Origin of the sequence: Sorangium sp. So ce406, assembly GCF_051474675.1 — a bacterium.
Taxonomy (GTDB): Bacteria; Myxococcota_A; Polyangia; order Polyangiales; family Polyangiaceae; genus Sorangium; species Sorangium cellulosum_G.
Genome location: NZ_CP150340.1, coordinates 5,858,358 through 5,915,625, shown reverse-complemented (window position 1 = coordinate 5,915,625; position 57,268 = coordinate 5,858,358). Strand labels below are relative to the sequence as shown.

Annotated in this window: 48 protein-coding genes, 1 tRNA gene and 1 pseudogene (2 of these 50 only partly in view); 25 read left to right on the top strand and 25 right to left on the bottom strand. The window is 72.5% G+C overall.

Annotated elements, in window-relative coordinates:
• The 7 genes from WME96_RS21785 to WME96_RS21755 form a co-directional block, all read right to left on the bottom strand.
• Nucleotides 1–960: the 5' portion of a chloride channel protein gene (locus WME96_RS21785; protein WP_437292015.1), read on the bottom strand. 504 nt of this gene lie to the left of the window's left edge; the window shows 960 of its 1,464 coding nt (coding positions 1–960); the start codon lies at nt 958–960; its stop codon lies beyond the left edge, outside the window.
• A gap of 210 nt (nt 961–1,170) precedes the next feature.
• The gene (locus WME96_RS21780; protein ID WP_437292014.1) at nt 1,171–2,361 is read right to left on the bottom strand and encodes a hypothetical protein; all 1,191 of its coding nucleotides are present in this window, start codon (nt 2,359–2,361) and stop codon (nt 1,171–1,173) included.
• A gap of 497 nt (nt 2,362–2,858) precedes the next feature.
• Nucleotides 2,859–4,052 (bottom strand): ATP-binding protein, encoded by a 1,194-nt coding sequence (locus tag WME96_RS21775; protein ID WP_437292013.1) that lies wholly within the window; start codon nt 4,050–4,052, stop codon nt 2,859–2,861.
• Between the two features lie 19 nt (nt 4,053–4,071).
• On the bottom strand, nt 4,072–4,251 hold the full coding sequence (locus WME96_RS21770) for a hypothetical protein (RefSeq protein ID WP_437292012.1): 180 nt from the start codon (nt 4,249–4,251) through the stop codon (nt 4,072–4,074).
• Nucleotides 4,252–4,387: 136 nt separating this feature from the next.
• Nucleotides 4,388–5,755, bottom strand: a complete 1,368-nt coding sequence (locus WME96_RS21765; protein WP_437292011.1) for a sigma 54-interacting transcriptional regulator — start codon at nt 5,753–5,755, stop codon at nt 4,388–4,390.
• Between the two features lie 58 nt (nt 5,756–5,813).
• Nucleotides 5,814–7,601: a hypothetical protein gene (locus WME96_RS21760; protein WP_437292010.1), complete on the bottom strand. Its 1,788-nt coding sequence runs from the start codon at nt 7,599–7,601 to the stop codon at nt 5,814–5,816.
• Nucleotides 7,602–7,681: 80 nt separating this feature from the next.
• Nucleotides 7,682–8,500, bottom strand: a complete 819-nt coding sequence (locus WME96_RS21755; protein ID WP_437292009.1) for an alpha/beta hydrolase — start codon at nt 8,498–8,500, stop codon at nt 7,682–7,684.
• 277 nt (nt 8,501–8,777) lie between these two features.
• Between WME96_RS21755 and WME96_RS21750 the strand changes: the two genes are divergently transcribed.
• Together WME96_RS21750 and WME96_RS21745 are read left to right on the top strand one after the other, a co-directional pair.
• A complete protein-coding gene (locus WME96_RS21750; protein ID WP_437292008.1) occupies nt 8,778–10,490 on the top strand; it encodes a DUF1592 domain-containing protein in 1,713 nt (570 codons plus the stop codon).
• 14 nt (nt 10,491–10,504) lie between these two features.
• Complete coding sequence (locus WME96_RS21745; RefSeq protein WP_437292007.1) at nt 10,505–11,866, top strand: DUF1552 domain-containing protein; 1,362 nt, start codon at nt 10,505–10,507, stop codon at nt 11,864–11,866.
• Nucleotides 11,867–11,939: 73 nt separating this feature from the next.
• Here the strand turns inward: WME96_RS21745 and WME96_RS21740 are convergent, their stop codons facing one another.
• Nucleotides 11,940–13,118 carry a S1C family serine protease gene (locus WME96_RS21740; protein WP_437292006.1) on the bottom strand — a complete coding sequence of 393 codons (1,179 nt, stop codon included), beginning with the start codon at nt 13,116–13,118 and terminating at the stop codon, nt 11,940–11,942.
• Between the two features lie 183 nt (nt 13,119–13,301).
• Here WME96_RS21740 and serA point away from each other — a divergent pair, with 183 nt between their 5' ends.
• From serA to WME96_RS21725, 3 genes are all read left to right on the top strand, one after another.
• Nucleotides 13,302–14,561, top strand: coding sequence for a phosphoglycerate dehydrogenase (serA, locus tag WME96_RS21735; protein ID WP_437292005.1), 1,260 nt, complete (start codon nt 13,302–13,304; stop codon nt 14,559–14,561).
• A gap of 482 nt (nt 14,562–15,043) precedes the next feature.
• On the top strand, nt 15,044–15,508 hold the full coding sequence (locus tag WME96_RS21730; RefSeq protein ID WP_437292004.1) for a hypothetical protein: 465 nt from the start codon (nt 15,044–15,046) through the stop codon (nt 15,506–15,508).
• Nucleotides 15,501–16,217, top strand: a complete 717-nt coding sequence (locus WME96_RS21725) for a ferritin-like domain-containing protein (RefSeq protein ID WP_437292003.1) — start codon at nt 15,501–15,503, stop codon at nt 16,215–16,217. The genes WME96_RS21730 and WME96_RS21725 overlap by 8 nt, the downstream gene beginning before the upstream one ends.
• 81 nt (nt 16,218–16,298) lie before the next feature.
• Here the strand turns inward: WME96_RS21725 and WME96_RS21720 are convergent, their stop codons facing one another.
• The 5 genes from WME96_RS21720 to WME96_RS21700 form a co-directional block, all read right to left on the bottom strand.
• On the bottom strand, nt 16,299–17,522 hold the full coding sequence (locus WME96_RS21720; protein WP_437292002.1) for an MFS transporter: 1,224 nt from the start codon (nt 17,520–17,522) through the stop codon (nt 16,299–16,301).
• 142 nt (nt 17,523–17,664) lie between these two features.
• Complete coding sequence (locus tag WME96_RS21715; protein ID WP_437292001.1) at nt 17,665–18,537, bottom strand: alpha/beta fold hydrolase; 873 nt, start codon at nt 18,535–18,537, stop codon at nt 17,665–17,667.
• A gap of 255 nt (nt 18,538–18,792) precedes the next feature.
• The gene (locus tag WME96_RS21710) at nt 18,793–20,610 is read right to left on the bottom strand and encodes a hypothetical protein (RefSeq protein ID WP_437292000.1); all 1,818 of its coding nucleotides are present in this window, start codon (nt 20,608–20,610) and stop codon (nt 18,793–18,795) included.
• Nucleotides 20,611–21,018: 408 nt separating this feature from the next.
• Nucleotides 21,019–22,425 (bottom strand): FAD-binding oxidoreductase, encoded by a 1,407-nt coding sequence (locus WME96_RS21705; protein WP_437291999.1) that lies wholly within the window; start codon nt 22,423–22,425, stop codon nt 21,019–21,021.
• Nucleotides 22,426–22,475: 50 nt separating this feature from the next.
• Complete coding sequence (locus WME96_RS21700; RefSeq protein ID WP_437291998.1) at nt 22,476–23,300, bottom strand: GNAT family N-acetyltransferase; 825 nt, start codon at nt 23,298–23,300, stop codon at nt 22,476–22,478.
• A 103-nt stretch (nt 23,301–23,403) separates the two neighbouring features.
• Between WME96_RS21700 and WME96_RS21695 the strand changes: the two genes are divergently transcribed.
• The 3 genes from WME96_RS21695 (at nt 23,404) to WME96_RS21685 (ending at nt 26,799) form a co-directional block, all read left to right on the top strand.
• Nucleotides 23,404–24,414: an alpha/beta hydrolase gene (locus WME96_RS21695; protein WP_437291997.1), complete on the top strand. Its 1,011-nt coding sequence runs from the start codon at nt 23,404–23,406 to the stop codon at nt 24,412–24,414.
• Between the two features lie 569 nt (nt 24,415–24,983).
• Nucleotides 24,984–25,415: a hypothetical protein gene (locus WME96_RS21690; protein ID WP_437291996.1), complete on the top strand. Its 432-nt coding sequence runs from the start codon at nt 24,984–24,986 to the stop codon at nt 25,413–25,415.
• Nucleotides 25,416–25,974: 559 nt separating this feature from the next.
• Nucleotides 25,975–26,799, top strand: a complete 825-nt coding sequence (locus WME96_RS21685; RefSeq protein ID WP_437291995.1) for a CBS domain-containing protein — start codon at nt 25,975–25,977, stop codon at nt 26,797–26,799.
• A 96-nt stretch (nt 26,800–26,895) separates the two neighbouring features.
• Here the strand turns inward: WME96_RS21685 and WME96_RS21680 are convergent, their stop codons facing one another.
• From WME96_RS21680 to WME96_RS21670, 3 genes are all read right to left on the bottom strand, one after another.
• Nucleotides 26,896–28,725 carry a hypothetical protein gene (locus WME96_RS21680; RefSeq protein WP_437291994.1) on the bottom strand — a complete coding sequence of 610 codons (1,830 nt, stop codon included), beginning with the start codon at nt 28,723–28,725 and terminating at the stop codon, nt 26,896–26,898.
• 130 nt (nt 28,726–28,855) lie between these two features.
• Nucleotides 28,856–29,944 (bottom strand): HmuY family protein, encoded by a 1,089-nt coding sequence (locus WME96_RS21675; RefSeq protein ID WP_437291993.1) that lies wholly within the window; start codon nt 29,942–29,944, stop codon nt 28,856–28,858.
• Nucleotides 29,941–31,788, bottom strand: a complete 1,848-nt coding sequence (locus WME96_RS21670) for a TonB-dependent receptor plug domain-containing protein (protein WP_437291992.1) — start codon at nt 31,786–31,788, stop codon at nt 29,941–29,943. The genes WME96_RS21675 and WME96_RS21670 overlap by 4 nt, the downstream gene beginning before the upstream one ends.
• A gap of 669 nt (nt 31,789–32,457) precedes the next feature.
• Here WME96_RS21670 and WME96_RS21665 point away from each other — a divergent pair.
• From WME96_RS21665 to WME96_RS21655, 3 genes are all read left to right on the top strand, one after another.
• Nucleotides 32,458–32,706: a hypothetical protein gene (locus WME96_RS21665; RefSeq protein ID WP_437291991.1), complete on the top strand. Its 249-nt coding sequence runs from the start codon at nt 32,458–32,460 to the stop codon at nt 32,704–32,706.
• 218 nt (nt 32,707–32,924) lie between these two features.
• A tRNA-Glu gene (locus tag WME96_RS21660) sits at nt 32,925–32,999 on the top strand.
• 399 nt (nt 33,000–33,398) lie between these two features.
• Nucleotides 33,399–34,121 (top strand): hypothetical protein, encoded by a 723-nt coding sequence (locus WME96_RS21655; protein ID WP_437292450.1) that lies wholly within the window; start codon nt 33,399–33,401, stop codon nt 34,119–34,121.
• Nucleotides 34,122–34,211: 90 nt separating this feature from the next.
• Here the strand turns inward: WME96_RS21655 and WME96_RS21650 are convergent.
• Nucleotides 34,212–34,357: pseudogene (locus WME96_RS21650) on the bottom strand (glycoside hydrolase family 15 protein); the annotation flags it as partial.
• A 74-nt stretch (nt 34,358–34,431) separates the two neighbouring features.
• Here WME96_RS21650 and WME96_RS21645 point away from each other — a divergent pair.
• Genes WME96_RS21645 through mnhG form a run of 7 tightly spaced genes read left to right on the top strand, consistent with a single transcriptional unit; the run spans nt 34,432 to nt 40,348 of the window.
• Nucleotides 34,432–36,717 (top strand): putative monovalent cation/H+ antiporter subunit A, encoded by a 2,286-nt coding sequence (locus tag WME96_RS21645; protein ID WP_437291990.1) that lies wholly within the window; start codon nt 34,432–34,434, stop codon nt 36,715–36,717.
• A 3-nt stretch (nt 36,718–36,720) separates the two neighbouring features.
• A complete protein-coding gene (locus WME96_RS21640; RefSeq protein ID WP_437291989.1) occupies nt 36,721–37,140 on the top strand; it encodes an MnhB domain-containing protein in 420 nt (139 codons plus the stop codon).
• Entirely contained in the window at nt 37,137–37,484 is a 348-nt protein-coding gene (locus WME96_RS21635) for a Na+/H+ antiporter subunit C (protein ID WP_437291988.1), read from the top strand. The genes WME96_RS21640 and WME96_RS21635 overlap by 4 nt, the downstream gene beginning before the upstream one ends.
• The gene (locus WME96_RS21630) at nt 37,481–38,998 is read left to right on the top strand and encodes a proton-conducting transporter transmembrane domain-containing protein (RefSeq protein WP_437291987.1); all 1,518 of its coding nucleotides are present in this window, start codon (nt 37,481–37,483) and stop codon (nt 38,996–38,998) included. The genes WME96_RS21635 and WME96_RS21630 overlap by 4 nt, the downstream gene beginning before the upstream one ends.
• Nucleotides 38,995–39,468, top strand: coding sequence for a Na+/H+ antiporter subunit E (locus tag WME96_RS21625; protein WP_437291986.1), 474 nt, complete (start codon nt 38,995–38,997; stop codon nt 39,466–39,468). Before WME96_RS21630 ends, WME96_RS21625 begins: the two co-directional genes overlap by 4 nt.
• Nucleotides 39,465–39,731: a monovalent cation/H+ antiporter complex subunit F gene (locus WME96_RS21620; RefSeq protein WP_433937409.1), complete on the top strand. Its 267-nt coding sequence runs from the start codon at nt 39,465–39,467 to the stop codon at nt 39,729–39,731. The genes WME96_RS21625 and WME96_RS21620 overlap by 4 nt, the downstream gene beginning before the upstream one ends.
• On the top strand, nt 39,728–40,348 hold the full coding sequence (gene mnhG, locus WME96_RS21615) for a monovalent cation/H(+) antiporter subunit G (protein WP_437291985.1): 621 nt from the start codon (nt 39,728–39,730) through the stop codon (nt 40,346–40,348). Before WME96_RS21620 ends, mnhG begins: the two co-directional genes overlap by 4 nt.
• A gap of 53 nt (nt 40,349–40,401) precedes the next feature.
• On the opposite strand, the gene WME96_RS21610 is transcribed toward mnhG, so the two are convergent.
• From WME96_RS21610 to WME96_RS21575, 8 genes are all read right to left on the bottom strand, one after another.
• Nucleotides 40,402–40,641 (bottom strand): hypothetical protein, encoded by a 240-nt coding sequence (locus WME96_RS21610; protein WP_437291984.1) that lies wholly within the window; start codon nt 40,639–40,641, stop codon nt 40,402–40,404.
• Between the two features lie 74 nt (nt 40,642–40,715).
• Nucleotides 40,716–41,690 (bottom strand): hypothetical protein, encoded by a 975-nt coding sequence (locus WME96_RS21605; protein ID WP_437291983.1) that lies wholly within the window; start codon nt 41,688–41,690, stop codon nt 40,716–40,718.
• 420 nt (nt 41,691–42,110) lie between these two features.
• Nucleotides 42,111–43,049 (bottom strand): NAD-dependent epimerase/dehydratase family protein, encoded by a 939-nt coding sequence (locus tag WME96_RS21600; RefSeq protein WP_437291982.1) that lies wholly within the window; start codon nt 43,047–43,049, stop codon nt 42,111–42,113.
• The gene (gene rfbG / locus WME96_RS21595) at nt 43,046–44,113 is read right to left on the bottom strand and encodes a CDP-glucose 4,6-dehydratase (protein WP_437291981.1); all 1,068 of its coding nucleotides are present in this window, start codon (nt 44,111–44,113) and stop codon (nt 43,046–43,048) included. Before rfbG ends, WME96_RS21600 begins: the two co-directional genes overlap by 4 nt.
• Nucleotides 44,110–44,883 carry a glucose-1-phosphate cytidylyltransferase gene (gene rfbF / locus WME96_RS21590; RefSeq protein WP_437291980.1) on the bottom strand — a complete coding sequence of 258 codons (774 nt, stop codon included), beginning with the start codon at nt 44,881–44,883 and terminating at the stop codon, nt 44,110–44,112. The genes rfbG and rfbF overlap by 4 nt, the downstream gene beginning before the upstream one ends.
• Complete coding sequence (locus tag WME96_RS21585; protein WP_437291979.1) at nt 44,880–46,046, bottom strand: glycoside hydrolase family 26 protein; 1,167 nt, start codon at nt 46,044–46,046, stop codon at nt 44,880–44,882. The genes rfbF and WME96_RS21585 overlap by 4 nt, the downstream gene beginning before the upstream one ends.
• A complete protein-coding gene (locus tag WME96_RS21580) occupies nt 46,043–47,632 on the bottom strand; it encodes a glycosyltransferase family 2 protein (RefSeq protein WP_437291978.1) in 1,590 nt (529 codons plus the stop codon). The genes WME96_RS21585 and WME96_RS21580 overlap by 4 nt, the downstream gene beginning before the upstream one ends.
• Before the next feature lie 34 nt (nt 47,633–47,666).
• Nucleotides 47,667–48,830: a hypothetical protein gene (locus WME96_RS21575; protein WP_437291977.1), complete on the bottom strand. Its 1,164-nt coding sequence runs from the start codon at nt 48,828–48,830 to the stop codon at nt 47,667–47,669.
• A 215-nt stretch (nt 48,831–49,045) separates the two neighbouring features.
• Here WME96_RS21575 and WME96_RS21570 point away from each other — a divergent pair, with 215 nt between their 5' ends.
• From WME96_RS21570 to WME96_RS21540, 7 genes are all read left to right on the top strand, one after another.
• A complete protein-coding gene (locus WME96_RS21570) occupies nt 49,046–49,720 on the top strand; it encodes an RNA polymerase sigma factor (RefSeq protein ID WP_437291976.1) in 675 nt (224 codons plus the stop codon).
• The gene (locus tag WME96_RS21565) at nt 49,708–50,928 is read left to right on the top strand and encodes a FecR domain-containing protein (RefSeq protein ID WP_437291975.1); all 1,221 of its coding nucleotides are present in this window, start codon (nt 49,708–49,710) and stop codon (nt 50,926–50,928) included. Before WME96_RS21570 ends, WME96_RS21565 begins: the two co-directional genes overlap by 13 nt.
• Entirely contained in the window at nt 50,918–52,060 is a 1,143-nt protein-coding gene (locus tag WME96_RS21560; RefSeq protein ID WP_437291974.1) for a hypothetical protein, read from the top strand. The genes WME96_RS21565 and WME96_RS21560 overlap by 11 nt, the downstream gene beginning before the upstream one ends.
• Nucleotides 52,061–52,295: 235 nt before the next feature.
• Nucleotides 52,296–53,927, top strand: coding sequence for a serine/threonine protein kinase (locus WME96_RS21555; RefSeq protein WP_437291973.1), 1,632 nt, complete (start codon nt 52,296–52,298; stop codon nt 53,925–53,927).
• 392 nt (nt 53,928–54,319) lie between these two features.
• Entirely contained in the window at nt 54,320–55,171 is an 852-nt protein-coding gene (locus WME96_RS21550) for an arabinan endo-1,5-alpha-L-arabinosidase (RefSeq protein ID WP_437291972.1), read from the top strand.
• 228 nt (nt 55,172–55,399) lie between these two features.
• Nucleotides 55,400–56,320, top strand: coding sequence for a LamG domain-containing protein (locus WME96_RS21545; protein ID WP_437291971.1), 921 nt, complete (start codon nt 55,400–55,402; stop codon nt 56,318–56,320).
• Nucleotides 56,321–56,423: 103 nt separating this feature from the next.
• A protein-coding gene (locus WME96_RS21540) for a PEGA domain-containing protein (protein ID WP_437291970.1) crosses the window boundary here: on the top strand, nt 56,424–57,268 show its 5' portion. The gene runs 67 nt beyond the window's last position; only the first 845 of its 912 coding nucleotides appear in the window; it begins with the start codon at nt 56,424–56,426; its stop codon lies off the right edge, out of view.

Genomic DNA, 57,268 nt, shown 5'->3' with positions numbered 1-57,268 from the left:
GAACCGCCCGTCGAGCACCGCGTTGAGCGGCTCGTAGCCGTTGCCGGCGACCTCCGGGAGGAACGCGACGACCGCGCCTGCCAGCGCGCCCCCGGCGGCCGGACGCCAGGGCAGCCCGAGCCAGGGCCGCCGGAACTGGCGCTCGCCGAACGACAGCAGCCGCATGAACCCCTGGGCGCCCAGCGCCGCGGAGATCCCGAGCCCGGCGAAGGCGAGGAGCTCGGCCGGCGCCCGGAGGTGGAACGTGCGCTGGCCATAGATGGGGTCCTCGCCGAGGACCGCGCGCGTGATCGCCGCAGCGACCACCGTCGCGATGAGGGCGGGCACGATCGCGTCGAGCACGACGACGCCCGTGACGACCTCCAGCACGAACAGCACCGCGGCGAACGGGGTGTTGTAGGCCGCCGCGAACCCGGCGGCGGTCCCGGCGGCAATGAGCAGCCGCGCCCGGTCGATCGGCAGGCCCAGGCGGTCGCTGACGAGCTTGCCGGCCGCCCCTCCGAACTGGATGAGCGGCCCCTCGCGGCCGATGGAGCCGCCGGTCGCGATCGCCAGCCACGATGCGGCGGACTTGAGCAGGGTGACGCGCATGGACAGGCGAACGCGCCCGAGGACCACGGCCTCCATGACGTCGCCGACGCCGTGCCCCGCGGGCGCCCGCGCCACGAGCATCCCCAGGAGCCCGGCGAGGAGGCCGCCCGTGGCCGGCAAGGCGAGCCGCGCCCAGCGCGGCGCCGAGAGCATCGCCGACACGACGTCGGGCGCGCCCGCGGCGCGGTGGAGCGCGAGCGCGAGCGCCGAGCGGAACGCGGCCGCGAAGGCCGCCGCGGCCATGGCGACGAGCAGGACGCCGAGCCCGAAGCGAACGCTCGCCGCCCGCCGCGCGGGCGCTCCAGGCGGGGCGGCGGCCTCGCCGTGAGCCGCGGCCTCCGGGCCGTCGCGCGATGCTGGAGGTACCACCCGGGGACACTACCACCCGGCGCGTCCGCTCTCCTGGCGCGCGCGGGCTGCGTCCCGCAGGGGGCCTGCGGAACGCATCCGGGGCTGGTCCGGTCCGGGAAATAGATGAAATAGATAAGATAGATGAAATAGATCCTCGACGACGGAGAAGAGACGGAAGAGCAGTGGCCGCCCGGGCGGCGGAGGTCGGCGCGCGTCCTGCGAATCGCGCTATTCGCACGGCAGGATGCGCAGCACCTTGATCTTGGTCCTCGAACTGCCGGGCGCGACGAAGGCCGCGCTCCCGTCGGGGAACGCGACGAGGTCCTGATAGCGATTGCCGAGCACGTCGACCTTCAGCGGCTCGCCTTCGGCCGCGCCGGTCGCACGGTCGCGGGTCTGCACGTACAGCGCGCGCGCCGGGTCGTTGCGGGCGATGTCGCCCGCGGCCGTGGTGCTCTCCCAGGCGGCGATCATGCGGGATTCGCCGTAGGCTGCCAGGTGAGGCGCGCGGTGGTTCAGGCCCGCGTCGCTGGCAACCGTGATGTCCTGATCTGCAGCGCCGCCCGTGAAGTGGAGCAACCGCACCTCCGCGAGCCCGTTCGAGGCCGCGGGCTGGCCCGGGCGGATGTTGCTGGCCGTGAGCCAGGTGCCGCCGCCGACCGCGGTCACGAGGTTTCCCAGGTTCGAATACGCGAGATCGACCGGATAGATGGTCGTGTAGCTGGGCGCGAGCGCGATGCGGTTGTTGTTGTCGGTCTTGCACACCGTCACGAACTTGCCCGCGCGCTCGTCCCAGAGAATGCGCTCGTAGCCGCTGTGGCTGCAGCCCCAGTCGAATCCGTCCCGCTGCAGCACCCCGTTCGTGTCGACCACCTTCATGCGGTCGCCCTGGTGGATGTTGATGCACCCTCCTTGCGAGACGCTGATCGCGGCGCCGAAGTAGCCCGCGTAACGCGAGCCGTCGAAGGCGATGCGGCCATGGTGGGCGTACCACCAGATCATGGTCACGCTGGGCCCCGTGGGGCCGGTCGAGTAGGGCGGCAGCGCGGCGCTCGAGCTCGTGAGCTTGGTCGCCCAGGTCTCGCTCGTGCCGTCGAAGCGGACCATGTACATGTCGTGACAGGGGACCGGAGGGGACGGCGGCGTGCCGCAGAGGTTCGCCGGCGCGCCGCAATTCAGCGTTCCACCGCCCTCGGCATCGCGGGTGAGCAGCAGCACGCCGCCGTTGTCGTCGGCGTACATATCGGAAAAGTCGTTTGCCGGCAGGCCGATCGGTTGACCCAGAACCTGATCGCCGCGGTCGAGCTGGACGACGTGGACCTGGTCGTCGTCGCCCATCCAGGCGAGGCGCGAGCCGCGGGACGGCAGCGGCGAGATGACGAGCGGCATCAGCGCGGCCTCGTCCTCGTTGTTGAGCACGGGGATCCCGACGTCGATCTCGGTGATGCGGATGCGGTCGCGCGTGATGCCGCACGAGCGTGCGCCGGGATCGCCGCCAGCGGTTCCGCTGCTGGCGCTCGCTCCTCCAGCGGTTCCGCTGCTGGCGCTCGCTCCTCCAGCGGTTCCGCTGCTGGCGCTCGCCCCTCCAGCGGTTCCGCTGCTGGCGCTCGCCCCTCCAGCGGCTCCGCTGCTGGCGCTCGCCCCTCCAGCGGTTCCGCTGCTCGTGCTGCTCGTCCCCCCGGAGCTGCCGCTTGCTGCCGAGCCCGACTCTCCCACGCACGCCGCGGGCCACGTGACGAGAACCAGAGACCACATGACGCGCAGGCTTCGTATCGACATCTCATCAAGCTACAGCTCGGATACCTCGCATCACAAGCGTTTCATGAAGAGCAGAATTGCACACGGCAATCGCGCCCCTGGCAGCGGCGCACCTCACCGCACCCTCAGCGTGCCTTTGGCACGCCTTCAGCACGCCTTCAGCAACCGAGCAGCCGCACCATCTTCCCGCCATGCGCCACCTCCCGCACGAACAGCTTCTCTGCCCACGACCGCTCCTTGCGCAGGTCGAACATCACGAGCCACCCTTCGCCGAGCCCCGCGTGATCCAGGTACCGCGCCACCTGATCGAGCGCGTCGGCCTCGGTCTCGGTGTCGCGGCGGACCTTCACCTCGATGGCGTGGCGCTCGTCGCGCGAGCACATCATCAGATCGAGCGCCCCGCGCCCGAGCCCGTATTCGCGCTCCACCCGTCCCCCGCCGTTGACGACCCGCTGCAAGAAGGCCATCAGCATCAGGTGAGGCCCGGACTCGCGGTAGCCGAACCCCTCGGCGGCGAGGTGGCCGTCCTTGCGCCAGAACGCTTGCCAGTCGGTGAAGAGCTTGTCCATGTCGAGCGAGCCGTCCGGGCGGACGTACGCCGCGGGCTCGGCCGGGATCTGCGCCTGGCGAATGAACGTCAGCGCGCGCGGGACGACCTCGCGGTAGATGGGATTCGCGATCTCGAAGCGCCCCTTGTGGAAGCGGATCAGCCCCAGACCGAGGACGTACGAGAAATCGTCGTCGAGCACGTCGCCGTCCGTCTGCCCGCCGGCCAGCATCGGATCGAGCACGCGCCGCACCCGGGGCTCGCGCAGGCGGGCGATGAGCGAGTCGATGTGCGAGCGGCGCTCCAGAATGAGCGCCTCCTTGGCCGCGTCGACGTGCGCCGGCGTGATCGGGACGGCGCGGTCCTCGACGTCGTGGCCGACGATCTGGTCGGCCATCGCGTTGCTCAACCACGGATGCCCCTGTCCCAGCTCCCAGATTCGCCGCACCGCCTCGGGTTCGAAGCGCTGCCCGGTCGCGGCGGTGTGCTGCGCGAGCAGCTCGGCCACCTCGTCTTCGGTGAAGGGGCCGAGCGTCATCGCCTCGGCGGTGATGTTGAAGGGCGACGTCGTGCCCAGCCACACGACGGCGCGCCGCTCCTCCACGGCGATCGCGTAGTCGCGCACCTGGCGCTGGCCGATGAGGGCGACGCTGGAAGGAAACGCGGTCTGGCTCCGATCGAGGTAGCCCTGCCGGAGCTGGGTCAGGAACGAGACCATCGCCGCACCCACGAGCCCGTCCGCCTCGTCGAAGAGCAGGACCAGCGGTCTGTCGCTGCGCGCCGCGAGATCCCGCAGGTAGCGCACGACGAAGGTGCTCGCGGGGTCAGTGCAGCGGACGTCGCCAGCGGGCGCTCGTTGTCTTGCCCGTCTGGCGGCCTGCGTGGAGCGTGAAGTACTTCCGGTCCTCGATGAGCCGCAAGACACGCCCGAGGCGACGTTCGGGCGGGAGCATGTAGTGCTCGCCGGGGATGCAGGGGCCTGCGGTGTTGAACGAGAGGCTCACGGGGGGAAACTACCACGCATGCGACGGCGAGCCCGGCGTGGTCCCCCGCTGCGCGACGAGCACGGCCCCCGAGGGCCGTGCAGCCAGTCAGCGCCGCCCGGGCAACCACGGGTGAGCCCGGGCGGCCCGCGCGGCGCTACCCCTCCGGATCGCGCTCCGGCCCGAGCCCGTGCCGGTGGAGCAGGCGGTACAGGTACCGCCGGTCCAGCCCCGCGGCGGCCGCGGCGCGTGAGACCTTGCCGCCGTGGGCGCGGAGCAGCGCCTCGAAATACCGCCGCTCGAAATCGGCGAGCACCCGGTCGCGCGCCTCGGCGTAGGGCACGCCGACGTCGATCTCCGCCGGCGCGCTCGGCGGCGCGTGATCGCCCATGGGCGGCGGCGCGCGGAACACCAGATACTGCTCCACGTAGTTCCTGAGCTCGCGCACGTTGCCCGGCCACGCCGCGCGCTTCATCCGGGCGATGACCTGCGGCTCCCGCAGCGCCGCGGCCTCCTCCGGCGTCGCGTGGAGCGCGGCGAGCAGATCGTCGAGCAGCGCCGGGATGTCCTCCGGCCGCTGCCGGAGCGGCGGCATCGGGATGCGCACGACCGCGATCCGGAAGTAGAGATCGGCCCGAAAGCGGCCGGCGTTGACCTCGGCGCGCAGGTCCCGGTGCGTGGCGGCGATGACGCGCACGTCGACCGGCCGCGGCGTGTTGGTCCCGACCCGGCGGATCTCGCGCGCCTCGAGCGCCCGCAGGAGCTTCGGCTGGAGGTCGAGCGGCAGCTCGCCGATCTCGTCGAGGAAGATCGTCCCGCCCGACGCCTCCTCGAAGGCGCCGATCCGCTGCTCGCCCGCGCCCGTGAACGCGCCCTTCGCGTGGCCGAAGAGCTCGCTCTCGATGAGGTTGCCGTGGATCGCCCCGCAGTCGACGACCACGAACGGCCTGTCCCGCCGCGCGCTCCGCTCGTGCACCGAGCGCGCCGCCTGGCTCTTGCCGGTGCCCGTCTCGCCCTCGAGCAGCACCGTCACGTCGCGCTCCGCGGCCCGCGCCAGCATCGCGAACACCGCCCGCATGGCCGCCGACGCGCCCGACAGCGCGCCGAACCGCGCCTCCTCCCAGAGCGGGAGGCGGTTGTGCTCCGTCCCGAACTCGAAGCGCGCCACGGTCTTGCCGAGCCGGATGAGGCTCCCGGTGCGCAGGAGGGCCTCGACCACGTGCACGCCGTCGACCACGGTGCCGTTGTGGCTCCGGAGGTCGCGGACGCGCGCGCCGGCCGCGTCGATGCGGATCTCGCAGTGAAACCGGGACACCGTGGCGTCGGCGACAACGAGGTCGTTGCCCTCGCCCGACCCGATCGAGCACCGATCGGCGGAGGAGTCCCAGACGGCGCCCCTGGCCGGCCCCTCCACGAGCTCGACGCGGAAGCGGCGGACCATGCCCGCGCTGTCGTCCAGGCGCGCGCCCGGGTGGGTCAGCGTGTCGGCGCCGCCGGCGGCTCTCTTGGGAGGTTCACTCGCCATGGCGACACGATACTACGGCGACGTCCCGCCCATCGAGGCGGCCGCGGCGCAATCGCGCTCAGAAGAGCCCGATCGGCCCCGGCGACCACGGCAGCTCCACCGCCTCGCCGATCGCGGGCGGCGCCACGCGGCGGAGCTTCCCGTCGCGCCACGCGAGGAGCACGAGCCCCGGGTCCTCGAGCGGCGCGCCGAGATCGACCTCGATCCGCGAGGGCCTCCCGTCCTCGACCGCGGCGACCCGGATCGTGGCGCCGCACTGGGCGACCTGGAAGCCCGCCTGGAGCGGCGCGGACGGCGCGCGGTACAGGGCCTCGAACGCGCCGGTCAGCATCGTCCGGCCGACCGGCGCGAGCGTGAACGACGACGGGCCGGTGCGCGTGAGGCGGTGCGGGGCCTTGGCCATCGAGAGCATCGACCAGCAGGACATGGCGTCGGGCGACTCCAGGGCGATGATCGTCGGGGGATACATGGACGCCATCGGATCCGACGAGGCGGCGAGGAAGACCCGCTTGCGTGGCGGCGCCCCGATCTCCGCGGTGCGGGCGACGTCCTCGATCTTCCGCGCCATGTCGGCGCTCGCGCGGGTGCCCGCGACGAACAGGATCGGCGCGAGCGCGACGTGCACGACCGCGAGCAGCCCCGCGCCGGCGCGCCGGCCAGCGGACGCGAGCCCGGGCGAGGCGCCGCGGCGGAGCCCGTGGAGCACGAGCACGGCGAGGAGCGGCGCGATCCCGAGGTTCGGCAGCAGCAGGAGGCGCGCCCCCGGGAAGCCCCCGAGGGTCGTGAAGAGCGCGAGCAACGCCCCGGGAACGAGCCAGCGCAGGGCGGCCCGCTCGCGCTCGGGGACGGCGGGGAGGCAAGCGCGGTAGAGCAGGGCGACGCCGGCCGCCGACGCGAGCCCGAGCGCGACGAAGGGCGCCCGGGGGAGCGCGTTGGACAGATCGGCGGGCACGGCCGCGATGGCGTTGCCGATCAGCGTGGGCACGCGCTCGGCGGCCGCGGCCGCGAACCGGAGCGGGGTGGCGAGCGGATCGACGTAACCGCCGGTGTGCGCGGCGCCGCCGCCGAAGGCCTTGTAGGCGGCGAAGTACGCGAGCAGGCCGACCGCCGGGAGCGCGCTGGCCGCGCGGGCGCGCCAGCCCGCCGCGCGGCCCTCCGGCGCGGGACCGAGGAGCTGGTAGGCGACCCAGTACGCCGCCCCGCCGAGCGCCGCCTCGCCGCCGAGGAGCCCGATCCCGAGCCCGAGCGGGCCGAGGTACCGCCCGGGGCGCCAGCCCTCCTCGCGGTAGCGGAGGTGGGCGAGCAGCCCGAGCACCACCGGGAGCGCCGCGAGCAGCAGGTGCTGGCACGAGATCCAGCCAACCGAGTTCATGTGGCTCTCGTTCACCGCGAAGATCAGCAGCGCGAGCGCCGCGGTCGCGCGCGGGAGCACCCGGAAGAAGAGCCTGCCGGCGGCCGCGACAAGGCCGACGTACAGCGCGATGGACACGACGTGATACCCGAGCGGCGCGTGGCCGAAGACCGCGCGCTCGAGCGTGATCAGCGCGCTCGTCAGGGGGCGGACCAGGTGGAGCTTGAGCTCCGGATCGGCCCACCACGGCATCCCGCCCAGGGCGATGCGCGCCTGCGTCGCGCGCGGGTCGCCGCTGAAGAAGTTGTAGAGATCGTACCAGGGCGGCGAGCCGGGAATCAGCCCCTCGAGATAACAGAGGAAGATGTAATCATCGCTGTAGAAGGCGATGGCGACGGTGGGCGCCGCCAGCGCGAGCGCGACGAACAGGACAGCTTTGAAGAAACGAGGGTGGCAGAGCCACCGCTCGGCGCGATCCGGCAAGCTCGTTTTCATTCCGCCTCGCCGGCATCCTTAGGGGGCCCGCCGCGCGGCGTGTAGATGGGAGCGGTCGATCCGCCGCGCGCCGACGGCCCTCAGCGCATGTCGTCGATGGCGCCGCGGATGAGCCGCACGAGGTCGCGCCGCATCTCGGCGGTCACCGTGTGGCCGACGTCCGGGTAGCTCTGCAGGCTCGCCTTGACCCCGAGCCCGCTCAGCGTCGCGATCGCGTCGCGGGTCGGGCCGAACGGCACGCGCCGGTCGGCGTCGCCGTGCAGCGCCACGAGCGCGGGAGTCGCCGGATCCACCGCGCTCCCGGCGGGCAGCACCGCGGCGGGCACCCAGCCGCTCACGGGGAAGGCCGCGCCGACGACGCGCGGGTGGCGCAGCGCGAGCGCGAAGCTGAGCGCGCCGCCCTGGGAAAAGCCGGTCACGACGGCCTTGCCGCGCGTCGGCCGCTCGGCGGCGATCCGCTCGAGCGTCGCCGCGAGCGCCCCGGCCGCGCGCAAGATGCCCTGTCCCACATCGTCGCTCCCGAGCGCCTGCTGGAGCGGAAACCACGAATAGCCGTCATGGTACGGCGTGAGCCCGCGCGGCACGATGAGGCGCGCCTTGAAGTCGGCGCCCGAGAGCAGCCCCGCGAACGACTCGGGCCTGTCGCCGAGCCCGTGAATCGCGACGACGATCGGGAGCGCCTCGCTCCGGTCCGCGCCGCCCGTGATCTCCTCGAGGTACTCGACCGCGGCGGCGGGGGCCGTCGCGCTCGCGGGCGGCGCCGCCGGAGGCGGCTGCGACCCGGCGCCCGCCGCGACGCCGCCCCCGGGCGGCGCCGCCCGCCGCTCGCACGCCGCGAGCGAGACGAGCAGCGCGAGCGCAGGCCAGGCGGAGCGGCGGCGGAGGTGAGAGGGGCGCATGGAGGAGAGCGTGCTGAATCGTCTGCTCGGCAGCAACAGCGAACTTACCTCGGAGGTGACGCCGCGCCCTCCCCGGCAGGAGCAACGAGTCCTCGAGATCTCCCGCGATCTCCGGCGTTCACCGGAGATCAGCCGCGCGAGAGCGCGAATCTGGCGCGGTTGGATTTGTCTGCTTCAGGGCGATCATCGGCCTCGTCCCGGAAAAAAGGGCCTTTGGGGTTGTTAGTAAAGAGTGCTTCCAACATAACAAGATGGAGCTGCTTATCGGGAGAATTCGATGAACTCACTGGCTTATCGATTGACCAGCTCCTCGCGATGGCGGCGGGCGCTCGGCGCAGGGGTGAGCGTCGCTGCGCTCCTGCTCTCGGGGTGTACGGGCTCCGTGGGGGACGCGGACGGGGAGGAGGGCGGCGGCCCTGCGCCGGGCGGCTCGACGGGCGGCGCGGCAGGGGCGCAGGTCGCCGAGCGCAGCATGTTCCCGCGGCTGAGCCACGCGCAGTGGGAGAACACGGTGCGCGACCTCCTGCGCCTCGACGACAGGCCCGGCCTCTCGGCCTCGTTCACCACCGATCCGCTCGGCGGCGTGTTCGACAACAACGAGGCCGCGCTCCAGGTGACGCCGGGGCTCTGGGGCGATTACCAGCGGGCCGCCGAGGAGCTCGCGGCCATGGTGGTCGACGACGAGGGCAAGCTGGGCCGGCTCCTCCCCGCCGATCTGCCGGCCGAGCCGGAGGCGCGGGCGCAGGCGTTCATCGAGCGGTTCGGCGAGCGGGCGTTCCGCCGCGCGCTCACGGCCGAGGAGCGGGGCGAGTACCTCGCGCTGTTCCGCCGGGGCACGGAGCTCTACGAGGGGGAGGAGCCGTTTGCCGCGGGCGTGCGCGCGGCGCTCGAGGCGTTCCTGCAGTCACCCCATTTCGTCTACCGCGTCGAGGTCGGCGCGGGGCCGGCGAGCGGCGGGCTCATCCCGCTGAGCGGATACGAGATCGCGACGAAGCTCGCGTTCCTCTTCTGGAACACGATGCCCTCCGACGAGCTCCTGGCCGCGGCGCAGGCGGGCGAGCTCTCGACCCCGGAGGGCGTCCGCGCGTACGCGGAGCGCATGCTGGACGACCCGCGGGCCCGCGAGGTCGTCGGCGCGTTCCACCGCCAGCTCTACGACTACGAGATGTACCACGACCTCAACAAGGACCAGGCGCTCTTCCCCGAGTTCGTCCCCGAGATGGGCGACGCCATGCAGCGCGAGGCGGAGCTGTTCGTGGACCACGTCGTGTTCGACAAGGAGGGCGGGCTCACCGACCTGCTCACCTCGCGCACCGCGTTCGTGAACGGCGACCTCGCGGCGGTCTACGGCGTCGAAGGCGAATTCGCGAACGAATTCAAGCAGGTGGAGCTCGACGCGGCCCAGCGCTCGGGGCTGCTCACGCGGCTCGGCTTCCTCGCGGCCAAGGCGACGGCGCGGCAGCCCGACTCCATCCACCGCGGCGTCTTCGTGAACCTCAGGATCCTCTGCGCCACGCTGCCGTCGCCGCCCGACAACGCGACCGGGCTGCCGCCGGGCGAGAAGGCGACCAACCGCGAGCGCGTCGAGGCGCACACCGGCAAGGGCACGTGCGGCGAGGCGTGCCACGCCACGCTCATCAACCCTGCCGGGTTCGCGTTCGAGCATTACGACGCGATCGGCAAGCACCGGACGACCGACAACGGGACGCCGGTCAACGCCGCCGACGCGTACTGGTTCGGCGGCGAGCCGCGGACGTACGCGGATGCCGTCGAGTTCAGCCGGCTCCTCGCCGAGAGCAGCGAGGCGCACGCGTGTTACGCGAAGCACTGGGTCGAGTTCGCCCAGGGCCGCGACGCGCGCGCGAAGGACCAGGCGTTCATCAAGGAGCTCGGCGAGGCGTCGCGCGGCGGCGCCTCGACCCGGGAGCTCATCCTCCGGATCGTCTCCTCCACTCCCTTCCTCGCTCGTGTCCCCGCGGAGGCGCAATGATCACCCGACGACGTGTGCTTCGAGGCCTGTTTGGCGTCACGGTCGCGCTCCCGTTCCTGGAGACCTTCGCGCCCCGGCGCGCCGCGGCCGGCGCGGGCGACGTGCCGCCCTTCGCGATCTTCATGCGCCAGGCGAACGGCGTGGCGCAGGCGGTCGGCGACGAGCCCGAGATGTTCTGGCCCAGGGAGACAGGCGCGGTGTCCGCCGAGACGATGGCGCAGGACAGCGACAGGGCGGTGAGCGAGCTCAAGGATCACGCGAGCAAGCTGATCCTCGTGCGCGGCGTCAAGTTCGCGTTCCAGGGCAACGGGTGCGGCCACTCCGGCGGCGGCAACCAGTGCCTCACGGCGGCGCGCGTGTCGGACGACCCGTCGGGCAACGAGTCGCTCGCGATGGGCGAGTCGATCGACAACCGCATCGCGAGCGAGCTCAACCCGCCCGGCGTCGAGCCGCTGACGCTCTACGCGGGCAGGATGGCCGGCTACATCAACGAGGTGCTCTCGTACCGCGGGCCGAAGCAGCTCCGCGCCGCCGAGCGCAACCCGTTCAACGCGTACCAGAAGCTCTTCGGGCTCGTCCAGGCGGACGCCGAGGCGACGAAGGCGCTCGCCGCGCGCCGCGCCAGCGTGAACGACCTGGTCCGCGGGCAGATGCAGGCGCTGATGAGCCGGAGCGACCTCAGCAAGAGCGATCGCGCGCGGCTGGAGCTCCACTTCGACAGCATCCGCGACCTCGAGGTCTCGATGGCGTGCGAGCTCCCGGCGGAGCGGGTCGCCGAGATGGAGGCGATCGCCCCGAAGGCGGGCAGCAACGACAACGTGGAGGTCGTCGCCCGCATGCAGCTGGACATCATCGCGCTCGCGATGGCGTGCGGCGTGACGCGCGCCGCGACGCTCCAGGTGGGCGACGGCAACGACGGGACCGAGTACACGATCGGCGGCGTGCGGCAGAAGAGCTTCCACAAGATCTCGCACCGCATCGACAGCGACGGCGCCGAGGGCCCGCCGATCGAGGGCGCCCAGGAGCTGCACCACCAGATCGACCGCATCCACGGGCGCATCTTCAAGCACCTGCTCGACCGGCTCGCGGCCTACGAGCTCGGCTCGGGGACGCTGCTCGACCACGGCGTGGCCGTGTGGCTCAACGACCTCGGCGACAAGTACCACTCGTACAGGAAGGTCCCGTACATCCTCGCCGGCGGCGCCGCCGGCTACCTCAAGACGGGCCAGTTCGTCGACGTGAACATCACCAACAACAAGCTGCTCAACACGATCGGCGCGGCCGTCGGCTGCACCAACGGCCAGGGCGGCCCGCTCGACGACTTCGGCGACGAGAGCCTGGAGGGCGGGCTCGTCGGCGAGATCCTGAAGGCCTGAGCGCGTCGTCAGCCGCGCGCCCCGCGCCCCGCCCGTCCGGGGCGCGGGGCTGACGACGCGCGGGCTCTGCCGCTCAGGAGAGGAGCTCGACCGCGACCTCGACCGTGGTCTTCTGGCCGTTGCGGAGCAGGTCGACCTTCACCTTCTCGCCCGGCTTCTTGCTGTCGAGCGCGTTGTAGAGCGCGTCGTAGTCGGGGACCGGCGTGCCGTCGATGCCGACGATCACGTCGCCCAGCACGAGCCCGCGGTCGCCCTCGGAGAGGCCGCGCAGGCCGGCCTTCTCGGCGGGGCCGCCCGGGACGACGCCCATCACGATGACGCCGCGGATGCCGTTGCGGCGCTCGAGGCGGTGGGCCGGGTCGAGCTGGATGCCGAGGCCGACCTGCTCGGCCTTCCCGGTCCTGATGATCTGCGGGACGACCCGCGCGATCGTCGTCGAGGGCACGGCGAAGCCGATGCCGGCGGACGCGCCGCTCTTCGAGAAGATCATCGTGTTCATGCCGATGAGGTGTCCGCTCGAGTCGAGCAGCGGGCCGCCGGAGTTGCCGGGGTTGATGGCGGCGTCGGTCTGGATCATGTCGCGGATGGTCACGCCGCCCGCGCCCTCGACCTGGCGCCCGAGCGCGCTGATGATCCCCGTGGTCAGCGTGTGATCGAGGCCGTACGGGTTGCCGATCGCGATCGCCTTCTGCCCGACCTCCAGCGGCTCGCGCAGCGGCGCGACCTGGATCGGCTTGAGCATCTCCTTCGGCGCGTCGATCTTGAGCACCGCGATGTCCTTGCGCGGCTCGACGCCGACGATCTTCGCCGGGAACGTCTTCTCCCCCTCGAGCCGGACGATGAGCGACTGGGCGTTGTCCACGACGTGGAAGTTGGTGACGATGTGCCCGTCGGCGTCCCAGACGAAGCCCGAGCCGGAGCCGGCGGGCACCTCGACAGCGGTCCCCCAGAAGCGGTCCACCACGAGGCGCTTCTGCGTCACGAACACCGTCGCGGGGGCGACCTCGCGGAACACGGAGATGGTGTTGCGCTCGTCCTCGATGAGCGCGCCCTTCGTGGGCGGCGGGACGGGGGGCGGCAGCACGTCGATCGTCGAGGGCGTCGGGGGCGCGTCCGGGACCTTCGTCGCGCTCGGCGACTGGGGGTCGCCGGGGGTGGGCCTCTCCTTGCATCCCGGGGCGACGACGAGGGCAGCGGCGAGCGCGGCGACGGCGATCGAGGCTGAGAGTCGGGCGTGTTCGCGGTGGCGCATGCAGCCCAATCTAGCCTGCGATCGGCGGGGCGTCTCCTTTGCGGCGCCCGGGGGGGCCAGGCGGCGCGGCAGTCTGCCGCGCGCAACGGATGCGCGGGAGCGAGGACGGCGGCCCGGCGCGGCGGCGACCGATCGGATCCGAGATGCAAACGGGCGAAGTTGCGGTAGAGGTGGCCCTGACGGATGAAGCCCATGACCTCCTCTTCAACGAAGTTTCAGACCACCCCCCCGGCCGTGAAGGAGCCCGTCAAGGTGCTCCTGCTCGAGAACATCCACCAGAGCGCACACGAGCTCTTTCGGTCTCGGTCGTTCGAGATCGAGACGCGGAGCTCCGCGCTGAAGGAGGACGAGCTCATCGCCGCGCTCGCGGGGGTGGACGTCGTCGGCATCCGGAGCAAGACGCACGTGACGGCGCGCGTCCTGGAGAAGGCCGACAAGCTGCTCGCCATCGGCTGCTTCTGCATCGGCACGAACCAGGTCGATCTGGACGCGGCGAACCGGCGCGGGGTGCCGGTGTTCAACGCGCCGTTCAGCAACACGCGCAGCGTCGCCGAGATGATCATCGCCGAGTGCGTCATGCTGGCCCGGCAGCTCGGCGACAGGTCGCGCGAGGTGCACGCCGGCACCTGGAAGAAGGTCTCGAAGGCCTGCTACGAGATCCGCGGCAAGACGATCGGCCTCATCGGCTACGGCCACATCGGCCAGCAGCTCGGCGTGCTCGCCGAGGCGATGGGCATGCGCGTGGTCTACTACGACATCGCGCAGAAGCTCCCGATGGGCAACAACCGCCCGCTGCCGACGCTCGAGGCGCTGCTCGCGGAGTCGGACTACGTGTCGCTGCACGTGCCGGCGACGCCGGAGACGCACAACATGATCGGCGCGGCCGAGCTCGCGCACATGCGCAAGGGGTCGTACCTGCTGAACGCGAGCCGCGGGACGGTGGTGGTGATCCCGGCGCTGGCCGAGGCGCTGAAGAGCGGGCACCTCGCGGGCGCGGCGATCGACGTGTACCCGGAGGAGCCGGAGTCGAACTCCGACGGGTTCCACACGGAGCTGCAGAAGCTGTCGAACGTGATCCTGACGCCGCACATCGGCGGGTCGACCGAGGAGGCGCAGGAGGCCATCGGGCGCGAGGTGTCGCGGGCGCTGACGCAGTTCGCGACGACGGGTGCGACGACGGGGGCAGTGAACTTCCCGAACGTCGAGCTGCCGCCGCTCAAGGGCACGCACCGCGTCCTCAACGTGCACCGCAACGTGCCCGGCGTGCTCCGCGACGTGAACCGCATCGTGTCGGACGTGAACGCCAACATCGACAGCCAGGTCCTGTCGACGGACGCGAACATCGGCTACCTCATCATGGACCTGTCGCAGGACGTGTCGGCGGAGGTGAGCCGGCGTATCGGAGCGCTCGAGACGAGCATCCGGACGCGCGTGCTGTACTGAGACGCCCACAACGGGATCGAAGCAGCCCGACGGGCGGCGAGGGTGTTGTTCGGGGGGGGCGCGGGGGCCCCGCCGAGCTCGCCTGAGACGTTCGTCCACCGACGTGCTCCGCGCGCCGGTGGACGAACGTCAATTGGGCTCGGACATCGGCCCGTCCCCCGCGCCCCCCCGAACAACACCCTCGCCGCCGGCCTACGGTGATCGATGGGGGTGAGAGCCGGTCGCCAGGGGACAACGTGAGTTGCTGACGAGCGGTGGACGCCGTCGGATGCGACGGTTGATGCGCGAGGAGCGGCGGATCACGAGCCGCAAGGCCTGCATCATTGTCCGGTCTTACCTTACAATGACGTATCGAAAATGCCGATTCACAAGCGAATCGGCGTGGCGCAACCTCAGGGGCTAATCGAGGCGAGGTGACCGGGGGACTGGCCGCGCAGGGGCGGCAGGACCGGGGCTCGCTTGCTTGACCTGGAGGACTTGCGATGAAGATCGAGAGGCTCTTCAACGTGCTGATCGTGAGCGGCGCGGCCGTGGGACTCGCCGCTTGCAGCGACGACGGCGGCGGCGCGAGCGGCGGAGCCGGCGCAGCGGGGAGCACGGGTGCGACGAGCGGGGGCGCCAGCAGCGGCGGGCAGGGCGGGGGCGCCAGCAGCGGCGGGGGCGGGGACGGCGGTGAAGGGGGCGCGGCCACGGGCAGCGGGGGTGCGGCCACGGACAGCGGGGGCGGTGGCGCGGCGGCGGGGAGCGGTGGCGCGAGCGCCACCGCCGGCAGCGGCGGGGTCGACGGCACGGGAGGCGCGAGCAGCCTGAACTGCTCGCAGCCGCCCGCGCCGCAAGACGCGTGCGGCTGTCCCTGCTGCTGGATGACCGGGTGCCTCAACACCGAGCCGTGCTGCGCAGCGTTCTGTGCGGCCGGCAACAACGGCGCGGGGTGCTGCGGTGGCTGACGGCCCGGACGGGGCGCGCGGGGCCGCGGCGGGGGTCTGGAGGAGCCGGACGTGCGCGGAGCTCGAGGCGGCGGCGCGGTTCTCGCGGCTCGCGGAGCAGCTCGCGGCGGCCGGCGCCGTGGCGCCCGTCGTCGCCATGGCGCGCGCGGCAGCCGAGGACGAGCGGCGCCACGCGGACCTGTGCGCAGCGCTCGCGGCCGAGCTCGGCGGCGCGGCCTTCACCCCGCCCGCGGTCGCGACGGCGCAGGAGGTGGCGCCACGCGCGCTCGGGACGCGCGAGCGGCTGCTCTACGAGGTCGTCGCGATGTCGTGCGTCACCGAGACGCTCAGCGCGGCGCTCCTCGGCGAGATGGTCGAGCGCGCGACCGACCCGCTCGCGCGCGAGACCATGCAGCAGATCCTCCGCGACGAGGTGGACCACGCGCGGCTCGGCTGGGCACACCTCGCGGCCGAACGGCAGCGCGGATGCGCAGACGTCATCGGCCAACACCTCCCCGCCATGCTCGCCGGCACCGTGCACGAAGAGGTGTTCTCGTCATGGCCCGAGCACCCGGCGCAAGAGACGCTGTCGGGCCTCGGCGCCCTCGGCCGCGGCGAACGCCGGCGGATCTTCGACGAGACCATGCGCCTCGTGGTCTTCCCCGGGCTGCGGCGCTTCGGGATCGACACGGGACGAGGCGAGCAGTGGCTCGCCGAGCGGCTCGGGTGACGAGGCCCCGGCGAGGCGAGGGACCTCACCGGAGCCACAGGATCGCGGCGAAACCCCGGACGGGCCGGCGCGGCGCCCTCGTCAGGCCGCGACCTCGAGCCGGCCCCGCTCGCCCCGGCGCGAGGCCGGGTCGTCGCCCGAGAAGACGATCGTGAACACGACGAACGCAGCCCACAGCGCCGCCAGGTGATAGAGCATCGCGACCCCGCCCTCCGCCTCGTAGAGGGCGCTCGACGCGGGGGGGCCGAGGAGCATCCCCGCGGCGTAAAAGACGTTGTAGAGCGAGTTCGCGCGGGCGTAGTCGCGCGGGGCGGTGACCACGCCCTGGAGCGCCAGGCTCAGCGGCGAGATCGACGCGAGCGTCGCGCCCGCGATGAACACCGCGACGCACATCGCCGCATACTGATCGAGGTACACGAAGCCGAGGATCATCAGCGTGCCGACCACGCCGAGCACGCGCATGAGGGACAGGTGACCGCGGCGGTCGCCGATGCGGCCGAAGACGTTGGTGAACGAGAGCATCCCCACCGCGAAATAGGCGGGGATGAGGATCGTCTGCTCGAGCGTGACGCCCTTCGAGGCCATCAGGTAAAGCGGGAGGAACAGGACGACCGACGCCTGGAAATAGCCGTAGGCGAAGGTCGCGAAGCACGCGGTCTTGATGCGCCAGAGGATCGAGGCGGAGGACGCGGGCGGCTCCGCGCCGGGGAGCGCGCCGGCCTCGCCGTGCGCCGCCGCCTCGGGCGGGTCGCGGTCGAGGCGCGCGAGCACGAGCAGCGCGGAGGCCGCCGAGATGACGCACGAGATCACGAACGCCGACGGCATCGAGGAGAGCGCGACGATGCCCTTCGCGGAGAGCGGGCCGAGGACGTAGCCGAGCGCCATCGCGACGGCATAAAGGCTCGTGACGAACGCCTTGTTGTCCTTGTCCGACCGGGCGAGCAGGATCGTCTCGCAGCTCACCCAGATGCCGACCGAGCACGCGCCGTCGAGGAAGCGGACCGCCGCGATGGAGGCGAAGCCCGGCAGGAAAGGGAAGACGCCGACCGCCGCCGCGTACCCGGCCAGCGAGAGGACCAGCGTCGCCTTCGCCGAGAACCGGCGGATGAGCGCGCCCATCGGGAGCGAGAGCAGGACGATGCCGAGCGCGAAGCACGACGCGAGCAGCCCGATGTCGCGCTTGTTGAAGCCGCGCGCGTCGAGGAACACCGCGGTGAGCGAGATCGCGATGCCGTACGCGAGCCCGAGCAGGAAGATCGCGCCGTAGATGAGCCAGATATTCCGATCAGGGATGCGGCGGAGCATGATCGCCCGGCAGGTTCGATCGGCCGCTCCGCCGTGTCAAACAGGTCCGTGGCGGCGGAAAGCCGCTTTGCCGCCGCGTGTGCGGGCGTGCGCGCGGCCGTCGCCCGCCTGCGCCTCGCCGGAGGAGCGCGCGGCGCGGGCCTCACCGCAGGAAGTCGAGGAGGAGCTGATTGACCTTCTCCGGCCGATCGTAGTGCGCGAAATGGCTCGCGTCGGGGATGCGGACGAGCCGGACGTTGGGGGCCAGCTCCGGATCGGGCACGGCGACCTCGGGGCCGAGGTAGCGGTCGTGCTCACCCCAGATGATCAGCACGGGCGCGTCGACGCGGGGTGGTTTGCCGGACTCCAGCAGGCTGCTCGGGCGGAACGCGGCGCGGTAGTAGTTGATCGTGGCCGTGAGCGCGCCCGGCTGCGACCACGCTTCGAGGTAACGCGCGAGATCGTCCTCGGTGACCGCGCCCGGGCGACACGGGTCGTCCTTCACCGACGCGCGGAACAACGCGTAATCGGTCGACCGTAGGAGCAGCTCGGGCAGCTTCGGGATCTGGAAGAAGAACATGTACCAGCTCTTGCGGAGCTGCCGTGGCGTGCGGAGCGCGGCGAGCATCGTCGCGGGGTGAGGGCCGTTGATGATGACCAGCCGCTCGAGGAGGTCGGGATACCGCATCGCGAACGGCCAGGCGACGCCGGCGCCCCAGTCGTGGCCGACCACGGCCGCGGCGCGCTCCACGCCCGCAGCCTGGATGAGCGCCGCCACGTCCGCGGTCAGCTCGCTGCTCGCGTACGCCGCGACGCCAGCGGGCTTGTCCGAGAGGTTGTAGCCGCGCATGTCCGGCGCGATCACGCGATATCCCGCCTCGACGAGCGCGGGGATCTGATGCCGCCACGAGTACCAGAACTCGGGAAAGCCGTGCAGGAGCACGACGAGCGGCCCCTCGCCCGCCTCGACGTAGTGAAGGCGGACGCCGCTTCGTTCGGTGAACCGGTGCGATAGCTTGGACTCGTCGAGCTTCATCGTCTCTTCCTTCCGCAGGTCGGCCGCCGGTGCCCCGGGGCAGGTCGCGCGCTGAGATTTCCTGTCGATCGACGTCGCACGTCGCACGCCGCACGCCGCACGCCGCACGCCGCACGCCGCACGCCGCACGCCGCACGCCGCACGCCGCGGTTCTATCACGAAGCCAATCGACGAAACGCCACCGTGGCGGGCGCGACGTCGCGAATGAATGAGGGGCGCACGAGATGCGGCGCCGCGGCCGACTCCCGGGACGGATCAGGCCCGCCGGCGCAGCGCCTCGTCGAGCCGGTCCCCGAGGCGCAGCGCGCTCGCGCGGCCGCCGCCCTGGAGGGCCGCCACGATCGCGCTCCGGGTGCGGTGCCTGTCGCAGATCGCCCGGAGTTCGTCCCGGTCGAGCAGGCGATCCACGGTGATCTCCGCCATCACCGGATAGGCCAGGTCGTGCGTGAGCACGCCGAACCGCACCTCCACCTCGGGCGGCGACGCCTCGCGGCCGTCGGGCGCGAGGACCCGCACGGCGGGCGGCTGCTGGAAGGACACGAGCACGCGCTGGGCGCTCCACCCCAGGAAGACCCAGGCCCTTGTCTTCCGGCGCTCGCGGTCGTGGAAGACGGGCACCATCATCCGGGCGTCGCGGCCGAGGTCGCGATCCTCCAGCGCGCTCCAGCGCCGGAACGCCTGCGCATCGTGCTCGCGCCCGCGCCCCGACCCGAGCGCGCCGTCCCGGTCCGGCAGGAGGCCCATGGCCGCGCACGCGGCGCGGAACGCCGGATCCATGGCCTCGTCGAGCGACATCCCGAGATCGCGCGCGACGGCGGCGGCGGCGCCGAAGAACAGGCCCTCCACCTGGGCGAGCTCCTCCGAGAGCGGGAGATCGACGGGCCCCTCGGGCGTGAGGCGCGCGATGCGGGCGAGCGCGTCCGCGCCGAACGCGCCCTCGAGCACCTGGCGGACGAAGCGGTACCCGAGCGCGCGGCGGAGGAAATACGACGCCGTGGGCTCGGCGGCGAGCTCGGGCAGGACGTCGACAACGACGCCCGGACGGCGGCGCACGAACGGCGGGGCGCAGCTCAGCGCGGGGACGGCGAGCTGCTTGACGTGCGTCTCGCGCGTGAGCGCGAGGATCCCCTGGAACAGCTCCAGCAGGAGCTCGCGGTACCGGCGCTCGAGCGACACGCGCGGCGCCTCGGACGCGCGCTCCGGCGCGACGAGCGGCTCGAGCGACCATGTCTGGTAGTCGTACCAGCCCGAGCTGGACGTCGGCCGGAGGTCCACGCCGCCGTCGCGGATGCGCGCCGCGAGCTCGCCCACCAGATCGAACCCCTCGGGGACCGGCTGATCCTCGAAGAGCTTCATCGCCAGGTCGGTCTCGAGCGAGCGCGACGGCGGGAAGATCGCGTGCGCGGGCCCCACCTCGACCCGGCCGCGATCCAGCGAGCGGAGCACGGGCGTGAGGTCCGGCATGTCCAGCGGGCCCGTGAGCCGCGACGCGAGGGCGAGCATGCCCTCGTACGTGGTCCGCGCGGCCGCCTCCTCGCGGAGGACGCGGGCGAGCGCCTCGATCGGGCCGGGATCGCGCAGCGGCGTCTGGAGCAGCCGGTCCTGCTGGAAGACGCGCCGGAGCGGCTCGCTCCACGTGTAGACGCCGAGCGGCTTCGAGCGGCGCTCGTCCGGGAGGAACTCGTCGAGCAGGCGCGCGACGTCGGCCGCGAGCGGGCGCGGCACCTCCGGGGCGACCCCGCCGAGCCGCGCCGCGGCGAGCAGCAGCGCAGCCGGGGCCGCGGGCGAGCCGTGGGCCAGCGAGGCGAGCCACGTCTCCAGCAGGTACGCCTTGCCGCGCAGCAGCCCGGCGCCCCGCTGCGCGGCGAGCTCCACCGCCGCGATCAGCCCGTCGTCGAACTGCTTGGCCTTCTGCGCGAGCATCGCCGCGGAGACCATGCGCGACGGGAGCCGGGCCGCCCGGAGCGTGGGGAAGAGCTCGGGCTCGCCGTCCTCGGCGCCGTACTCGGCGGGGACAGAGAGGCACAGCGCCTGACGCGAGAGATCGGCCTCGACCCGGTACCCCTCGACCACCCAGGAGCGCGTCGCCGACGGCGGGAAGCGCCCGGTCGGCCCGGGACGGCTCGCTTCCTCCGTCGCTGCCGGCGGGCAGGGCGCGGGCGGATCGGACGCCTCTCGGGGCGGGAGCAGTGCTTCCGTCCGGGCCTGAGGGGCACGCCATCGCCTGAGCCAGTCGAACACTCCCATACGTATCTCAGGGAGTATGACCGCGCGCGCACCCCTGGGCGACGCCGCTCCAGCATGGCGATGCGGGTCGCCGAAGCCACGGTGGCATCGACGGAGTCAACGGCGGCCGGGGGCGATCGGGAGCAGCGGATGCGGCGGGAGAAGAGGGGTTGTGTCCGGGTCGGAGCGCGTCTGTCCATCGCCCCCCGGTCGGCACCTGCGAGATGCCTTTGCCGCGGGCGACCCGGGGCGCGATCAGACGTCGATGATCTTGCCTGGATTCATGAGGTTCAGCGGATCGAGAACCCGCTTGATCGACCGCATGATCGCGAGCTCCTCGGCCGAGCGCGAGTAGGGCAGGTAGTCCTTCTTGAGCAGGCCGATCCCGTGCTCGGCGGAGATGCTGCCGCGGTATTTCTTCACGAGCGAGAAGATCGCGTGATCCGCCTCGTGGGTGCGCCGGAGGAACTCCTCGCGGGTGAGGCTGTCGGGCTTCATCACGTTGATATGGAGGTTGCCGTCGCCGATGTGGCCGAAGAGCGCGATCTCCCACCCTGGATAGCGGGCCTCGAAGAGGCTCTCGAGCTCGGAGCAGAAGCCCTCGAGCTCCTGGATGGGGAGCGACACGTCGTTCTTGTGCGGCAGCCCGGTGGCGGACAGGCTCTCGCTGATCCCCTCGCGGAGGGCCCAGAGCTCGGCGGCCTGGGTGGAGTGCTGCGCGAGCGTGCCGTCGGTGACCAGGCCGCGCTCGAACAGCGAGGTGATCCACGCGTCGAGCGCCTCGGGCTCGCCGCGCTCGACCTCGATGAGCACGTAGTAGTCCGACGGCGCGGACAGCGGCATGCGCACGTTCCGGTGTCGGCGCAGGCGCGCCTGGCATTTCTCCGTGAAGAACTCGTAGGCCATCACCACGAACGGCCCCATCCGGGCCTCGCGGAACAGCGCGAGCACGCCGGCGAGGTCCGGCACCGCGAACAGGAACACGTTGAGCCCCTCGGGCACCCGCGTGAGCTTGAGCGTCGCCTCGGTGATGATCCCGAGCGTGCCCTCGCTGCCGATGAAGAGCTGGCGCAGGTCGACCCCCGTGTTGTTCTTCTCGAGCGCGCCGTTCAGGTCGAGCACCGCGCCGCTCGCGGTGACGACCGTGAGCCCGAGCACCCATTGCCGGGTGAGGCCGTAGCGGATGACCTTCACGCCGCCGGCGTTCGTCGCGATGTTGCCGCCCACCTGGCTCGACCCCTTCGAGGCGAAGTCGACAGGCCACGTCAGGCCGTGCGGGGCGACGTGCTGGTGCACCGCCTCGGTCACGGCGCCGGCCTCGACGCGCACGGTCGCGCCGAGCACGTCGACGGGCCCCATGCGCCGCATGCGCTCGAGCGACACGACGAGCTCGCCCTTGGCCGCGACGGCGCCGGCCGCGAGCCCCGTGCGCCCGCCCGAGGGCACGACCGGGACGCGGTGCTCGGCGCAGAGGCGGAGCAGCCGTGAGACCTCGTCCGTCGAGCGCGGGAGCGCGATCGCCGAGGGGCGCGGCTCGTGGACCTTGGTCCAGTCGCGGCCGAACGTCGCGAGGTCGGCCGCGTCCGTGGAGAGGAGATCCGCGGGGAACTCGCGCGCGAGGGCCGCGAGGAAATCGCCGGGGAGGCCGGGGAGTGGGCTCATGGCCGGCTCGGTACTGCGGCGTCGCGCCGAGGGCAAGCGGCCTGCGCGGGTCAGCCGGCGGCCGGGATCTCGCCGCGGAAGTGCGCGCCGACGAGCTGCACGGGCGCGCCGGTGTCGCGAAGGACGGCGACGAGCGCGTCGTCGTCCTCGACCGTGACGAGGACGGCCTCGGGGGGGCGCGGGGCGTGGGGGCGGATGGCGTCGAGAAGGGGCGCGGCGAGCTCGGGGGCGGCCACGCGGAAGGGGAAGGCGCCGGGCAGGAACGGGTCGAAGCTGGCGTATCCCAGCGGGGCGGCGTCCGGCGTCGTGGGGTCGACCAGACAGAGGACCACGAGGCCGCCCCGGCTGCGGGCGTCGGCGACCTGACCGGACACCAGGGCGAACGCCGCCTCGATCGCGGCGTCGTCGGACGGCTGCGCCGGCCGGGCGACGACCGGGCGGGAAGGGCGCGGGAGGCGCGCCAGGGCATCCCAGGGGAGCTCGAACGTGGTCATCACGTAGGCGTGCTCCATACCGATGCTCCGGTAGAGCCGCACGGCAGCGGTGTTGTCCGGCTTGACGTTGAGGCACCACCGCGAGCAGCCACGACCGCGGAGGTGCGCGGCGACGGCGCGCATGACATCGCCGCCGACGCCGCGGCCGCGGTGGGACGGCGCGACGACGACGTGCCGCACGTAGCCGACCCCTCGCAGCGTCTGGACATAGGCGTAGGCGACCACCTCGCCGCGCTCCTCGAAGATGAGGGTGTCTCTGGCCAGGGCGCTCTCCCAGCGATCGCGGGGCAAGACGGGGTTGCCTGTGTCGAGCTCCACGAAGAGCCGGGCGAAATGGTCGTAATCGGCGGGGGTCGCGGGGCGCGCGACGAGGCGGGACATGGGGCGAGCCTACAATCCAGCGCGCCGCGTGTCCCACCCACGCAAGAAACTCGCCGCGCGCGCGTTGCGGCGCCGCGCGCGACAGGGCACCGTGACAGGGGGCATGGACACGGCACACGGCGGGTCGATCCTGAAGGGCCGCGCGGCGCCGCTCGTGACGCTTGCGCTTGCGCTTGCGCTCGCGCTCGAGCTGGCCGCGTGCGATGGCGCGGCGGGCGGCGCGCCGCGCGCGGGCGATACCGCGGATGCGGGCAATCCAGGGGGCGCGGGCACCGCCGGGGGCGCGGGCACCGCCGGGGGCGCGGGCGACGGCGGTGAGGGCGGCGCCGCCTCGGTCGACGCGGCGGCCGGCAGCGGCGGTTCCGGCGCGGGCGGTGACGGTGGACAGGGCGGTGAGGGGGGCCAGGGCGGCGCGCTCGTCTGGGAGCCGGTCGAGACGGACTGGTGCTCGGCCGGGTGGAGCGGCCTGGACGATCACACCTGCTTCCATGTGCCGGAGACCGCGGCGCGCGGCGCGCCGATCCTCTACGTGCTGCACGGGACCATGGCGCCCGACTCCCTGCCCGTGGGGCTGCAGGCCATCGCCGCGGAGGCCGCCGAGGCGCTCGGGGTCGTCGCCGTGTTCCCGCGCGGCAGACCGGGACTCTGCACCTGGGATCCGTCCGTGGAGACGTCCTTCTGCTGGCCGACGCGCCGCGAGACGGTCGACGCCGCGGCGCCCGCCCTGATCGAAGCGTGGATGAGCGCGGAGGCGCTGCTCTCGCGGATCCTCGGCCAGACGTTCGGCCGGCGTTATGTCATGGGCTTCTCCAACGGGGGCTATTTCGCGAGCTACGTGGCGCTGGAAGGCCTCGTCGAGGTCGACGGCGCAGGCCTCGTCGGCGCCGGGCGCATGGTCATCGAAGAGCACCTGTTCTCGCAGGAGAGGCCGCCGATCTACATCGCCGTCGGCGCACAGGAGCTCTCCTCGACCATCGCGAGCGCCGAGAACCTCGCCGACGTGCTCACCCAGCACGGGTGGGAGCACGAGCTCGTGGTGCACCCCGGGCGCGGGCACGAGATCCGCGCCGACGACTTCACGCGAGCCTGGGAGACCTGGATCGCCGCGCCCTGAGCGGCCCGGCGGCGATCGGCTCGACAGGACCTCTGACGCGCGCATCGCGGGGCGCCGAGAGCGCTGTTCACGGGCGCTCTCGCGCGCGCTGGCGCCGGCAACACGGGTGAGCACCGCGAACGCCACGGCGCCGGTCGCCCGCGGTGAGGTGGGCTTCGCTGCGTCGTTGTCGCCTCCTGGTATACCTTGTAGGTAGGATGGCTTTCGGATCGTCGGAGACGCCGCGTCGAGGCGCCCTGCGGCGAGAAATCGATAGCTCGTGAAAGGCGCGTTTTTGCCGGAGCCGCGGTGTTTCGCGAGGGGCTGCCGGGGTGTCGGGGCGCGATGAGCGCGCCTCTGAGCGCCTTATCTGCCCAGTGATCCGGCGCGGGTGAACGGGCCGTCGCTCGAGGGCCGGGCGCTGTTTAGGAATGTCGGTTTGTCGGCGCCTCCCGCCCGCTGCGCGCGCCCTCGGGCGGCAGCCTCTGCACACGGCTCTCGGGCACGAGCGCTGCTCTCTGCGCAAACCGACTGGCGCGACGGTCCCGCGGATGTCGCGGGCCGTGGAAGGAGGAGAAATGATCGAGCTGGTGAATAGCAAGTGGATGCATGTTGCGATGGCGATGGCCGCCCTGACCACCGGGTGCGCGGTGGGTGAGGCAGGCGCCGAGGACATCGACATGGACGACGCGGAGGCCGAGGCCGTGGAGGTCGAGGAGACCTCTCAGGCGCTGTTCGGCGATCTGGCCCGGGACTGCAGCGGCTCCTGGGGCCGCGGCCCGAGCTGGGGTAGCTTGCCCAGCTACCCGCCGGTCTACGATGGATGGGGCTCGAAGCCGTGGAGCCCCTGGGGCAGCAGCTGGAAGCCGTACAGCAACTACGGCTACGGTGACTACGGCTACGGCAATCCGTTCAGCTATGGCAACCCCTATCGCCCCTGGAGCGGCTATGGCAACGGCGGCTATGGCAACAGCGGCTCGTTCGCACCCGCCCCGTGCAGCGGCTACAACAGGCCGTACTGACCCGGAGCGCACGCAGAAAGCACAGGTGAGATCCGCCCCCTGACCACGGCGCGACGGGCCCTCGGAACGTCGAGAGGGGCCCGCGCGCTCCACGGGTCAGCCGCGGATCGCCTGAGGAGGATCACCGGGACCCGGCCACCGGGAGCTCGCGGCAGATGCGATGCTCCCCGGCGGCCGGGCGGCCCGGGGTTTCTCGCCGGTTCCAGGGCGGTTGTGCCCTGACGGCCACATGGCCAGGGCTCCCCACGTGATGCATTTTGGGACATCGCTCACGGAGCAGGCCCACATCGGACCGGTCGTCCGCGAGCTGCCCAGCTCGCCACACACCTTGGCGCAGATCGCGCGCCGACGCGCCGCGCCTGCGCTCGCGTCGCGCTCGCGTCGACGGCGGGGTCGGGCTCTGCTCGGCCCGCTCGGGCGCTGCGCCCTGCCTCCCACCTTGGCTTGCATGGGCTCGATGGCGTGTTCCCGCTGTACGGATCGCTTCTTGCTTTTGTCCCGATGCGCGCTGGTGCGCCGCCTGCCCGAGAACCCGCGCCGGCGTCTTCGAGGAATTCCCATGATGCGCTTTGCGACACCCGTCTCGCGTTACATGACCTGCGAAGTCATCACAGCGCCCGACACGACGCCGCTGCCCGAGGTGCACCGCGCCCTCGGTGAGCATGCGATCTCCTGCGTTCCCATCGTCGACGCGGCGTCGCGCGCCATCGGCGTGCTGTCGCGCACCGACCTGCTGCGGCTCGGCCAGTTCGAGACGAAGACGAACAGCCGCGGGATGCTGCTCACCTTGCCCGACGTCCCGGCGCGCGACGTGCTGCGCCCGGGGATCATCACGGTCGGGCGCACGACGCTGGTCGTCCAGGCGGCGAGCGTGCTGCTGAAGCACCGCATCCACCGGGTCTTCGTCCGCGAGGGCGACGAGCTGATCGGCGTCTTCAGCACGAAGGATCTCCTCCTCGCCCTGGTCGAGGCGCGGGACGCGACGGCGATCGGCGAGCTCATGTCGGCCCCGGCGTACACGATCCCGCTCGACGCGCCGCTCGCGCTCGCGGCCGATCGGCTGACGACCGCGCAGGTGAGCGGGCTCGTGGTGGTGGATCCGGACGGCTGGCCGGTCGGGATGTTCACGCAGACGGAGGCGCTGCTCGCGCACGGCGTGCTGTCCGATTCGCCGGTCGAGGACGTGATGAGCCCCGCCATGGTCTGTCTCGACGTCCGCACGCCGCTGCACCGCGCCGCGGCCGCCGCGCACGCGGCGCAGGCGCGGCGCGTGCTCGTGGTGCAGGGGCGGCGGCTCCGCGGCGTGCTGACGGGGCTGGACTTCACGCGCGCCGTCGCCGGGACGGGCGTGATCCCCGTGGCCGCGCGGTCCAAGGCGGGGTAGCGCCGCCGGGCGCGAGCAGCGCGGCCGCCGCCGGGAGCGGCCGCGCGACAGGGGTGGATCAGCTCTGGGCGCTGGCGCCGGGCGCCGACCGTGGCCTCACCGCGCGGCGCGGGTCGCCATCCGGCCGACCACCGTGTCGGGGTCGGCGGCGAGGCGCGCGGCGAGCGCGCGGGCGGCGGCGGGCGAGGCGGCGGCGACCCCCTGGATCGCGCCGAGGCGCGCGCGGCGCGGCAGGCGCGGGTCCACGGCGAGCGCCTCGAGATCGGCGAGCACGCTCGCGGAGGCCGCGGAGGGCGCGGCGGCGACGGGCGCCGCGGCGCGGCCCGCGGCGGCGAGGGCGCGCGCCCTGGCCTGGACCGGCGCGCCGGGATCGCGGCCGACAGCGAGCAGCCGGTCGGCGTCGGCGCCGCCGGTCGCGCGGAGCAGCGCGAAGTAGTCCGCGCCCGCCGCCGCGCTGTGCCCGCAGAAGTGCCCTCCGAGCAGGGTCGCGGCGCGCGGCGGGAGCGCGGCCGCCCAGGCGCGGTCGCCAGGCGCTAGCGCCGCCCCCTGGCCGGCCTGACCGCGGCCGGCCGGGTCCGGAGCGCGGCCAGCGGGGGATGGGCCGCGGCCCGCCGGGAGCGGGTCGGCAGCGCCGCCTCCGTTCTCGACGATCCCGCGGTAGACCGCGCTCGCCTGCACGATCGTCGTCTGTTGCGGCGTCATCCTGCCCGAGAAGTCGCCCCCCGTCGGAAACATGATGTTGTCGTAGTCTGGACAGAGCTCGAGCAGCTCGAGCGCGTCGTCGCACCGCACGGTATCGTCGAGCGGGTCGGCGAAGGCGGGCTCGATCTCGGTCGTGTGGAACAGCCCCGCGAAATGGCCGAGCTCGTGGCGCAGAATGGCCGTGTCGACCTGGGGGTCCTCGAAGAGCGTGACCACGATGCCGCTGAGGTGGGTGCCGTGCTCCACGGCGACCGAGGGCGCAGAGGGCGTCGCGCCGGCAGCGCCGTCGAGCGTGCCGCCGAACTGTGACACGGCGATCACGTTGAGCGCCGGCCGGCCGCGGGCGCCGGCCGTCTGCTCGAGCAAGCTCGGGAGGAGCTCCTCGTCGATGAAACCCCACTCCGCTCCCAATCGATGTACCGTCACGCTGCCCACGTCGAGGCCCACGAACCCCTGGTAAGCCCTGCGCAGCGCGCTCTGCAGGTAATCCTCGGAGATCGCGTCTCCCGCGATGAAAGCGTTGATGTCGAGCTTCCCGCCGTGAAAGCGCCCGTCGAGCGTCTGGCGGCGCCACACCGAGAGGCGCGCTGGCGCCCCCGGCAGGCCGAAGCCGCCGTCGCCGATCGTGATCCAGTACGTGCCTGGCACAAGTGGCACGGCCGCGGCCGCGCCCGTCTGGGGCACGGCCGCCGCGCCGATCCCCTGGTTGTAGAAGCTGGCCAGGGTGCCGGGGATCGTGTAGTCCGCCATGAACGTCCTGCCGTCAGGGCCGGAGATCTCCGCGATGCCGATCGGATCGAAGCTCGGCGGCGAGGTCATGAGCTGCGCGATCGCCGTGAAGCCGAGGGTGCCTGGCGGGATATCCACCGGGACGGGGACGCCGGCGGCGATCTCGCCGAGATCCTCCTCGACGAGCGGCGGAATCGGCGGCGCGCCGCCCTCGCCGATGTCGCCGCCCTGGCCGGAGCCCGTCGGGTCTGGCGTGACGGCGCTCGTGCTGCGGCCGGTCCCCCAGGAACCCCCGGCACCTCCGGTGCCCTCGGGCGGCTCGAACCCGTCGACCACCACGTTGCCGCCGCAGGCCCCCGCGGCGAGCGCGGCGAGAACCCCCGCGGCGAACTGGCCACCGCGGCGCGCCCGCGTCGCCCCGCGCCCGCCCCCCGGCGTCCCTGGCTGGCGGGACCGACCTGTGGCGCTCGAAGTGGGGGCAAGCGACTCTGTCATAAGCAGGCTCCTTACGAGAGGTGAGGGGTGCGCCTCACCGAGCGCGCGCAGTATGGTCGCGTCGCTCTGCGAAGTCACGCGCCGCGCATTCTCTTGACCGCGCCGCGGCGGATAAGGGCGCGCGTGTCGGTCATTCCACCTGCTTGACGCGCATTATCACCCGTCCCGGGGATGCGTCCGTCGCGCCCTCGAAGCGCTCGAATACGGCCACGAAGCGCGATTGGCCGTCTGCGCTCTGGACGAGCCATGCGGCGTCCTTCGCCGGCGCGGGCGGGCTCGATCCGGGCTCGATCCAGCGCCCGGTGAAGGCGGTCGCCACGTGGTCGCCGCGGTAGCGGACGGCGGGATCCGTGAGGGCCTGGTGGTCGGCCGCGTCGAACCGCGCTTCCTCCGACGCGGCGGTGCGCTCCTTGACGTCGGCGAGCGCCTCGGACCTTGTCTCTTGCTCCTGGAGATCGGCGCCGCGCGCGGCGCCGGGGCCGCCGAGCTCGCCGTTGACGCTGACGAGCGAGCGGCGGAAGCAGACGTGCCACTCCGTCGACTCGCGCGCCTCGGCCGGCGTGAGCATCAGTCGCCGGTTGCCCGCGAGGTCGAGGCAGGCGCTCGGCGCGCTCTCGAGGGCGTCGATGCCGCCCGCGGTCGCGTCGAGATCCTTGATCTCGACGGTCTCACCGGCGCCGTCGGGGAGCACCTCGGCGACCCGGAGCTGGTAGAGCGCGGTGACCGGCGCGCCGTCCACCTCTCCGTAAAAGGAGAGGATCTGGAGCTTCCAGTAGCGCCCTTCGTGCTCGATCGCGTGGATGTGATACCGGCTGAAGGCGACGTGCGACTCGCCGTCGTAAGCGTACCACTGTGTGAAGGCGCCGCCGGCCTCGTCCGTGAGGAGGAACGGGGTGCTCGGGAGCTGGCCTGCCCTGTAGTCGTCGAGGCTGAGCGGCAGCGCCCCGCCGTCGCCGGGGCCGCTGAGGCCGCTGTTGGTGAACACGTCGTAGCCCGAGAGGGCGAGATCCCAGTCGGTGGACGCCGCGCCGTCGTCGGCCGGGGCGACGATCTCGGGCGTGGCGAGCCGGAGGAAGACGCGGCCGGAGGCCGGCACCTCGACCTCGAGGAGCGCGCCGTCCTCCGTCGGCGCGCCCCCGCTCGAGCCCCCGTCGCCCACATCGTCGCTGCACGCGGGGGTGAGAAGGAGAAGCGCTGCGACGACTGACCCTCTTGTCATGAGTCCTCCCACGGTAGCTCGGCGATCACGCCGAGGTAAACGGTGCGCCCTTCGAGGGGCCGGTGATCGCCGAGGCGGTCAGGGTCCTTCTGCGCGCCCAGGACGTTCCTGACGCCGACGTAGGCCTGCGACGAGGGCCAGAGCGGTCGCGCGAGCCGCGCGTCGAGCGTGGTGAAGCCGGGCGCGCGCAGGTCTGCCGCGACGAACGCGCTGGTGATGGTCCGGAGCCGGGTGACGAGCTCGAAGCGGAGCGGCAGGTCGGCGCGGAGCGCTGCCTGCGCTGTGTGCGGCGGCCTGCCGGAGAGCGGCTGATCGGGGACGGCGGGGTCGTCGTTGCGCGTCCAGAGGTAGGCATAGCCGGCCTCGGCGCGGAGCCACGCTGCCGCCTGGAACGTCGCCGAGAGCTCGACACCCGCGGTGCGTGCCCTGGCGATGTTCATGTAGGTATACGTGTCGACGCCGCCGGACGAGCGGATGGGGATCGGGTCGATGTCGATCAGGTGATCGACCCAGTTCGCGAAGGCGCCGCCGCGGAGGGTGAGGCCTTCTCCGGGGGTCCACGTGACATCGCCGTTCACGCCCCAGGACGTCTCGGGGGCGAGATGCTGGTTGCCCTCGAGGATGTAGCCGAGGCCCGAGTGGTCGAACGAGAAGCCGAGCTCCTTCGCGCTGGGCGCGCGGAAGCCGCGCCCGCCGGAGATGCGCAGGGTGAGCGACGGCGCAGGCCGGTAGGCGAGGGCGAGGCGCGGGGCGAAGACGCCGCCGTAGCGCGGCCAGTACTCGCCGCGGACGCCGGGCATGAGGGTGAGGCGGTCGGTGATCTTCCACGCGAGCTGGCCGTAGAGCGCGGCGCTGCCGAGCTCGGTGTCGGGCACCTCGTCGAAGGCGCTCTGCGAGGTGCCCGAGGTGGAGACCTCGGTGGTCGTGAGCTCCTGGGTGAGCGACTCCACCTCGGCGCGGCCGCCGAGCACCCAGGTGAGCTGCCCGTGGGCGAGGGTGGCGACGGCCTCGTAGCTCTGGAGGGTGCCCGAGCGCTCGCGCAGCTCCGAGAGGGGCGAGCCGCGCAGGTCGCGGCCGCTCGTCCGGAAGGCCCATTGCCGGCCGGCGGCGAGGCGCAGGTTGGAGCCGCCGCCGAGGTCGATGGTCTCGGTGAGGTGGAGGGTGACGCGGTCGGTGACCTCGGGGAGATCGAAGAGGTACGGGCGGAGGCCTGGTCGCACGAGCTGCTCGAGGCCGTCCTGCTCGTCGTGGATCCACCGGGCGCGGAGGCGCACGTCGATGCCGCGGCCGAGCGCGGCGCCGGCGCGCAGGCCGACGAGGTGCTGGGCGCGCTCGGGCAGGGCGGTGGCGGGGTTGCCCTCGAGGAGGGAGAGGCTGTCCTCGCGCTGGAACGAGGCGTCGGCGCTGGCCCAGGCGCGCTCGCCGCGGTAGGCGCCGGAGCCCTGGACGAGGAGCCCCGTGCGGCTGCGGCCTTCGATGCGGCCGCGGCCGCTGAAGCCCTGGTGGGCGGGGGGGCCGGAGAGGACGTTGACGACGCCGCCGATGGCGCTCGCGCCGTAGAGCGAGCTCGTCGGCCCGGTGACGAGCTCGATGCGGGAGACGTCGCTGAGCGGGAGGGAGGAGAGGTCGATGGCGCCGCCGGCGTCGCCGATGACGCGCTCGCCGTCCTCGAGGACGAGGACGCGCTCGAGGTCGAAGCCCTGGATCTGGATGGCGCTCGGGTTGCCGAGCGAGCCGTAGGCGCTCGGGTTGACCTGGACGCCGAGCTCGCCGTCGAGCGCCTCGCCGACGTTGGTGGCGCCGCGGCGCTCGGCCTCCTCGCGGCTGATGACGCGCGTGCGCACCGTGGCGCGCTGGCTGCTCTCGGGGGTGCGGGTGCCGGTGACGACGACCTCGAGAGGGGGAGGCGGGGAGGGGGAGGGCGGCGGGGAGGGGGGAGATGGGGGAGGAGTTCGCGCGGGCTGCGCGGCAGGCGCGGGCGACGTGGGCTGTCCGGGAGGTGCGGGCTGCGCGGGAGGCGCGGGTTGCGCAGCTTGGGGCTGCGTGGGGGGCGCGGGCTGCGCGAGCGCTGGGCGTGCCGAGGCGGCCGAGAAGAGCGCCGGGAGAAGGCAGAAGGCGAGCGGGGCGGCGCGCGTCAGGCGCCGGCGTCGGTGCACGGTCCTCCCGGGGACATGGGAACAGCAGGCGCTAGGCCCGGAAGCGGAAGCATGAGGGAGAGCTCAGGTCCGTGTGGCGCAAGGTGGGTGGCGCGGCGCCCATGGTCGCCCGATTCAGGGCGGTCGTCCAGCGGTTCGGGGCAGGTGGTGGCGCGCCGGCGTGCGCAGGAGCGTGCGCCGGACCGTGCGCGTGCACGCACGCGGACGTGCTCGAGGCAGGGCGCGCCCAGGAACACGACGGAGCTCCGTGCCGGGCGAATGGCACGCCGAGCTCACCAGCATTCCGTTGGCCCCTTGCGGTGCGCCTCGACGGCTCCAGGTGCTCTGGAGAAGCCGGAACAGCTCGAGGAGGTGCGCATGAAGGCGAACGAGAAGGCGACGAAGGACCAGGGGGCAGCGACGCCCAGGGGCGCCGCGGGCGCGGCCCAGCAGGAGCGGCAGGGCGGCGGCGACCAGCACCGGCACGTCCCAGGGGACCCGGTCGAGGGCCACGAGGCCACGGCGGACAAGGAGCCGGAACAGAAGGTGGACGAGACCGTCGAGGACTCGTTCCCCGCGAGCGACGCCCCCTCCTGGACGCCGTCCAAGAGCGGCGAGGCCGACTAGTCCGGCGAGGCCGACCTGGCCGGCGAGGCCGACCAGGCCGGCGGTTCGAGACAACGGCCGGCATGCGGGGCGCCACCCCCGCAACGCCCGCCACGGCGAGCCGCCGAACGCGGCGCGATCCGCGTGGCGGGCCTCGCGGGGACAGGAACGGCGCGGACGGAGCGCGTAGGGCTTGCATTGCTCGACGACGGCGGGTAGCTTCCCGCGCCGCATCGCCGGTCCCCATCGTCTAGCCCGGCCCAGGACTCAGCCCTTTCAAGGCTGCTACGCGGGTTCGAATCCCGCTGGGGACGCTCAGAAGCCAGGCAAATTTCGACACTTACCTTTGCCTCGCCCACGCCCATCATGCTTGGGGCGGAAAGCTCTCAAGCGAGGGAGGTGGGGCTCGCGCCGGGACATCGCGCGAAGCTCGGTGTCGTTCAGGGCTCGTTCGGGCCGCGCCGTCCGGTTTCTGCCAACGAGACGGACGTTTCGTTGTCAAGCATCGTGCCCGAGGGCGTCATCGTCGGTGCGGAGAATGCCACTAGGCCTGAGACAGGCCGGACGAGACCTACGAGTGGATCGCGCCGAGGGGCGCGTTCCGGCCCCGGTAGCATCAGAGCCGGAGGAGGCCCGTGGAGGGGTGGCGGACGACGGGCAGAGACCGTAGCATCGTCCTGAGAGCGGGTTTCCCAAGGAAGGAAAGAGACTTGATGAATCGACTGCGCTATCTGTCGGCATGTCTTTTCCTCGGCGCCACGCTGGTGAGCGGGTGCAGCCTTGGCGGCAGCGTCGGATACAAGGACGGCGAGGTGGAGGCCGAATACCATTACGATCTCCGCGCGGACGAGCTCGTGCAAGAGACCGTGGATTCGCTGAATGACATGGTCGCGAAGGTCAAGGGGGAGGTGGTGACCGCCGCCTTCGGCGACATCGTCGGCGTCACCGCGGGCGTGATGGAAACGCTGCCGGCGGACTGCGACGTGGTGATGGTGGTCGACAACACGCTCTCGATGGTCTGGGCCATCGCGGGCGTCCAGCTCGCGGTCTCTCAGTCCATGAAAGCCGCGCCGGAACGGCATTACGGCGTCGTGACGTACCGGGACCGAGGCGACGATTACATCAGCAAGACGCAGGCGCCCCTCTCGGCCGACCTCGACGCGGCGCTCGACGGCGTTTCCGCGATGACGGCCTGGCAAGGCGGCGACTTCCCTGAGTTCGTCGCGGCGGGGCTCGACGAAGCCCTGAAGCAGCCGTGGAGGATGGATAAAGAGCGGCACATCATCCTTATCGGCGACGCGCCGGATCACGCCTACACCGACGATCCGATCACCATGGCGGCCGTGCTCGACCGAGCGAACGAGCTTGGGGTCATTATTCACGGCGTCGGCCTGCCGTGCGGCGACGTTTGCAAGGAGGAGATCAGGGCGAAATAGCGCTCCGATGAAGCCAGCGGACGGGCTGGTCAATGACCTGCGCCGGCCTCCCGCGAGGCGCACGTCCCTGGCGCGGCGCTCTCCTGGCCGAGCGCTCGGCCAAGCGCGCGCGAGGCGCACGCCGCTGTCGATGAGTCCGACATGGCTGAACGCCTGCGGGAAGTTCCCGACGAAGCGCCGATCTCCGGCTCTATCTGCTCCGTCAGCAGGCCGAGCGGGCTCGCGCGGGCGCCGAGCTCGGTAGGCCGCACCCTCGAAAGCCCTTCGAAAGCCTCGGGCCCTCGCCGGCATCGAAGGGGAACCTGCCGCGATGCTGTGGGCCATCCTGAGCGTGTTCGTCGGAGCGCTGCTGGCGCCGGCCCTCCATCGCGGGCTCGGGCACCGGGCCGGCTGGCTCTTCGCGGCGCTCCCGCTCGGCGTGCTCGCGTCCGCGATGCAGCTCGCCCCGAGGCTCGCCGAGGGGGAGGCCCATCACGCGTCGCTGCCGTGGATCCCGTCGCTCGGCGTGGAGCTCTCGGTGAGTCTGGACGGGCTCTCGCTCGTGTTCCTCGGCCTCATCTGCGGCATCGGGGCGCTGATCTTCGTGTACGCGAGCGAATACCTGCGCTCGCACCCGCGGCTCGGGCGGTTTTACGCCTATCTGCTCCTGTTCACGGCATCGATGGCGGGCCTCGTGGTCGCCGACGACGTCATTCTCCTCTTCGTGTGCTGGGAGCTCACGAGCGTGAGCTCGTATCTCCTCATCGGGTGGGACCACGAGCGGCCGGAGGCGCGCGAAGCCGCCTTGACGGCGCTCCTCGTGACGGGCGGCGGCGGGCTCGCCATGCTCGCAGGCCTCGTCCTCCTCGTCCTGGTCACCGGAGAGACGCAGATCTCCCGATTCTCGGGGGGCGTGGTCCGCGATAGCCCGCTCTACCTGCCGATCCTGCTCCTCGTCCTCGCGGGAGCCTTCACGAAATCGGCGCAGGTGCCCTTTCATTTCTGGCTGCCTCGGGCGATGGAGGCGCCCACGCCGGTCAGCGCCTACCTGCATTCGGCCACGATGGTGAAGGCCGGCGTCTACCTGCTCGCGCGCCTGCACCCCACGCTCGGCGCGACGCGCGAATGGTACCTCGTCGTGACAGGGGTCGGCGCCGCCACGATGGTGACGGGCGCGGTGCTCGCGGTCACGCAGAAAGATCTCAAGCGGATCCTCGCCTATTCGACCGTGAGCGTGCTCGGCATCCTGACCATGCTCCTCGGCATCGGGACCCGGGCGGCCGTCTCCGCGGCGGTGGTCTATCTGGTCGCGCATTCGCTGTACAAGGGCGCGCTCTTCATGACCGCGGGGACCCTGGACCACGAGACCGGGACCCGCGACGTCACCCGCTTGAGGGGCCTCGCGCGGCGGATGCCGATCACCGCGACGGCGGCCGTGCTGGCGGCGATCTCGAGCGCGGGGGCGCCGCCCCTCCTCGGTTTCCTGTCGAAAGAGCTCTTCTACGAGGCCGTCCTCGCGCCGCCCTCGATGACGGCGGTCCTCGCCGGGGCCGCGGTCCTGTCGAGCGCCCTCCTCGTCGTGATGAGCCTGGTCGTCGCCCATCGCCCCTTCTTCGGGGGTCCCCCGGCGGCGCCCACGCTGCCCCACGAAGCGCCGCTGTCCTTGTGGCTCGGGCCTGCCACGCTCGCGGCGGCGAGCCTCGTCCTCGGGGTGGCGCCGCGACTGTTCGGCGACCTCCCGGGCGCGGCGGCGACAGCGATCCTCGGCCGACCCACGCCGCTCGAACTGCACCTGTGGCACGGACTGACCCCCGTGCTCGGGCTCAGCGTCGCGACCCTCCTCGCCGGCCTCGGGCTCTTCCGCGTCCTCTCCGGCCGGGAAGGACGCCTCTTCGACGCCGCCACGCGCCTCGGCGCCTTGGGTCCCGCGCGCGTGTACGACGCTGCGTTCGCGGGGCTCCTCCGGTTCGCGGAGTGGCTCACCGGGCAGCTCCAGACGGGCCATTTGCGCCGCTATCTGCTGGTCACGGCCCTGACGACGGTCGTGCTCGTCGGGACACCGCTGCTCTGGAGCCTCCCTTTCACGATCCCGTCGCTCACCGTGGAGCTCCCGGAGCTCGTGCTCGCGGGCGTGATCCTCGCGTCCGCGGCCATGACGACGCGCACGCAATCACGCCTCGCCGTCGTCGCCGCGCTCGGCGCGATCGGCATCTGCGTCATGCTCGTCTACGTGATCTTCAGCGCGCTCGATCTCGCGCTGACGCAGATCCTGGTCGAGGTGCTGACGGTCGTCATCTTCGTCCTCGTCCTCCACCACCTGCCGCGCTTCGTGTCCCGATCCCCCGCGCGCGTGTGGATCCCGGACGCGATCGTCTCCGTGATCTTCGGGGTCACGGTGGCCCTGCTGATCCTCATGTCGTCGACGCTCTCCCCGGCGCCGATCCTGAGCGAGTTCTTCGTGGAGAAGGTGCACACCGAGGCCCACGGGCGGAACATCGTCAACGTGATCCTCGTCGACTTCCGGGCGATGGACACGCTGGGGGAATCGACGGTGCTCTGCGCGGCCGGCATCGGGGTCTATGCGCTGCTCGCGACCCGTACGCGGAAGGGAGCCTGATCCATGCCTTCCTTGATCCTGCGCTCCGCCACGCCGGTCCTGATGGTGCTCCTGATCATCGTCTCGATCTACGCGCTCCTCCGCGGTCACCTCGAGCCCGGGGGCGGCTTCGTCGGCGGGCTCATCGTCGCATCAGCGTTCACGCTCCACGCCCTCGCGTACGACGTCCCCTCGACGCGGCTGCTGCTCCGCGTCTCGCCCCAGACGCTCATGGGGCTCGGGCTCTCGACGATCCTGCTGTCGGGCGTCATCGGGCTCGCGGCCGGCGGATCCTTCCTGCAAGGCGTGTGGGCGACCGTCCCCGCGCCGGGGTTCGGCGACGTCGCGGTGGGGACGCCGGTGCTGTTCGACGTCGGCGTGTATGCCGCCGTGATGGGCATGGTGCTCATGATCATCCTCATGGCCGCGGAGATGGATTCATGACGGTCCTCCTCGCGATCGTCGTCGGCGGGCTCTATGCGTCGGGGCTGTTCCTCATGCTCCGGCGCAGCATCGTGAAGCTCGCCTTCGGCCTCGTGCTGCTCGGGCACGGGACGAACCTCCTCATCCTCACGGCGGGCGGCGTCGTCCGCGGCCGTCCCCCGCTGATCCCCAGGGAGGGAGGGGAACTCCAGGCGCCGCCGGCCGATCCCGTGGCCCAGGCGCTGATCCTGACGGCGATCGTCATCAGCTTCGCGGTCGTCGCGTTCACCGTCGTCCTCCTTCATCGCGTTTATCGGACAACGGGCAGCGACGATATCGACTCTCTCGAATCGACCCGCCCATGAAGGTGCTCCTCGTCCTGCCCGTCCTCGTCCCCCTGACCACGGCGGCCCTCGCGCTCCTCTCCTTCCGGCGCGCGGGGAGACATCGCGCGATCGGCCTCGCCGGGAGCGTCCTTCAGCTCGTCGTCGGCATAGCCTTGCTCCGCGCCGTGCACCGGGGAGGCATCCAATCGACCCAGCTCGGAGGCTGGCCCGCGCCGTACGGCATCACCTTCGTGGTCGACCTCTTCTCGGCGCTGATGGTCCTGCTCTCGGGCGTCATCGCGGTCGCCACGTCGATCTACTCCCTGTCGGACATCGACAGGGAACGGCGGGCGCACGGGTTCTACCCGCTCATGCACGTGCTCCTCATGGGGACGAACGGGGTCTTCGTCACCGGCGACCTCTTCAATCTGTACGTCTGGTTCGAGGTGACGCTGATCGCGTCCTTCGTGCTCCTGGTGCTCGGCAACGAGCGGCCGCAGATGCAGGGCGCGATCAAGTACGTCGCGATGAACCTGATCGCGAGCGCCCTCTTCCTCACCGGCCTCGGCATCCTTTACGGATCCGTGCACGCCCTCAACATGGCCGACCTCTCGGTCAAGCTGCCGAGCCTCGCGCCGTCCATCCGGATCACCCTCGCGATGATCTTCCTCGTCGCGTTCGGCATCAAGGCCGCTGTCTTCCCCCTCTTTTTCTGGCTGCCGGACTCGTATCACACGCCTCCCGTGACGGTCGCCGCGCTGTTCGCGGGGCTGTTGACGAAGGTGGGCGTCTACGCCCTCGTGCGCATCTTCACCCTCGTCTTCGTGGGCGACGGGGGAGCCTCCCACGCGCTCCTCCTCGGGATCGCGGCCTTTACCATGGCCGTCGGCGTGCTCGGCGCGGTGTCCCATCGGGAGGTCCGGCGGATCCTCGCGTTTCATAGCGTCAGCCAGGTCGGCTACATGGTCATGGGCCTCGGCCTGTTCACGCTGTCATCCCTCTCGGGGGCGATCTTCTTCATCTTGCACCACGCGATCATCAAGTCGAACCTCTTCCTGATCAGCGGGATCATGCAATCCGACGGGAAAGACGTCCGCCTCGACCTCCAGGGCGGGCTCCTCGCGCGGAGCCCCGGGCTCTCCGCCTGCTTCCTCGTCACGGCCCTCTCCCTCGCCGGCATGCCGCCCTTGTCGGGGTTCTGGGGCAAGCTCATCCTGGTGCGGTCAGGGCTCGAGATCGGCTCCCGAGGGGCCACGGCCGTCGTCGCCACGAGCCTCGCCGTCGGCCTCCTCACCCTCATCTCGATGACGAAGATCTGGAATGAGGCCTTCTGGAAGCCCGCGCCCGCGCCCGTCGACGCCGGCGTCGCCGCGCGCGCGGGCGGGACGCGGTCTCGCGCGCTCCTGTACGCGGCGGTCGTGCTCTTGACGGCGCTCGGCTTCACGCTCGGGATGGCGCCGGAGCCGCTCCTCGACGTCGTCCGGCGGGCCGCCGCGCAGCTCGCCGATCCGACCGACTACGTGCGCGCCGTGCTGGGGGAGGGGCGCCCATGAGAGCCTTCGTCCTCAATCTGTTCCTGGCGATCGTCTGGGTGACCCTGGTCGGCCACGTCACCGTGGGAGGCCTCGTCTTCGGCTTCCTCCTCGGGTACCTCTTGCTCCTCGGGCTCCGGCGCCTGATCGGCCCCACGACCTATTTCGAGAAGCTGCCAGGGTTGCTGTCGTTCATGCTCTTCTATGCGAGAGAGATGGTGCGGGCGAACCTCAGGGTCGCCCGCGACGTCCTCTCGATCAGGCGAAGGAGCCGCCCCGGCATCGTCGCGGTCCCCCTGGATCTGACGACCGATCTCGAGATCACGGTGCTGACGATCCTCCTCGCCCTGACGCCCGGCACCTTTGGCCTCGACGTCTCGAGCGACCGCACGGTCCTCTTCATCCATGCGATGTTCGTGGACAGCGCCGACGCGCTGCGCGAGACCATCAAGAACGACCTCGAGCGCCGCGTGAAGGAGCTCTTCCGATGACCCCGCTCCTGCTCGTCGCGAGCGCCGTCGTCACGGTGGCGTTCGTCGTCGCGTTCATCCGCCTCCTGCTCGGGCCGAGCCTCCCCGACCGCGTGGTCGCCATGGACCTCATGGCGACCGTCGGCAGCGGGGGCATCGCCCTCTACGCGATGGTGACCGACCATGGCGTCCTCCTCGATGCGGTGATGGTGCTGTCGCTCATCTTTTTCCTCGGCACCATCGCGTTCGCGCATTACCTCGAGCGACTGGGGGAGACGTCGTGATCCTCGATGTCGTCGAGGGCGCGCTCCTCGTCATCGGATGCGTCTTCATGCTGATCGCGGCCGTGGGCATCCTGCGCATGCCGGACCTGTTCACGCGCCTCCAGGTGACGTCGAAGGCCTCGGTGTTCGGGATGACGTGCATCATCTCGGCGTCCGCCCTTCATTTCGGCGACCCGGCCGTCACCACCCGGGCCATCGTCATCATCGCGTTCGTGGTGCTGACGATGCCCGTGGCCACGCACTTGCTCGCTCGCGCCGGTTACACGACCAACACGCCCCTCTCGCCCGAGACCGTGGTGAACGAGCTCGAGGGGCACTACGATCCGACGACCCACACCCTCGCCGGCGCACAGCCGAGGACCCGCACGTTCGAGCTCGGGCGCCGGGCCGCCGTCGTCGGCAAGCGTATCGCCGAGCTCGGCTTGCCTGCCGGCGTGCTCATTCGCGCCATTCACCGGGAGGGCGGGACCGTCGTGCCCCGGGGCCAGACGATCCTCGAGGTCGGCGACAGGCTCGACGTGCTCGCGGAGCCGGCCGAGCTCGTCCACGTGCAGGAGATCTTCCAGGCCCAGGTCGCGACGGCAGCGAAGGACGAGCGGGACGGCAATCCATCCTAGACGGCGCTGCCGAGCGCACGCGGGGGAGGAGCAGCGCAGGGCGATAGAAGCGGTCAGTCGTAGAACGCGACGTCGTCGATCCAGAAGTCGAACGCCTGGCCCGGACCGAAGCTGAACTGGATGACCCGGATCCTGTCCTGCGCGAACGACTCGAAGACGCCATATCCGGTCTGGACGAGACACGCGACAGGAACCTTGGCGTGCTTCCAGTCGGACGTCAGGTCGACGCTCGGAATCCCTCGGTGTGCGGCGTCGCAGGCAGGGATGCCGCTCTCCGGCGGCGCGCCGCTCATCCGCCAGCCTGAGCGCGGCGCGCGAGCGCACGCGCCCGCGGCTCCGGCGCTCGCGCCGCCTGGGCCGCGGGCTCTCAGAAGTGGACCATACCCGCGCACTCGGAGGCGGATCCGTGCGGATCGCCCAGCGTCGGCGACTGGCACGCGACCGGGCAACTCATCAACTGGCACGCATTCGAGCCGCAGCTCCCCGAGCTGCAGGCGTTGTCATCCTGGCATTGCTCGCCCAGGGGAAGCTGTGCCGCGCAGACGCCGTCGTACGTGCAGAAAGCTCCAGGGGTGCAGCCCCAGGTACAGGCTTCGCCGAGGGTGGGAATGGGAACGCAGGTGTCGTTGTCGCAATCGAGCCCGCGATCACAGACAACGCCCTGGAGGCAGGCCGCGCCTTGCCCCGGGGCGCGCACGCACACGCCGCCGACGCACGCGAGGCCGTCCTCCATGAAGCAGTCGCTCCAGGTCGCCAGGCTCATCACGTCGTAAGGCGGCTCTTCCGGAAGATGGCCGCACTCCGTCTCTGACTTGCAGGTGCGGACGCAGCTTTCGCCCTCCGCGGCGCGTCGAACGGCATTGCAGACGTCGAGGCAATAAGTCTGGCTTCCCGCGATCGGCGCACACTCATCGTTGCGATCACAGGCCTCACCGGTACCGAGCGTGCCCACGTAGATACGGTCGCACGGCTCGCGCTCGATGCCGGAGCACGTCGGGAGCGCCGCGCGAATGCTCGTCAAACACTGCTCCGCCGCCGCCGGATCGAAGCGTACATCGTCGCTCACGGGGACGCGCCTGGCGATCAGATCCCGCGCGTTCGCCTCGCAGCTCGCCCGGTCGAACGTGCGGCTCAGGCCCGTACAGCACGAGCCCAGCCCGCCGCAGAACGCCTCCACGACCTGGTCCGCGAAGGCTTCCTCTTGTGTGCTCTGGCCGGGTGGCGGCGCTGGCTCGTCCTCGGGCGCCGCCGGCCCACACGCGATTGCGGTCGCGAAGGCGAGCCACCACCCCGCGGCGGCCATGCGCGCTCGAATTGCCCGGATCCGGCCATTTGAATCCATCTCTGCTTTCCTCGTCGCCTCGGCTTCGCCATCCACCCTGTGCGTGCCCATGCCGCTCCTCTCCCTCGCGCCTTCGGCTCACCCGCGGGCGCGTGCGCTCACTGGCGGCAATGGGGCCACCGATGGCCACGATACTGCACCCGATCCGCCATGGAACAGAAGACCCCGACGGGTTCCTGCTCGCTCGGGAGCGCGCCCCGAGAGGCATCCAGTTCCGTATGAAAATTGTTCTTGTTTTGCGCCTTTGCGCCTTTGCGTCTTTGCGTTGGAATCTCTCCGGATCCCTGGCCGAACTCCTGGCGGGCGGAGCTGGCGTCGACTCTGGAGCTCGCGTTCTCTCTTGTGCAGGGTTGCCCCATGCGCATTGAACGTCGCGCTCGGCCCGCGCCCGGCGAGATCGGCGCGGCGCGCCGCGGGGCCTCACGAGGGGGCGAGCGAGGCGGCGACGCCGAGGGAGAGATCGGTGCGGGGGTGCCAGCCGGTGGCGGCGCAGAAGCGGCGCGGATCGCCGACGAGCCACGGGGGCTCGTCGGCGCGCGGAGGACGCGCGCCGAAGCCGAGGAGGGACTCCGGCGCGCCGAGCTGCCGCGCGACCTCGAGGCAGACCTCGCGCACGCTCGTGGGGCGCCCCGAGCAGACGTTGTACGCCGCGCCGAGCTCGAGCCCCGCCGTCGTCGCGCCGAGCAGCAGCGCCTCCACGACGTCGTCCACGAAGGTGAGATCGCGGAGCTGCGTGCCGGGGGTGAGGTCGACGCGCTCCCGCGCGCGGAGCCGGGCCGCGAGGTACGGGATGAGGCGATGGGGCGCCTCGCCTGGGCCGTAGACGCCGAAGAGGCGGAGCGTCACGAACGGCACCGAGAGGGCCCGCGCCACGGCGCGCCCGTAGTCGTGGGCGGCGGCCTTGGCGGCGCCGTAGAGGTCGGCCGGGGCGCGCGGCGCGCCCTCGTCGACGAGCTGCCCCTCGACGACCGCGCCGTACTCCGAGCACGATCCCGTGAAGACGACCCGCGCCCCGCCCCAGCGCGCGGCGGCCTCCAGCGTCGCGACGAGCGCCCCGGCGTTGCCCTCGTGGAGCGCGCCCGGCGCGCGCTCTCCCGGGTTCACGCCGGCCGACGCCAGGTGGAAGACCGCATCCGGCGGCTCGTCGCCGACCGCATCGAGGAGCGCGTCCCGCGTCAGACGCTCGAGCGGGAGCTGCCGGAGGCGCTGGCCCGGCGAGGGGCGCGACAGCCGCGCCCACCCCGGAGGCCGCGCGGGCGCCACCGCGGCGACGTCGCACCCGCCCGCGAGGAGCCGCCGGACGAGCGCCGAGCCGATGAAGCCGGTCGCGCCCGTGACCACGGCCTTGCCGAGCCTCACGCGAGCCCCGTCGCGAGCCGGAGCTGCTCCTCGACGAGCGCCCGCGCGCGCCGGCGATCCTCCAGGTAGCGCGCGTACCACGCGCTCGTGAGCTGGATGGCGCGATCGGTGTCGAGGAGCGGGCGCCAGCCGAGCCGCGACCGCGCCTTGCTGCAGTCGAGCCGCAGCGCGCTCGCCTCGTGGAGCCGATCGCCCTCCGGGGGCTCGGCGATCTCGAGCGAGCCCCGCCCGAGCTCGCGGACGATGGCCTCCGCGAGGCGGTGCACCGTCCGCGGCTCGGCGTCGTCGGGGCCGAAGTTCCAGGCGCCGCTGTACCGCGCCGGATCGTCCCAGAGCCGTCGCGCGAGGAGGAGGTACGCGGAGAGCGGATCGAGGACGTGCTGCCAGGGGCGCACGGCGCGCGGGTGCCGGATGTGCACGGCCTCGCCCGCGGCGACGCTCCGGACGATGTCCGGTACGAGGCGGTCCTCGGCCCAGTCTCCCCCGCCGATGACGTTCCCGGCGCGCGCCGTCGCGAGCGCCACCTCGCGCCCGTAGAACGACCGCTGGTAGGCCGCGGCGACGAGCTCGGCGCAGGCCTTGCTCGCGCTGTACGTGTCGTGGCCGCCGAGGGCGTCGGTCTCGCGGTAGCCCCAGACCCACTCGTGGTTCTCGTAACACTTGTCCGTCGTCACCACGATCACGACCCGCACCGACGGGAGGCGCCGCGCCGCCTCGAGCACGTGCGCCGTCCCGAGGACGTTCGTCGAGAAGGTCTCGATCGGCCGCGCGTACGACCTGCGGACGAGCGCCTGCGCCGCGAGGTGCAGCACGATCTCCGGCCGGGCCTCGGCCATCGACCGCGCGAGGCGCCCCTCGTCGCAGATGTCGCCGAGGATCGAGGTGACCCCGTCGTCGATCCGCGCGTCGGCGAAGAGGCTCGGCGCGCCCTCCGGCGGCAGAGCGTACCCGGTGACCTGCGCGCCGAGCAGGCGCAGCCAGGCGGTGAGCCAGGAGCCCTTGAACCCGGTGTGCCCGGTGACGAACACGCGGCGGCCCGCGTAGAAGTCGAGGTGCTCGCTCACGACCAGCTCCTCCAGGGCGCGCGCCCCTCGTCCCAGAGCCGCTCGAGGAGGCGCTTGTCGCGCAGGGTATCCATCGGCTGCCAGAACCCCTCGTGCTGGTAGGCCATCAGCTGCCCGCTGGCGGCGAGCCGCTCGAGCGGCTCGCGCTCGAGCGGCGTCGCGTCGTCGCAGTCGAGGTACTCGAGCGCGCCGGGCTCGAAGACGAAGAACCCCCCGTTGATCCACCCCGCCTCGGCCTGCGGCTTCTCGGCGAACGCCGCGACCTCGCTCCCCCGGAGATCGAGGACGCCGAACCGGGCCGGCGGGCGCACCGCGGTGATCGTCGCGAGCTTGCCGTGGGCGCGGTGGAAGGCGACGAGCTTCGCGATGTCGATGTCACCGACCCCATCGCCGTAGGTGACCATGAACGGCTCCCGCCCGAGCACGCGGCTCAGACGGCGGATGCGCCCGCCGGTCTGGGTGTGCAGCCCCGTGTCGATGAGCGTCACGCGCCAGCTCGGGCAGTGGACGCCGAGCGCATCGACCTCGCCGCTCCGCAGGTCCACCGTGAAGTCCGCGCGGCGCGTCCGGAGCCCCGCGAACCAGTCCTTGATGAAGTCGCCCTTGTAGCCGCACGCCACGACGAAGTCGTCGAAGCCGTGCGCGGCGTACATCTGCATGATGTGCCAGAGGATGGGCTGGCCCCCGATCTCGACCATCGGCTTCGGCCTGTCGACTGTCTCTTCGCTGAGGCGGGTCCCGAGCCCGCCGGCGAGCAACACGATCTTCATCGCTGAACCTCCTGTGCATGGTGGGTCTGTGCCGCGAGCGCGCGGCGCGCCGCGCCGGCGACCGCGGGGTCGTCGGCGAAGGCCCACGAGAGCGGCTCGTGGGTCACGGTCGCGTCGCTCGCGACGTGGAAGAACAGGAGCGCCTTCACGGCGGGGTGGCGCGCCGCGAAGCCCGTCAGGGCCTCCTCGTACCAGCGCGCGCGGTCCCCGCCGGCGGCGAGCGTGCCGAGCTCGGCGATCATCAGCGGCTTGCCGAGCGGCGCGAGGCGCTCGTAGTGGCGCGCGAAGAGCTCCTGGAACGAGTACCACCTGGACCAGCGGACGGCGGTCCCGTAGTTGAGGACGCCCGTCCCGACCCAGTCGGTCCACTCGTTGCCCGGGTAGTACTCCCAGTAGTTCTCGTACGAGACGCTCGGCGCCCAGACCCAGAGGACGTTCGCCGCGCCGGCGGCGCGGAAGCGCCCGACGACGTGCCGCCACGCGCGGATGAACTCCTGCGGGCGCGGGTTGTTCACCGGCCCCCAGGGGTAGCGATAGCCGTCGTTCATCTCGTGCGCGAAGCGGAGGAGGATCGGGTGCCCGTACTCCGCCGCCGCCTTCGCCCAGCCGTCGACGTAGGCGTCGTACCTGCCGTCGGCGATGTCGGTGAGGCCGCCGTGGTCCCGCGTCGCCGCCGGACGGAGCGACCCGTCCGCGCGCTGGAACGCGCTGAGCCAGGGCTCCCACGTGATGACCGGCACCGAGCCCACGGCCCAGATGGCCCGCGCGGCCCGGTCCGGGAAGCCCTGGTCGGCGCCGTCGCCCCAGGCCGCGTAGATCTGCGTGAGAAGGAGCGTCTGGCCCACGGCCTCCTCGAGCGCGAGGTACCCGCCGATCTCGCGCGGCAGCCCGCCGTCGTGCGCGCCGTAGAGGAGGCGCGTCGGGGCGCGGAGATCGTCGAGCTTTCGCGATGCGAGCTCCGCGGACAGGCGCGCGAGCCGGGCGTCGCGATCGGGGCCGGCGGTCCAGGAGAGATCCGCCGTGGCCACGGCGGCGCTCGCTGCGCTGAAGGCAGACGAGAGCCAGGTCTCGGCGGGCCCGCGCCCGTAGGTCCAGAAGAGCACCGCGAGGGCGGCCCCGGTCGTGGTGGCAGCCGTCAACGCGACGCGGTGGGAGCGCTTCATCGTGATCCTCCGAGCGTGGTCATGGCGGTCGTGGTCGTCGTGGCGGTCGCGGCGTCGCGCGCGGGGAGCCGCTCCCAGGGGTCGACGCCCGGCGCGCGGCGAGGCGGGCGCGCGGCCCAGGCGATCGTGGCGCTCATCGACGCGGCCCCGAGCGCGCCGAAGAGGAGCGTCGCCCAGTAGGACTCCGCGTCGCTCCAGCGATCGGCGAGCCCGTGCGTGGACGTGCGGAGCCAGAGGCTCGCGCCGGCCGTGACGAGGAACGAGAGGACGACGAGGAGGTGCGGCCACGCGAGCGGCAGGAGCCGGCCGCCGAGCCCGCGCTTGGGCGTGGGCACGTAGCGGACGAGGCGCTTGACGATCGCCAGGACCACCCCGAGCGTGTAGACGGGGAAGGCGGCGAGCTTGAGGAGGAGGGCGCGCCAGTGGAGGCCGCCCTCCGACGCGCGGTCGCAGAACCACCGCTGCCCGTGGAAATGGAGCGCGACCGCCGCGACGACGATCGGGGCGCCCGCGGCGACGAACCCGGCCGGATCCACGCGCATGGGCCAGAGGTCGCCCCAGAGCGCGACGAGCGGCAGGACGAGGTACGTCAGCGTGGCCGGGCCGGTGAGGTAGTACGTGCCGATGGCGACGTAGGAGAGCCGCTGGCGCGCGCTCAGCCGGAAGAAGCGCGGCACGACCTCGGCGAAGAGCGCGTCGACCGCGCCGGTCGCCCACTTGAGCTGCTGCGAGAAGTACCCGCCGAGGTCGTCGGGCACGAGCCCGCGGCTGACGATCTCCGGGACGTAGACCGACGTCCATCCAGCCGAGTGCAGCCGGATGGAGGTCATGAGGTCCTCCGCGAGCCCCACGGCGTGCCCGGCGATGGACGCGAGCGCGGCGCGGCGGAAGGTGCAGTTCGCGCCGATGGCGACAGCGCAGCCGAGCCCGTGGAGCCCGAGCTGCATCGGCCCGTAGAACCCGTAGGTCTGCTCGGCCGCGCCGCGGGCGATCGGGGAGTCGGCCTGGTTGTAGTAGCCCTGCGAGACCTGCACGAAGCCCACGCGCGGGTCGTCGAAGTGGCCGAGGACGCGGTCGAGGAACTCCGGGAACGGCAGGTGGTCCGGATCGAGGACCAGCACGAAGTCCTCCGTGGTCCGCGCGAGGGCCGCGTTGATCTTGCCGGCCTTGGCGCCCGGGACGCCGCTCGAGTCGAGCCACACCGCGCCGTGCCGCTCGGCGAGCGCGCGGAAGCGCGGGTCGCCCGTGCCGTCGAGGAGATACGTGCGGTGCGGGTAGCGGACGCGCGCGAGCGCAGCGAGGGTCGCCTCGAACATCGCGAGCGGCTCGCCCGGCGCGGCCGTGGTGAAGACAGCGACGGAGAGCCCCGCGGGCGCCGGGCGATGCTCGACAGGGCCCACCGCGAGGTACCCGATCCAGGCGAGGACGATGCGGCTGATGCCGTACCAGACCGCGATCGACAGCGCGACGAAGGCCGGGAGGTGGGCGACGTGGCGCTCCTGGAACCAGAAGCCCGCGAAGCCCGCGACCCCCACGAGCCCGAAGGCCACGAGCGCCCGGACGATCACGCGATCGACGAGCCGCACGGGGGCGGCCGACGACCATCGGAAAAGCTCCGTACTAAAGCGGGAGCTCGAGACGAATCGTCGCTTCATGGAACCGGTAGTAGCGTTGGTGGTTGTGGTGGTAGGCGACCCCCAGGCGGAGGACGCCGAGGTCGAGTGACGCCCCCGCGCGCACGTCGACGTGGATGGTGTCGACGCGCGACGTGACGCCCCAGGCGAGCGCGGTCGGGTCGAGCTCGCTCCCCTGCACGGCGACGTCGCCGCTCGCGTCGACGCGGAGCTTGCCGAGCGAGAGCGCCGCAACGAGGATGGGTCCGTGGCGACGCGCGCCGAGGGGGGTGAAGTACGGCGAGTAGGTCTGCGTCGTGAGCGACCAGCGCGAGCGCGAGGTGTCGGCCCAGGCCGCGCCCCACCCGGCCTGCAGGCTCAGCGCACCGCGCAGGATCGGCGCCACGGCCCAGCCGTAGGCCGTGAGGCCGTCGTTCCCGTCGGAGTACCAGCGCCCCTCGCCGCGGAGCTCTCCGCTCCACCCCTTCCAGTCGACGACGGCGAGCGCGCCGCCGGCCGCGTGGACGAACACGTGCTCGCGGATCGCCGCGTGGCCGTCGAGGAGCTCCTCGCGCCGCGCCGAGGCGCGGAGCCGCAGCGGCGAGAGCCACCGCCCCTCGAGCTCGCCGCTCCCCGACACCTGCACGCTGCCGTCCGCCCAGACCCGCGCTGTTCCCGTCGCGCTGATGTCGAGGTCCGCGCGAGCCGGGCGGAAGAGGAGCCCCACGAGCCCGCCTATCGCGTAGAGCGGCGTCGCGCGGCCGTGGATCTCCGTCGTCGCGTCGCGCTCGTAGGAGGCGCGCGGGTACCAGAGACCGAGCGCGCGGATCCGCAGCTCCAGGCTCGAGATCGGCCAGAACGAGAGCCCGGCGCCCTGCGACAAGCGATCGAGCGGCTGCGTATCGACGAAGGCGCGGGTCTCGAGCTCGATGCGCGGGGCGAGCGCGGCGTCGAGCTGGCCGCGGAGGATCCCGGCGTCGCGCGCCGCCTCGCTCTGCGCGGGGACCTGCGCGAGGAGGGCCTCCGCCGCCGCGTAGTCGGCGATCGCGAGCCGCTCCTGCGCCTCGGCGACGTGGCGCCAGTCTCCGGGGAGCGGGCGCGTCGTGGCGCTGGCGGCGTCCGCGAGGACGGCGGCGACGATGAAGCAGGGGACGGCGGAAGCGAAGCGCATGGCAAGCAAGCGGGACGTGTCGTCCCGGTCGACCCCCAAGGGACCGCCCCCGCCCCGGGACGGCTCACCGGAGGGCACAGAAAAATGCGTGAGCCGTCGCGGGCCCCTGCCGGTCCTTTGATGGAGCGCTGTGCCCACCCGCATCGAAATGCTCCCGCCACGCAGCGCCGAGCCTCGGCTCGGCGATCTCGCAGCGTCCCGTCGAGGCGCCCCTCATGCCTAGCGGCTCACGCTCGCCGCTGCCGCACGCCGTGAGCCGCGCAAGCACCGCGCCGAGCGGCGGGCAGCTCGTCGCGCTGCCGGTGGAGCGCGACGACGCCGAGCTGCTCCGCCGGCTCCAGCGCGGGGATCCCTGGGCCAAGGCGATGCTCTTCGAGCGCTACGGTGCCCTCGTCGAGCGCATCGCGCGTCGCATCCTCGGGACCGAGCGGCACACGACCTTCGCGGACGTCGTCCACGACGCCTTCGTGTCCGCTTACGCGAGCGTCCACCAGGTGAGCGAGGCGGCGGCGCTGACGTCGTGGATGAGGTCGGTCGCGGTCCACACGGCGTGCAAGAGCATCCGCCATCACAGGGCCCGGCGCTGGCTGCGCTTCCTCTCGCCCGAGGACATCCCCGAGCCCCTGGCGCGCGGCGCCGACGCGGAGGTCCGCGAAGCTCACGATCGGACCTACCGGCTGCTCGAGTCCTTCCCGCTGGACGAGCGCGTCGCCTTCGCGATGCGCTACATCGAGGGGATGGAGCTCACCGAGGCGGCGGCCGCTTGTGGCGTGTCGCTGGCGACGATCAAACGTCGGATCTCCCGGGCCGAGGCGCGCTTCGTGAGCGCTGCCCAGCGAGACCCCGTGCTCGCGACCTGGATCGAGGAGGGCGCGCGATGGACCCCGTGACACGACGCATCGAGACCCTCGGGGCCGAGGTGGCCCGCTCCTCCGATCGGCACGCCACGCCGGGCGAGACGCTCGCCGCGGCCCGCGCGCGGCTCTTCGCCGCCGCGGCCGAGGCCCCGCCGCGCCGGGTGCGCTACCCCGTCTGGGCCGCGGCCGCCGCGCTGCTGCTCGCGGCGGGCGGCGCCGCGCTCTTCCGCGCGGCCTCTCCGCCCGCGAGTGGGCCCGAGCTCGCCGCCGCGCCGAGCGCGGCCCCCGCGGGCGCGCCGGCGCCGGGCGCGGGCGCGCGGGTCGAGGCGCGCGACGCGCCGCTCGCCTTCACCTTCGCCGAGGGGACCTCCGTGCGCCTCGACGCGGCGTCCGCGCTCCAGGTCCTCGCGACCGACGCGCGCGGCGCGGAGCTGCGCGTGGAGCGGGGCGGGGTCGACTTCCACGTCGTCCACCGGAGCGACACGCGCTGGGTCGTCCACGCCGGCCCCTACGCGGTGCGCGTGACCGGGACGCGCTTCGAGGCGCGCTGGGCCCCCGAGGCGCGGCGCTTCACGCTCGCGCTCGCCGAGGGCAGCGTCGAGGTGACGGGCCCGGAGCTCGGGACGGCGCGGCTCTCGGCGGGCGATCGGCTCGACCTCACCGCGCCGAGCGCGCCCGCGGCGAGCGGCTCCGCCGATGCGCCCCCGGCGGGCGCGCCCGCGACGATCGCGGCGCCGCCCGGGGATCGGGGCGCGCGCGCGCCGGCGGCCGGCGCGACGGACGCCGCGCCGCGCTGGCAGTCCCTCGCGAGCGCGGGGCGCCACGAGGAGGCGCTCGCGGCCGTCGAGCGGCTGGGGCTCGACGCCGTGCTCGCGCGGGCCGCGCCCGACGAGCTCCGGCTCCTCGCCGACGCCGCCCGCTACGCGGGGCGCCCGCACGCCGCGCGCGCCGCGCTCCTCGCCCTGCGCAATCGGCACGGCGCGCGCGGCGACTCGGCGTTCCTCCTGGGCAAGCTCGCCGCCGATCAGCTCGGCGATCCCGGCGACGCGCTCGCCTGGTTCGACACCTACCTCCGCGAGGCGCCGGGCGGCGCCCTGCGCGAGCAAGCGCTCGGGCGGAGCCTCGAGCTCCAGCAGCGGCGGGATCCGGAGGTCGCGCGCCGCGCGGCGCTCCGTTACCTCGCCGAGTACCCCCACGGCGCCTACGCGCCCCTCGCGCGCTCGCTCGCGGATGCGCGCTGAGCTCGGCCCCGCGCGCCGCGCCGCCGCCCGCGTCGGCCTCCGCCTGGTCGCGCTGCTCGGCGCGCTGCCCGGCCTCCTCGGCGCGGCGCCGCCGGGGGCCCCCGCCGGCGCGCCCGCGCGGGCCACGGTGGCCCTCTCCGGCGACCCGGCGGACGCCACGTTCCAGCGGATCCGCGACGAGCTCCGCGCGCTCGACGTGCGCATCACCGCGGGCGGCGCCGGGGACGCCGACGCGCGCGTCGTCGTCGCCCGCAGGCGCGCGACGATCGCCCTCGCCGCGCGGCACGGGGGCGGCGAGCTCGAGGTCGCGGTGCGCGGCGGCGAGGGCCCCGAGGTCCTCGCCCTGGCCGCCGTCGAGCTGCTCCGCGCCCGCCTCCTGCACCGCGACGCCCCCGTCGCTCCTCCGACCGGCGCCGCCGCCGCCGGCGGCCAGGCCACCCCGCCGTCGACGGCCAGCCCCGCGCGCGGCGGCTCCGCGCGCCCGTCCGCCTCCGCGACGACGACCTCCCCCGCGCCCCCCGCCGTCCGCACGCCCGCGTCGAGGGCCACCCCGCCTTCCCACCACGCCGCCGACGGCGCGCCGCCGCGCGCGCGCCTCGTCGCCTCGGTCGGCCCGACGCTGCTCTTCGCCTCTGGCGCAATCCCCCCGACGCCGGCGCTCTCGATCGGCGGGTCCGCCATCTTCCGCGGCTGGTACGTCGCGGCGGGCGGGACCACGACGCTCGGCGGCACCTCCTGGGACGTCCCCGGCGGGCAGATCGAGCACGGCGTCTCGCTCCTCGGCGCCGCGGCGGGCGGCGCGCTCTCCTTCGCGAGCGGCCACGGTCTCGCGACGCTCGGGGCTGGCGCGTCCGCGCTGCGCCTCCATTACAAGACGCTCCTCCCGTCACCGGTGTTCCACGGCACCTCCGGCAGCGCGTGGGCGGCCGTCCCGCACCTCGAGGCGACCGTGCGCTGGTTCGTGCATGATCACGCGGGATTTCGCCTCGGCGGACTCGCCGGCGCCGCGCTTCCCAGCATCGATATCCCGTATCCCGAGCGCAATGTTGGCAGCTCCGACCGCGCCGCCGACGCCGCCCGTTACGGCCAGCCGCTCCTCGCCGTCTCTCTCTCCCTCGAGGCGCGCCTCTGAAGGCTCGGGCTCGATCTGCCGTATGCCGCGCGCGACGGCCGGCGCGCCGCATCGCGCGCGTCACGCGGACGCCCGATCTCGAGCGTACGCCGCTTTGGCCCGGCGATACTGCGACAGTATCGTACACGCGTTCTCACGCGGGAGGCCGAACATTGCAGTGCATTGCGGCCGAGGGCTCGAGATCCTTCTGAAAGCGTCTGGTCGAGCCCGTTTTCTTCGTGCCATCATCGACGACGTGAACGTGGAGAGGACGTCCAGCGCCGCGCCCGAGATGGGGCATCAGCTCCTGCTAGAGCTCGGGCGCGGAGGGACCGCGCAGGTCTTCCTCGCCGTGCAGAGCGGCGCGGAGGGCGTCGACAAGCTCGTCGTCCTCAAGTTTCTCAGGCCCGACTTGCTGGACAACCCCGAGATGCGGGAGATGTTCATCAACGAGGCGCGGTTCTCCGCTCGCTTGAACCACGCGAACATCGTCCAGACGAGCGCGATCGTGCAGACGCCCAAGGGGGCCGCCATCGTGATGGAGTACCTCGAGGGCCAGCCGCTCTCGAGCCTCCGGTCGCGCGCGCGCACCAAGCTCCCGCTGGAGATGCACCTGCGGATCATCATCGACGCGCTTCGCGGCCTTCATTACGCCCACGAGCTCACCGGCTTCGACGGCGAGCCGCTCCGCGTCGTGCACCGCGATGTCTCGCCCCACAACATCTTCGTGACCTACGACGGTCAGGTCAAGCTCATCGATTTCGGCATCGCCAAGCGCATGGACGCGGGGGCCGAGACGGTGACGGGGGTGATCAAGGGCAAGATCGGGTACATGCCGCCCGAGCAGCTCGAGGGGAGCCACGTCGATCGGCGCGCGGATCTGTATGCGGTGGGGGTCATGCTCTGGGAGGCCGCGACGGGCGAGCGGATGTGGCGGGGGATGGCCGACGTCGCGATCATGACTCGCGTCCTGAACGGGGACATCCGGAGGCCGCGCGAGGTCAACCCCAGCGTGCCCGAGGACCTCGAGCGCATCATTGTCAAGACACTTTCCTTCTCGCGGGAGGATCGCTACGCCACCGCGTCCGAGCTCGAGGCCGATCTCGAGGCGTTCGCCGTCGGGTTGACCACGGTGACGAACCGCGACATCGGCCGGTACGTCTCGCGCGAGTTCGACGAGGTCCGCACGCAGACGAGGCGCGTCATCGCCCAGGAGATGAAGCGTCGGGCCTCGATGGCGCGCTCGTCCACGCAGACGGACGTCACGTTGCCGCCGCCGCCCCCCCTGTCGCAATCGCTCGCGCCCGCCGGCTACACGACGACGGGCTCGGACTCGAGGTCCGCGGACGTACCGGGGCCGGCGTCGCGCTCGTGGCTGCAGAGGGCGTCCCGCCCGCTCCTCATCGCGGCCGTCCTGGGGATCGGCGCCGGCGTCTTCCTGGGCGCCACCACCCGTTCCTTGCGCACGCAGGGCCCGTCCGTGGACGCCGCGCCCGCGCCGGCGGCGCCGCAGCCCTCGCCCCAACCCGTCGCGCCCGCCGCTGCTCCTGCGGCCGGGGAGCCGGCGTCCCCGCGGCGCGACGAGGCCGTTCCGCCGTCCGACGCCGTACCCGTCGCGGTGGCCCCTGCGTCCTCCGCGGAGCGGGCCGAGCCGTCCGGGCAGCGGGCCGGGCCGCCCGGGAAGCGGGCCCAGCCATCCTCGAAGCAGACCAGGCCGTCCGCGGCGCAGGACGCGTCGCCCGCGAAGGCGTCGAGCCCGCGCGAGGCCGACGTGCCTCCGGCGCCGGCGGCCACCCCCGCGCCCGCCAGCCCGCCGAGCGCGCGATGCGACCCGCCGTACACCATCGACGCCGACGGGATCAAACAATTCAAGGTCGAATGCATGTGAGATCGAGCGCCGACACGACCTCGGGTCCGGTGGCGCTCTTCGCGCTGGCCCTGACCGTGATGAGCGGTTGCCGGGCAAGCACGGACACCGGAGCACGGGGCGACGCCGGCGGGCCCGCGACAGGGAGCGTGTCGTCCGGCGTCTCCGCGGGCTCCGGGGGAGCAGGTTCCGGAGGCGTGAGCTCCGGAGGCGCTGGCTCCGGAGAAGCAGGTTCCGGCGGAGAAGCAGGTTCCGGCGGAGCAGGTTCCGGGGGAGTGAGCTCCGGACAGGCAGGCTCCGGACAAGCAGGCTCCGGAGGGGCCGGCGCCGGGGGAGCGGGGGATGGCGGCGGCCCGCCCGGTGGGACGGACCGTCGACCGGCCGCGCTCGCCGTCAGCGGAGAGGTCCAGGGAGTGCACGACCCGTCGGCCATCAAGGCGGGAGATCTGTATTACGTCTTCTCCACCGGCGCCGGGATCGCGATCCGGACCTCGGCGGATCTCATGCGCTGGGACCTCGCCGGCGCCGTGTTCAGCGCCACGCCAGAGTGGGTCGTGAGCGCGGTGGGCGACGTCGACGCGCTCTGGGCGCCGGACGTCTCCTACTGGGGTGGGCTCTATCATCTGTATTATGCGGCGTCGTACTTCGGGACGAACCGCTCCTGCATCGGTCATGCGACCACCGCGGACCTGGCGGCCGCGGAGGGCCGCTGGGTGGATCACGGCGCCGTCGTCTGCAGCGAGGGCACCGATTACAACGCCATCGATCCGAACGTCGTGATCGACGAGCGGGGCACGGCGTGGCTCGTGTTCGGGAGCTTCTGGTCGGGGCTCAAGCTCGTGCAGCTCACCCACGAGGGAGATCCGGTGGACGGGACGCTCACGTCCATTGCCGCGCGGCCGAGCACCGCGATCGAGGCGCCGTTCGTCGTGCGGCGCGGCGAGCACTACTACCTGTTTGCCTCGTTCGACACCTGCTGCGCCGGCGCGAGCAGCACGTACAAGATCATGGTGGGCCGGTCCCAGGCGCTCGCCGGTCCTTACGTGGACAGGCTCGGCACCCGCATGCTCGACGGCGGCGGCTCGCGCGTGCTCACCAGCGGCGCGCGGTGGCGTGGGCCGGGCAGCAACGGCTTGCTCCGAGCTGGGGAGTCCTGGTACAACATCTACCATTCGTACGACGCCGACGCGGACGGCATGTTTGCCCTTCGCGTGGCCGAGCTGAGCTGGGATACCGATGGTTGGCCGGAGTCCGGCGGGCCATGAGCCGGCCTGCGGGGGTGGCCCATGCGTCGGTTCGACGCAGGCGCCGGGCGCTTTCCCCCTGTACTGCCGTGGTGGCCGTGGTCCCCGGGTCACGACAGCACCACCGCACGCGCTCAGGAGACGTCAATCGTGGTGAGAGGTGACATGAACATGGCAGGTCATGGAAGGACGCTGGCCGGCCTTGCGGCCCTTCGTCCCGCGGCACGTGCGCTCCTCACGATCGCTCCCTTGTTCCTCGGGGCATGCTCGTTCGAAGACCTGTCCCATCTCCAGCAGGGAACAACGACGAGCGCCGGAGGCGGCTCTGCGACGCAGAGCTCCAGCCAGAGCAGCAGCGGCTCGGGAGGCGGCGCCGGGACCGCCGGGGGAGACGGCGGCTCCGGGGGCGCGGGGAGCGCCGGGGGAGAGGGTGGCGCCGGGGGAGACGGCGGCGACGGCGGCGTCGGGGGCTCCGGGGGAGTCGGCGGCGTCGGGGGCTCCGGGGGAGCCGGCGGCGGCCCCCTCGTCGACCTGGAGCGCGGGCTCTTCCTGCACTACACGTTCGACGAGACGGAGGGAGACACCGCGGCGGACGCCACCGGCGACATGCTGCATGACGCGACCGTCCTGGGGGGGACGTGGGTCGAGGGGCACATAGGAAACGCGCTGTCCCTCTCGGGGACCGAGCAGTACGTGGAGCTCCCACCCGGCATCTTGCAGACCCTCAACGAGATCACGGTGTCCCTCTGGGTCTCGCTCAACCGGCAGGTGCTGTGGCAGCGGATCTTCGACTTCGGATCCGGGGAAGTGGCGTGGATGTACCTGTGCCCGAAGGCGGCGATGCCGCCGGGCCTCCGCTTCTCGGTGAACTCTCCTGCGGGCGTCGAGGAGTACACCACCGACTGGACCTTGCCGGTCCAGGTCTGGACGCACGTCGCGGTGACGGTGGCCTTCAACCCGAGTCGCTCTTCGATTTACGTCGACGGGGCCGAGGTGGCGAGCAGCGAGATGATCTTCACCCGACCCTCGGAGCTGGGGAACACGACCCAGAACTTCATCGGCCGCTCCCAGTTCGCGCCGGATCCCTACCTCGCCGGGATCGTGGACGATTTCAGGATCTACAATCGGGCGCTGTCGGCGGCCGAGGTGGCGGCGCTCGCGGAGCTGTGACCGGGGGAGCCGGCCGCGATCGGACCGCGCGGCGGCCCGCCGGAAGCTTGCTTCGACATGCGCCCAGGTGCGAGTGTGCTGGTCACGAGAGGAGCTCGGCGTGATGGCTGGAGAGACGGACATGCTGCGACGGGGGAGGCCTCTCGGGACGGGGCATGGCGGGCGCGCGGCGCTCGCGCTGGTGGCGGCCTTCCACTTGCCCGGCGCGGCCCTGGCGGACGAGCCGGCCGCGCCGGAAGGGGGGGCGAGCGCGGAGGTGGCGCAGTGTGTCGCGGCGCACACCGAGGTGCAGAGGCTCCGGAAGAATCACCAGCTGCTCGAGGCGGGCCGCGCGCTGAAGGCCTGCGCGCGGTCTGCCTGCCCGGCTCCGGTCCTCCGCGATTGCGGCGCGTGGGTCGACGAGATCGAGCGAATGACGCCGTCGGTCGTCTTCAACATCACGAACCGCGGCGACCAGGTCGCCGGAGCGACGGTCCAGATCGACGGTCAGGTCGTCGAGCTGTCATCGAGCGGCGCGCCGCTCAAGCTCGATCCCGGGAAGCACACCTACCGTGTCGAGCACGAGGGGTACAGGCCGGTGGCCAAGGAGTTCATCCTCTTCGAGGGGCAGCGCTTCCTGCAGTTGAACGTCGCGCTCGAGCCCCTCGTGGCCGCTCGGGCCCCGGAGGCTCAGGTCCAGGCGACGGAGTTTCACCGTCCGGTGCCGGCGTTGACTTACGTGCTGGCGGGCGTGGGTGTCGCTGGCGCGGCGAGCTTCGCGGTGTGGGGGCTCATGGGTCGGTCCGAGAAGGACGACCTCGAACGCACCTGCAGCCCGCAGTGCACGGACAGCGATCTGACCGGCGTGCGCACGAAGTACCTGATCGCCGACATTTCTCTAGGTGTGGGCGCCGCGGCGTTCGTGGGCGCCGCGCTGACCTATCTGCTCCGCCCCACCGAGGAGAGGCC

What these genes read in the sequence shown, in the direction of transcription:
- WME96_RS21635 (WP_437291988.1), top strand. Translation starts at nt 37,137, where the DNA reads ATGACGGTCCTCCTCGCGATCGTCGTCGGCGGGCTCTATGCGTCGGGG.
- WME96_RS21765 (WP_437292011.1), bottom strand. Translation starts at nt 5,755, where the DNA reads ATGGCGAGTGAACCTCCCAAGAGAGCCGCCGGCGGCGCCGACACGCTG.
- WME96_RS21655 (WP_437292450.1), top strand. Translation starts at nt 33,399, where the DNA reads ATGAATCGACTGCGCTATCTGTCGGCATGTCTTTTCCTCGGCGCCACG.
- WME96_RS21730 (WP_437292004.1), top strand. Translation starts at nt 15,044, where the DNA reads ATGAAGATCGAGAGGCTCTTCAACGTGCTGATCGTGAGCGGCGCGGCC.
- WME96_RS21740 (WP_437292006.1), bottom strand. Translation starts at nt 13,118, where the DNA reads ATGCGCCACCGCGAACACGCCCGACTCTCAGCCTCGATCGCCGTCGCC.
- WME96_RS21610 (WP_437291984.1), bottom strand. Translation starts at nt 40,641, where the DNA reads ATGAGCGGCGCGCCGCCGGAGAGCGGCATCCCTGCCTGCGACGCCGCA.
- WME96_RS21640 (WP_437291989.1), top strand. Translation starts at nt 36,721, where the DNA reads ATGCCTTCCTTGATCCTGCGCTCCGCCACGCCGGTCCTGATGGTGCTC.
- WME96_RS21685 (WP_437291995.1), top strand. Translation starts at nt 25,975, where the DNA reads ATGATGCGCTTTGCGACACCCGTCTCGCGTTACATGACCTGCGAAGTC.
- WME96_RS21720 (WP_437292002.1), bottom strand. Translation starts at nt 17,522, where the DNA reads ATGCTCCGCCGCATCCCTGATCGGAATATCTGGCTCATCTACGGCGCG.
- WME96_RS21625 (WP_437291986.1), top strand. Translation starts at nt 38,995, where the DNA reads ATGAGAGCCTTCGTCCTCAATCTGTTCCTGGCGATCGTCTGGGTGACC.
- WME96_RS21585 (WP_437291979.1), bottom strand. Translation starts at nt 46,046, where the DNA reads ATGAAGCGCTCCCACCGCGTCGCGTTGACGGCTGCCACCACGACCGGG.
- WME96_RS21760 (WP_437292010.1), bottom strand. Translation starts at nt 7,601, where the DNA reads ATGAAAACGAGCTTGCCGGATCGCGCCGAGCGGTGGCTCTGCCACCCT.
- WME96_RS21665 (WP_437291991.1), top strand. Translation starts at nt 32,458, where the DNA reads ATGAAGGCGAACGAGAAGGCGACGAAGGACCAGGGGGCAGCGACGCCC.
- WME96_RS21680 (WP_437291994.1), bottom strand. Translation starts at nt 28,725, where the DNA reads ATGACAGAGTCGCTTGCCCCCACTTCGAGCGCCACAGGTCGGTCCCGC.
- WME96_RS21700 (WP_437291998.1), bottom strand. Translation starts at nt 23,300, where the DNA reads ATGTCCCGCCTCGTCGCGCGCCCCGCGACCCCCGCCGATTACGACCAT.
- WME96_RS21675 (WP_437291993.1), bottom strand. Translation starts at nt 29,944, where the DNA reads ATGACAAGAGGGTCAGTCGTCGCAGCGCTTCTCCTTCTCACCCCCGCG.
- WME96_RS21715 (WP_437292001.1), bottom strand. Translation starts at nt 18,537, where the DNA reads ATGAAGCTCGACGAGTCCAAGCTATCGCACCGGTTCACCGAACGAAGC.
- WME96_RS21620 (WP_433937409.1), top strand. Translation starts at nt 39,465, where the DNA reads ATGACCCCGCTCCTGCTCGTCGCGAGCGCCGTCGTCACGGTGGCGTTC.
- WME96_RS21605 (WP_437291983.1), bottom strand. Translation starts at nt 41,690, where the DNA reads ATGGATTCAAATGGCCGGATCCGGGCAATTCGAGCGCGCATGGCCGCC.
- WME96_RS21750 (WP_437292008.1), top strand. Translation starts at nt 8,778, where the DNA reads ATGAACTCACTGGCTTATCGATTGACCAGCTCCTCGCGATGGCGGCGG.
- WME96_RS21695 (WP_437291997.1), top strand. Translation starts at nt 23,404, where the DNA reads ATGGACACGGCACACGGCGGGTCGATCCTGAAGGGCCGCGCGGCGCCG.
- WME96_RS21575 (WP_437291977.1), bottom strand. Translation starts at nt 48,830, where the DNA reads ATGCGCTTCGCTTCCGCCGTCCCCTGCTTCATCGTCGCCGCCGTCCTC.
- WME96_RS21570 (WP_437291976.1), top strand. Translation starts at nt 49,046, where the DNA reads ATGCCTAGCGGCTCACGCTCGCCGCTGCCGCACGCCGTGAGCCGCGCA.
- WME96_RS21705 (WP_437291999.1), bottom strand. Translation starts at nt 22,425, where the DNA reads ATGAGCCCACTCCCCGGCCTCCCCGGCGATTTCCTCGCGGCCCTCGCG.
- WME96_RS21630 (WP_437291987.1), top strand. Translation starts at nt 37,481, where the DNA reads ATGAAGGTGCTCCTCGTCCTGCCCGTCCTCGTCCCCCTGACCACGGCG.
- WME96_RS21560 (WP_437291974.1), top strand. Translation starts at nt 50,918, where the DNA reads ATGCGCGCTGAGCTCGGCCCCGCGCGCCGCGCCGCCGCCCGCGTCGGC.
- WME96_RS21565 (WP_437291975.1), top strand. Translation starts at nt 49,708, where the DNA reads ATGGACCCCGTGACACGACGCATCGAGACCCTCGGGGCCGAGGTGGCC.
- WME96_RS21755 (WP_437292009.1), bottom strand. Translation starts at nt 8,500, where the DNA reads ATGCGCCCCTCTCACCTCCGCCGCCGCTCCGCCTGGCCTGCGCTCGCG.
- WME96_RS21645 (WP_437291990.1), top strand. Translation starts at nt 34,432, where the DNA reads ATGCTGTGGGCCATCCTGAGCGTGTTCGTCGGAGCGCTGCTGGCGCCG.
- serA (WP_437292005.1), top strand. Translation starts at nt 13,302, where the DNA reads ATGAAGCCCATGACCTCCTCTTCAACGAAGTTTCAGACCACCCCCCCG.
- rfbF (WP_437291980.1), bottom strand. Translation starts at nt 44,883, where the DNA reads ATGAAGATCGTGTTGCTCGCCGGCGGGCTCGGGACCCGCCTCAGCGAA.